Origin of the sequence: Pseudanabaena cinerea FACHB-1277, from assembly GCF_014696345.1 — a bacterium.
GTDB classification, from domain to species: Bacteria; Cyanobacteriota; Cyanobacteriia; order Pseudanabaenales; family Pseudanabaenaceae; genus Pseudanabaena; species Pseudanabaena cinerea.
Window position 1 is genome coordinate 1 of sequence record NZ_JACJPY010000028.1, and the last position, 51,247, is coordinate 51,247.

The following is a 51,247-nucleotide window of genomic DNA, read 5'->3' on the forward strand; positions in this document are numbered from 1 at the left end:
TCCCATTGGTATTCAAGTCCTCTGGCGTGGCTGGTCTAATTTACGCGAACTTTGTCAGGGCTGGCTTCTTGCTCAAATTCATACTTAACGGGAAAAGTAAGCTGATAGAGCAAATTCATGTGCTTTAGACCCTCAACACTGAGATAGTCGGTTCGCTGCCCTGCAATACCATAGGTGATACAACGCAGAAAGTGCCAAAAGTCTCGCCAGCAAGCATTTGCGCGTTCTGTCGGATATAGTCCACCGCCCTCCTCTGTGATCTGTGGAAATGTTTGCAAAACTTCAGATCTTGCCAGATCTACGATTTCCGTTGCCCGATCCCGCAGGCTCTGCACTAAAGGAAAATATTTAGCGATCGCCAAACCATCGATACTCGCGATCGTCTGCAAAGCTTGCAAATCAGCATCACTGAGATAACATTTTTGGGAATCTGCTGCCTGAAATATTTGGATGACAGCATCGCTATAATGATTCTGCCAAAGGGCAAAACTGACAATATTAGACTTTTTGATCAAATCACGGACTTTCTCGTTTAGCATAAATTATTTAGCATACAGCAATTATCGCCCCCACGTTTCCCATGGATCTTCCACAAATTGAAATAAATCTTCAAAATCCAGACTTTCAATATCGCATTAAGGCAATCGCTGCCCTCAAAGACTATTCCCCAGATGTTGCTATTCCTATACTAACTAGACATATCCACGATTCAGAGTTCTTAGTGCGTACTTTTGTAGCAAGGGAATTAGGAAGACAAAAAACCTCAGAATCCTTTGCCGCCCTGTTGCAAATTATGCGCTACGACAACACGCCTAATGTTCGTGCTGAAGCTGCTAATTCCATCTCGTTATTTGATCGCATTGCTGCTTCCCATTTGGTGCAAGCCTTTGTCACCGATGACCATTGGTTAGTAAGACGGAGTATCCTCGCGGCACTTGTGGAAATGGAATGTTATCCAGAAATTTTAGAGGTTTGTCTTCTGGGTTTAAAAGGTGAAGATGCCCCGCTACATGAAGCGTCCATTGATGGCTTAAGTTCCCTTTCTAAATCCCATCTCAGTGATGTTGCCCTAGCGAGTTTATTGCAACTTAAGGATTCGGAATTAGAGTATATTAGGGTACGGGTTGCCTATGCGTTAATGCAGTTTGAGCAACCCTCAGCAAAAGCGGCGATCGCTGCTTTGCGTAAAGATCAGGACTATCGGGTGATCGGCGCAGCACTGGAAAATTTAGTCCCCGATTAAAAAAATTATGAAAAAAATTAGCGAATCCCAATTTAGAACTTGTTTAATGTGATGTTACCGCCATTTATAGTGCTTGACCCCTTGATCGGTGATTGGTTGCGTGAAGATATTGGGCGCGGCGATCGCTCAACCATGGGCATATTTCCTAAGGGCAATGCCCCTGATGGTCGGGCGGTGTGGGTTGCCAAAGCAGATGGTGTAATAGCTGGAATACCGATCGCATCTAGAGTATTTCAATTGCTAGATGGGACTGTAAGTTTTGAGGCGATCGCCCAAGAAGGACAATCGGTAAAAGCAGGTCAGGCGATCGCCGAAATTCGCGGAAGCCTTGCCACATTGCTCATGGGCGAACGAGTTGCTTTAAATTTGGCAATGCCTTTATCGGGAATCGCCACCCTCACAGCCCAATACGTACAAGCGATCGCCCATACCTCCACGCGCCTTGTCGACACCCGCAAAACCACGCCAGGGATGCGAATTCTTGAGAAATATGCCACATACATCGGCGGGGCAATCAATCATCGCTACGGACTCGATGATGCGGTGATGCTCAAAGATAATCATATTGCGGCGGCGGGAGGCATTACGGCGGCAGTTAACCTTGTGCGCGAACATATTCCCTTCACAACAGCTATTGAAGTGGAAACCGAATCAATTATCCAAGTTAAAGAAGCAATTCGACTTAATTTAGATGTAATTATGTTAGACAATATGCCCCTAGCAATGATGCAAGAGGCGATCGCACTTATTCGCCACTCCAGCCCCCGCACCAAGATCGAGGCCTCAGGCAATATTACCCTAGAGACGATCGCATCGGTGGCAAACTTAGGCGTAGACTATATTTCCACATCGGCAATGGTGACGCGATCGCCTTGGCTAGACATCAGTATGCGGATTTCTTCTTCTCCAAATTAAGTGGAATTGCCCAACCTAGGCAAAAACGAGAGAAAATTTTGAAAGCGGCGCGAAGCGCCGCTTTCAAAATTTTCCCTGTATCCCTCAAAGCCTCAATAGGTTGTAAAGCCAGAGTTTCAAGTTCTAACTACTCAACAACCTTCTCTTTGAACTGCTTACCCGCAGAGAAGGCAGGAACACGGGTGGCAGCAATAAGCATCTTTTCGCCAGTCCGAGGATTGCGACCTTCCCGCTCTTGACGCTCGCGGGGTTCAAAGGAACCAAAACCCACCAAAGTTACGCGATCGCCTTCTGCCACAGCATCAACAATTGATTCGAGGGCAGCCGTGACAATCACTTCAATATTTTTTTTAGATACCGATACTTTTTCAGCGATCGCATCTACCAATTCACCTTTATTCACAGATATAGCTCCTATGTTGCTTGATTATGTTGCTTGATTATGTTGCTTGATTACGTTGCTTAGGTATGTTGCTTAATTACAGCGCTTTGCACTGGCTCGAAATTCAAAGGAACTTTCTGGGCATCGTAGATTTGCGGCGATGCATAGCAATTTCCTTGAGAATTAATTTGAGACGAATTTTATACTACAGCACCTATGGTAGTCGTCAAGCGCTTTTGGACAAACTTTCGTAAAAAATTTTAACGAACAGCTTGACTCATGTAGTTACCCCAGACACTAGCCGCAATGCCACTAGAGCCACTAGTCACCCCTTCATCATTACCTAACCACACCGCCGTGACCAGATTGCGCCTTGGCACAGCGCCGATAAACCACAGATCCCGCGCTTCATCGGTAGTGCCAGTTTTGCCGATCGCCTCAGCTTGCGGAATGGCAGCACTGCCCCCTGTCCCACTAGCAACGACCCCACGCATCAGATCCACCATCACACTTGCTACACCTGCATCCAGCGCTTGCCTTGGCACGATCGCAGTTTTCGCATCCCAGACTACACGGCAGGTTTGACGATCCTTGGGATTTTTGCAATCATTAGTATCCAGAATGCGCCTAATTGCATGGGGCTTGAAATATCTACCCTGATTGACGACAGCAGCATAAGCCCCCGCCATTTCCAAAATCTTGACCTCATTGCCACCTAATACCATATTGCTAGATTCATCGAGCTTGGCAGTAATGCCCAGATTCTTCGCCATCTCGACGACCTTATTTAGTCCTGCCCGTTCCGCCACTCTGATCGCCACCACATTTTCCGACTGGGCAAAACCGCGATACATATCGATCGCCCCAGCACCACCACGGCAACCCGCCACACCTGACAATGAGCTACAACCAAAGGCAGTATTTGGCGAAATACCCTGATCGATCGCCGCCGCATAACTAAATAACTTGAAAGTCGACCCTGGTTGGCGCAGCGCCTGAGAAGCACGGTTAAATTGGCTTGCCTGATAGCTTACGCCACCCGTCATCGCCAATAGCGAGCCATCTTCAGAATTAACTGTAACAATCGCCCCCTGACTAAACCCGTAAGCGCCGCCATCGTTTGCCACTGCATCCTTGAGTGCTTTGTCTGCCGCCCTTTGCATTGCCAGATCCAAGTTAGTCTCCACCACAATATTGCCTTCGCGGGCAAAATTTTTGCCAAGTAGCTCTTCTAACTCCTCAAAAACATAGCTGTAATAGTATGGCGCAGTCGATCCCTGTAATTTAGTCTTAGCGGCTTCATTGAGAATTAAAACCGATCGCCTAGCCCGATCCGCGTCTTGGTCACTGATCATCCCCAGTTCCGCCATGCGATTGAGAATGCGATTGCGATATTCAATGGCGAGGTTTTTGTTTTTAAAAGGGTTGATCGTTTCAGGAGAAGGTAATAGCCCCACAAGGGTTGCCGCCTCTGACAGGGTTAATTGCGATGCTTCTTTATTGAAATACAACTTTGCGGCATCCTTAAAGCCATAGACCCCATAGCCTGCATAGGCACGGTTGAGATAGAGGCGCATGATCTCATCTTTGTTGTAGGTAAAGGTGAGTTTGATGGCGGCAGCAGCCTCTCGCCACTTACGCCCTGCGGAGTCATCAGTGCCTACATAGGTCTTACCAAGAATATTACGGGCTAACTGTTGGGTAATCGTGCTGGCTCCCTCTAATCGTTCGCCTCTGGTTTGTACATTAGTAACGATCGCCCTCGCCACGCCCCAAGGATCAACCCCAATATTCCAATAGAAAGAGGTATCCTCAGAGGCGATCACGGCTTTGGGGATGAACTGACCAAATTCGCCAAGGGTAGCATATTCCGTATGGTTAGCAATATCGGTGGGATCTAAGCGCTTGATGCCGTCCCCCGCCAACACTTCCACAGGACCTTGCTGGGTAACGGGTAGTGGTTTTAAATCAGGGACTTTGCTCACTTCCCAAGCGATCGCCAAAATCAATGCCCCTGCAATCGCGCCAATGCCTAGCCCTGTATATTGCAGCGATCGGATATACCAAGGCGGCGGATCGAGATAGCGAATGATCGCCGCATCCTGCATCTCTGGGGGACCCAGGGTGATTTGCATTTTGTGCTTTAGTGGCACTGACTTTAATCTTTGCTTTTGGCGATAGATGCCATTGGTGGAGTCTTGATCTTGAAGAATGAATTGTGACTTTTTTTGAGAGCGATCGCGCACAATTTGAGCATGAATTTGGCTCACCAGAGGCGTTTGGATTACGATGTCACATTTGCTAGTATTGCGCCCCAAAATATAGCGATCGCCAACTAAATCATGAACTTCAGGACGATCCTGATGCGATCGACGCACCTCCAGCTTAGGCACACGCTCTTTAGGATTAATCTTTAAAGCTTCGCCAACCGTCCGCGTCAGTTGAGAAACTTGGGTCATCAACCTTGATTTGGGAGGCGGTGATTTTGGCGAGTTGGGCGGTGATTTTGGCGAGTTGGGCGATTTCATAAACAGCTAAATAAACAGCTAAGACGTAAATTGTGCCAAGACAGTTGCTGAAGAGCAGAGATAATATTTGCAAATATTATAGTTGCAGCCACTTAGATTAGGAAAAATAAAAATCCTAAGGTTGAAAATAAGCGCATCTTGCTAATCATCCTAATCATCAAACCTTAGGTTTTCGGTAAATCAGAGTACAAACGCGAGATCCCTTGTAAGCTGATGATAGAGTCATCAAAAGAGCTTTTTTCTACACAAACATCATGGGAAACCTCAAAGGACGCGATCTCCTTAGCTTGGCAGATTTGCAACCACAGGAAATACAAGACCTGCTCACCCTTGCTCAACAACTAAAATCAGGCGCAGTGCAGTTTGACTTTCAGCGCAAAACCCTTGGGCTACTCTTTCGTAAAGCCTCCACACGTACAAGGGTAAGTTTTACGGTCGCTATGCACCAATTGGGCGGTCATGTGATTGACCTAGATCCCAATGTTACACAGGTTAGTCGGGGGGAACCAATAGAAGATACCGCTAGGGTTCTAGACCGCTATTTAGATGTGTTGGCAATTCGCACCTTTGAGCAAGCGGAGCTAGAAACCTTTGCCAAGCATTGTAAAATGCCAATTATCAATGCCCTCAGCGATCTAGAGCATCCCTGCCAAGTACTTGCCGATCTGCTCACAGTCAAGGAAAATTTCGGCAATCTTAAGGGGCTAACCCTTACCTATCTTGGCGATGGCAATAACATGGCGCATTCGCTCATGATTGGCTGCGCTCTGGTGGGCATGAATGTCAGGATTGCTTGCCCTCAAGATTTTGCCCCCGATCCTGCGATCGTTGCTCAAGCAAAAGCTTTAGCCATAAATTCGGAAGTAATTGTCACAGACGATCCGCAACTAGCAGCACAAGCGGCGCAGGTTTTGTATACCGATGTCTGGGCAAGTATGGGTCAGGAGTCGGAGGCACAGGATCGGATTCCCATTTTTCAACCTTACCAACTCAATGCCCAGTTGATGAAACTTGCCGATCCAGATGCGATCGCCTTGCATTGTCTACCTGCCCACCGTGGCGAAGAGATTACCAATGATGTAATTGAAGGTAATCAGTCAAAGATTTGGGATGAAGCAGAGAATAGATTACACGCCCAAAAAGCTCTATTAGCAAGCGTTTTATAAGGATTAGTTGCGGCGCGAAGCGCCACAACTAATCTTCGAGTTTTACGAAAGAAGCAGCCCTAGGGCTGCTTCTTTTATACTGTTAATTGGTATTTTTGTTGAGCAACTTGATAGAGAGGCCGCCAGACTAGTCGATTGGTCAACACCACCAATAACGACATCACAATCGTGGAAGCCAATAGCAAAGGAAAGTCACCAGCATCAGAAGCTTTGGTAATCGTGGAACCCAAGCCTGTCGCAGTTAGTAATCTCCCTTGAAACCTGATATATTCCCCCGCAATACTTGCATTCCACGCACCACCCACCGCCGTGATGATGCCCGTAATTAGATAGGGGAATATTCCTGGCAGGATCAAGCTGCGCCAACGTTCTAGGGTTGATAATTTATATACTCTTGCCGCCTCAAAAAGCTCCGCAGGAATCGCCTGCGCCCCTGCAATTACGTTAAAGAGTATGTACCACATACTTCCCATCGTCATCAGTACTACTGCCCCGATGTCCAAACCGCCGCCCACATTAGCGAGATATAGTAACAAAATAGGAAATAGCGCTGTTGCAGGCACTGAGGCGGCAATCTGCACAATAGGTTGCAAAATCTGCGCTAATTTGGGGTCACGCCCAATCCTTACGCCAATGGGTACAGTAATAATCAGCGATAGAATCAGCACAATGACAACCCGAATGGAAGTATAAAATGCACCAGTTATAACCGTAAGCCATTTTGCTACCGATAGTTGACTCAGTAAAGCGATCGCCTCAATTGTGCCACTGAAAACCACAAAACCAACCACACCAATCAATAACCAATTAATCCAAATCAACCATTTATGATCTGTAGTTGGAGCTAGGGTTGCACTCTTGGACTTCACTTGACCCCGATTAAAAGCTTCTGATAGTGGCGTAAATAGGCGATCGCTAATAATCCGCATCGTGGGCGATCGGCGCAGAAAATCCAATACCTGCGATTCAGGCACCTGAGATGCTTCCACCGTCTCATTCTTAAACTTCTCCGCCCATGCGATCAATGGCTGCCACACTAAATAATCAATTATGGTAATGATGCTAATCAGCACCGCCAACCCACTAAAAATCGCTAAGTTGTCCCCTGCATCCGCCGCCGCCTTCAGAAAAGAGCCTAGCCCTGGTAAAGTAAAATCGCGGCTAGATAGGGTAAAGGATTCTGTTTGCATTAAAAAAAACCAACCTCCCGCCACCGACATCACACTGTTCCACACCAAACCCACCACCCCCGATGGCAATTCTAAAGTCCAAAATCTTTGCCAAGCACCCAAACGATATACTTGACTCGCTTCGATCAATTCTTTGGGAATGCTAATTAAAGATTGATAGAAACTAAAGGTCATGTTCCAAGTCATGCCCGTAAAGATCAGCAGAATAGAAGCAAACTCTATACCCAATCGCTGCCCAGGAAACAACCCCACCAAAGCAAGCACAACTGCTGGCAAAAAAGATAATACAGGAATTGATTGCAAAATATCTAATAAAGGAATTAGTATCTTAGACCAAAGCCTAGAACGGTAAGCAACATAGGCATAGGTGACACTAAAAATCAGGGATATTCCATAAGCCGATAGCATTCTGACAATGGTTTGCAAGGCATAGTTAGGCAAGAGGGTTAGGGACAGTTTGATCTGATAGCTGTTGCTGTATTCACCACCAAATTTACTGGCGGTCTGCACGATGATAAGAACAAAAGCAATGATCGCAAAGGGTAAGAGAACATCACCAAGGCTCCATTTGGAACGAAACTGGGAATGGGGATCAATTGTGGGCTGAAACATAGGCAATCTCTACAAGATTAGGGAAGTTATTGCTGGCACTTTCTAGTAAAAGCACAAAATAGCTACGCCATGTCGTGCTTTTAAGTAGCCCATCATAATTAAAATCTAAAACTAGAAGCTACGCGAGCGGGACAGCTTTCTAGGTTTTTAGTTTACTTATGCCTAGCTACTTACTGGGGTTCATCTGACTCATTGCTATTATCTTCGATAAAAATCTCCCCTGAAGGTTCATCATAACTAAATAATTCTGCATAGCGCCCCCAGTCCACCGCAGTTCGCAACTGCCTTTGAGCTTCCTTGGTTGTAAAATAATTTTCTAATATATCGAGGACTAGCTCCTCCGAAATGCGCCGATTGCGCTTTGCCTGCAAAAGTTGACAAATTTGCTGCACTAGGCGGATATTTCTTTGCAAAAGGCTACTAATCATGTCCTTACGCTCATCAATACTGCTCTTTACAAATTTCTCGCCGATCGCCGCTAGTTGAATATCCCCTTCCGTAACTACGACTAGTTCTAACACTTTACTGGCTTCCACAATGGGCAGTAAGTCATCCACTTCTAACAATAATTCTTGGGCAATACGATAAATATCCTTCTCCTGCCGCCCTTCCAATAGCTCTAATAAACCTGCAACTGAGCCAATTCGTACATGGGGTAAAGATTGATATTTAGGCTGCGAGGCGGTGGCTTTATCTTCAGTGGTGGCATTGGCAAGATTAGCCTGTGTCGACAAATCAGGTAAATCAGGATTAGTGAGAATCTTGTAAACTTGATCGACGAGAGCTTGAAATTCGGGACTCTTGCGATCGCGGTAATGGGGCAGCTTAATGGGCAAATCGGCGCGAATACGTCCAGGGTTGCGACCTAGTACAATCACGCGATCGGCAAGCGTCACCGCCTCTTCAATCCCATGGGTGACAATCAAAATCGACTTCGTGGGAATACGTCTTTCAATCCATAGATCCAGCAGTTCAAAACGCAGATTTTCCGCAGTCAAAACATCTAATGCCGAAAATGGCTCATCCATACATAATAATTCTGGCTCCACCGCCAAAGCCCTCGCAAAACCAACACGCTGCCGCATCCCCCCCGACAATTCCTTGGGATAGGCATTCTCAAAACCATCTAAGCCAATCACATCGATCATTCGCAGCGCCTTTTGCATTCGTACATCCTTCGGTTCCCCCTTTGCTTTCAAGCCCAGTTCCACATTTTCTAAAACCGTCAGCCAAGGATAAAGGGCAAAATTTTGGAAAACGATCGCCACCCCCGGATTTAAACCCATGAGTTGCCGATTATAATATTTGACCTTACCACTTGAAGGAGGGATCAAACCCGCAATCATTCGCATCAAAGTAGACTTGCCTGAGCCTGAAGGTCCCAACAAAGCAATAATCTCGCCAACCTGCAACTTACAATTGATATTCTCAATGATTGATATAGTCTGTCCATTCGGTTGCAAATAGGACTTCCCAACATCTTCTAGGGTAATAAAGCTGGTCTTTTCAGCATTTTGAACCATAACGTTATTCATGGGATTGTCCTAGTCTGTAGGGGCTGACGGCAGTTATTGAGCAAATATTTAGACAAACAGGTCACAAGAAAATCTTGAAAAGCATTACTTAGCAATGCTCCTCAAGATTTTTTTGATTGGGTTTGAGCGCTTAGTGCTGTCAGCCTTAATGGGTTGAAAGCATAATAAATTGAGGGTTTTGGCAGTATTTAGCACAACTACATTATCAGCTAAATTTACCCAGAAAGTACGATCAGCGCTAAAATATTGCTCTGCTCGGACTTATGCCAACTAACTAAGAACTCAATTTCTTGGCTGCAAGCTAAGGTCAGCTACAGCAGACTAAAACATCTCTATGATCAACCTGTTTCAACGGATTTAAGCTTTTAGTTCGTAATTTAACAGGGCTTCGAGTAAAGCATTTCTTGCAAAATCCACTAAAGATTCTCACAGTAATGACAAGATCCTTAACCTCTGTACCATCGGGTTCCTTTCAAATTAATGAATTGATTAATGAATTGACTGATTTAGATAATATTCAAACTGGAGTTGTAAAGGATCTTGCTATTGAGGTTGGCTTGGCAAAAGCGAATCAAGGACAGGTGATTTTCTCGCTGATTGTGCCGACCTATAACGAAAGCAAAAATGTTGAGAGATTGGTGGAAATATTAACGCGGCTGTTGGACGAATATTTTAACCGTAAGTTTGATCGTAATGATCGCAATTTTGTGAGTGAATCTGAACAGAAATCAAGCAATAATCCAAATAATCTAAATAAATGCTATGAATTAATTATTGTGGATGATGATAGTCCCGATTTGACTTGGCAAGTGGCACTAGACTTGATGCCAAGATATCCAAATCTGCGGGTGATGCGCCGTCAGGGGGAAAAGGGACTCTCAACTGCTGTAATTCGCGGTTGGCAGGCGGCACAGGGCAGAATTTTAGGCGTGATTGATGGGGACTTGCAGCATCCACCTGAGACGCTGACGCAAATGTTGGATGCGATGCTGGATGGTGTGGATTTGGTGGTGGCGAGTCGTCATGTGGCAGGTGGTGGGGTCAGCGATTGGGGCTTTTTGCGGCGGATGTTGTCGCGGGGCGCTCAAATGTTGGGCTTGCTGATTCTGCCCAATGTGATTGGGCGGGTGTCTGATCCTATGAGTGGTTATTTTATGGTAAGGCGGACAGCGATCGCCAATTGCCCGATGAATCCCTTGGGGTACAAAATTTTGATTGAGGTATTGGGGCGCGGCAATATTCAAGCGGTGGCGGAGGTGGGCTATGTTTTCCAAGAGCGACAGGAAGGAGAGAGTAAGGTGACATGGCGGCAATATGTCCATTATATTTTGCATCTATTGCGGTTGCGATCGCGGGGTCGCATTACCAAAATCCGTAAAAAATTGCACCAAGAAATACACCAAAAGCTGCACCAAAAATTACGATTCCCTGCCAAACGTTTTCTCAAGTTTGGACTGGTTGGATTTAGTGGTGTATTTGTGGATATGGCAATCTTCTATTTGCTTAGTGATGCTTCGACATTGGCATGGGGACTAACACGCAGCAAGGTGATTGCGGCTGAGGTGGCAGTTCTTAATAATTTCCTTTGGAATGATCTTTGGACATTTCGGGATCTGGCTCAGCAACAATTTGGATGGAAAAAACTAATTAAACGCTTTGTGAAATTCAATTTAATTTGTTTACTGGGCATTGGACTGAACTTAATTATTCTCAATCTGCTTTTCAACTATTTTGGTGTCAATAAGTATATTGCCAATTTAATCGCGATCGCGATCGTCACGATTTGGAACTTCTGGTTTAATCTCAAACTAAGCTGGCGCGTGACCGAAACTGATAAATAATAGGTAACGGCACAAAGCATTGTTATCTATCTATTACTTGGTCAACTATGAACATTACCTTACCAACTTGGATCACACTTTCACGATTAATCGCCGTGCCGATTATTTTTGGTCTCTTCGTTTGGCAAGATAGTGAATTGAGTCGCTTAATCGCCCTGAGTGTGTTTGCGATCGCTGCCCTTACTGATTGGTTAGATGGCTATCTCGCAAGAAAACTTAACCAAATAACTGAGCTTGGCAAATTTCTCGATCCATTGGTGGATAAGGTCTTGACGATCGCCCTATTTCTCTTGCTAATTGAGCTAGATCAAGTACCAGCATGGGCGGTATTTTTGATGATTACCCGCGAGTTACTGATCACCGCATGGCGAGGTGCGCCCAGTGCCAATACTAGTGCCAATACTAGTGCCGATCCTTCTGATGATGGCGAAAAACCTGCTCCAATTATCGCGGCAAACCTATGGGGAAAGGCAAAGACGGTCATGCAAATTGTGGCGATCGCGGCTTTATTAATCAAGATCCCCTATGGGATCATTGCTTTTTGGTTAGCGGTCGCACTCACGTTAATATCTGGCATTCTCTATGTTGTGCCAACATCAAAAACCTAGTTATAATTACTAAAGTGATATTGAGGATCATCAGCGCCTTGCGTCAATGCTCCTCATCACCGCACCACATTCATCTAGGGCAACCCTATGGCAATGACAGCATCAATAGGCAGGACTAGGGATCTCTTGGGAGGTCGATTTCGGGTTGTCCAAGCCCTAGAGCAGGACTCCCATAGCCAAACTTACTTGGTGGAAGATACGATCGCTGTCGAAATGCCGCGCTGGATTGCCAAAAGCTTTTGCCTAATCAATAAAACTAATTTGCAACTCGACTGGGCGCGATCGCTCTTTCAAAGGGAAGTGCCGAAACTGCAACAACTCAGCGATCGCAGTAATGATTTTCCTAAAATCAGTACTTATTTTGAAGAGGAGGAGGGATTTTATATCGTTGAAGAAGTAATTAATGGCACACGCCTCAGTGATGAAATTGCCACGGGTAAGCTCTACAGCGAAGCCGAAATAGTTCGTTTTTTGCAGCAACTACTCACCAGCCTCCACAATGCCCATCAATCGCAAATGGTACATGGTGACATCAATCCGCGCAATTTAATTCGCCGTAAAGCTGCCAATCATCATTTTGTGCTGACTAATTTCGCCATTCTCAAAGGCGTTTACGCCACCGCCGCCCCAAATGGTGTAGTTCTTGGCACACCAAGCTATATGCCCTTTGAGCAATCACTGGGACAATTTACCCCCAGTTGTGATATCTATGCCCTTGGCTTGACCGCAATTCAACTATTAACGGGGCTGCATCCTAGTCAATTAGTAAGACGAGAGGATCTAAATCTCCTAGATTGGCAAATGAGAAGTTCCAATATCCGTCCCGAACTCGCCAACATTCTCAACCGCATGGTAAAGCATCACCCTCAAGAACGCTATCAGAGTGCTCAAGAAGTTCTTTATGATCTCGAAAATATCCCCACCTCCATAGATGGTGACAACTTCTCAATGCCAAATCTATCAATGCCAACCCTGTCAATGGGACGCACATCTCAAAACTGGCTAATGGCTATGATTTGTCTAGCAGGAATTGGTTGGGGCGCGATGAATATACGGAACTTAGCAAATTTATCCCAAATTAATTTCCTATCTTCCCCAACCCCTCAGTCCACAATCGCGTCTACTCCAATTAGTGCCAACATCCCCAAGTACGAACTGCGGCTCAATCTTACAGGGCATAGCGGCTGGGTGAGAGCAGTGGCATTCTTTCCCAATGGGTTTAGTTTTGCTAGTGGCAGTTACGATCGCACTCTCAAACTATGGAATGTCAGCAATAATCAATCCTTCGGCACTCTCTCCAATCACCTCGGCTCTGTATCGGGCATCAATGCGATCGCCGTCCATCCCAATGGCAATACCTTTGCCACAGCCTGCATTGATAAATCGATCAAATTATGGAATTTCCGCAGTGGGCAGCCCATTCGCAACCTAGAAGGGCATGAAGGGCAAGTATACAGCGCCGCCTATAGCCCTGATGGCAAAACCGTGATTAGTGGCAGTGCCGATCAAACCCTGAAACTATGGAATTGGAATCGGGGTGAATTGATCAAAACCTTTAGTGGTCATAAAGATAAGGTGGTTGCCAGTGTATTTCATCCCGATGGCAAGCGCATAGCCAGCGCTAGCTTTGATAAGACTATTAAGCTGTGGGATGTGGCGACTGGTGCAGAAATATTAAGTATTTCGGGACATAATGCCCCAGTCAATGCGATCGCCTTCAGCCCAGATGGTAAATTCCTCATTAGTGGCAGCCAAGATCAAACCGTCAAAATTTGGGATGTGGCAACAGGAAAATTGCTGCGAACCCTCTCAGGACATACGGGCAATGTCTTAACTGTCAGCATCAATCGTGAAGGTACAGCGATCGCGTCGGGTGGCTCCGATGAAACGATTCGGATTTGGGAGCGCGAGTCTGGTAAAACGCTCCAAGTGATCAAAGCCCATCAAGCGCCGATCCTCTCTCTCAGTTTCAGCCCCAAAGAATCCACCCTAGTTAGTGGCGGAGCCGATCGCTCTGTTAAAGTATGGCAGTAATTTAATTACGCGAAATTTTGAAAGCCTGTAAAAGCCTGTAATAGATTTATTGCTAGGTTTTGGGTAAGCACAAAGAGATGGAATTTATGAAATTGTTGCCGCATTTTTATGAATTGGTATTAGTATTTGGGGACAAATGTATGTAGATTTTATAATATGGCTATAAACCAGCAACAACATTGGAAATCTGTTACTTATCCTGCTTTAATTACCGCGATTACAACAATATTAATTAGCACGGGTAGCTTGAACAGTATAGATACATTGCATAGGTTGCAAGTCACCCGATCTTTGTGGACAGATGCGCCGCAGGTGATTGAGGAGGTTTTGCCAGATGATGTAGCCAATAAATCAACCGCTTTCTCAGGTGTAGTCACCTATTCGGTGATTGGACGCGATCAAAAGCGCTATGTCACATGGGGGATTGGTCAGAGTTTGGTTATGTTGCCCACCGATATTATGGCTCAAACATTAATTAACGCAATTAGTCCCGAACAACCAGTTAGCAAAACTAGCTCAGAAGTCAGCGCTCAATCTCAGTCTCAATATAGTCATCCTCAGCCAAAGGTTGTGGGCATAGTTTCATACTTGACATTCCCCCTCATAAATGTGTTGGCGATCATTGCCAGTTTCTATTTGCTAAAGAACCTTGAGTTTACAACTAGTCAGTCTATATATGGGGCTTTAAGCCTATTGTTCTGTACAACATTCCTACACTACAGCCAAACCCATCAAGAAAATAGCCTTGATTTTTTATTAACTACTAGCGGTTATTTATTTCATTTACTTTGGTTAACGACTAATTCCTATAAATTCCTATGTTTAGGAATGCTATCCCTCGGTTTCAACTTACTAGTAAGGCTGACCTTGGCAATCAACCTCATATCGGTAAATATTTTTACAATATCGTCACTATACTTACAAACTAAGATTCAAACATATTCTAAAAATGCAGGCGATCGCCACCGATCTCGACAAAAGACAATTTTCAAATATCTAGCTATAGCGGCGATCGTCTATGGATCTTTCTTGGGTATGGATCGTTTTTATCATTGGCTCAGATTTGACAATTTCACGGGTACTTACACAGGTATTTGGACTGAGCAAGTCAAAGCTATTTTTCCCGAATTGCCCAAATCATTTCCTTTCTCAACGCCATTTATGGATGGATTTTTAGGGTTTTTCTTCTCTCCTAATCGATCAATATTTTTGTTTAATCCTCTCATCCTTGTCACATTATATATTTCGATCAAACATTGGCAAGAATTATCCTATAAATTGCGAACATTTTTATTGTCATTAGTATTTTTACTCTTTGCCACAATTATTACTTACTCGACTTGGTTTCTTTGGGGCGGGGCTGGAGCATGGGGCAACCGCTACACAACTACTGCCAGTCAATTAATTAGCTTTTTGGCTATACCTCTAGCACTAAAATTTATTTTTAAAATTCCCTTAGCTCCTATTCATGGCTCCTTATTCAAGAAGTTAGAAAAATTAGGTTTGATATTAATTACTATAGTTAGTAGCATTATTCAAATCAGTTCAATTATCTTTGATCCTAATCTGGAGTTGTTACAATTTAAATCCCTACAAAATGATGCCTTGTTATTTAATGTTATCCAAGATCAACCATTGATGTTTACAGTTGGACAAAGGCTAATTAATGTTATGGCATTGTTGACTAATAACTTTGATAATTGGGGGCTGCGTCCCAATTTGGTTTCCTTAGAGCAGTCACAAAAGCTTATTACTTTGGCTTTTTTCCCTTGGCTTAATGCCAGTAGAATCTTCTCGACAAATATTGTAGTCATTATCCAAATTTGCTGGTTTATTTTGCTTTTAATACTTTTATACTTACTGTTTAAGCTTATCACTAATACAAATCATAATGAAATTGATATAAATAGCGATATAAATAGCGATCGCCAATCAAACTAACCAAACTCAATTCCTCAATAGGCTATACGGCGGTTTATGCGTTACGGAGAGCCATTTTCAAAATTTCCTCTGGGTTTTAAGTTAGTACAAAGTCCTATAAGCTATATACGTGATATTAAAACTAATGACGACTACTTTTTAAATAAAACGTTAGTAATATGTCCTGGGAATAAGTCTATTCCCAAAGCTGATTTAATAAGATAAAGAATTAAAATTGTCACTGCACTAACCAGCAAACTCATGGCAATAATCAATAGAATCGCTGTGATTACATTAGCGACTTTGGCAATACCATTAACTTGGTACTGTCTTTGCTGCTTACGCATATCCTTACCAATCATTAGCACAACAAAATAGCGAGCGAAAATCAGATCGATCGCAAATCTCAGATCGATTAATTTGGGAGAAGATCTAGGTATTGCAGTATGAATTACTGACTTTAGATCTTCTTTGTCCTCTGCATTTAATTTTTCTAAAATTTGCACAGGGATTTGATGCATATAATAATCCGCATCTCTCGCTGTATAGTTTTTATCAAGTTGATTCATTTTGTTATTTTAAACCTGTTATATCGCGAGATTTGGAAGTCCTGTTAAAGCCTCAATAGGCTGTATTTGTCCATTGATATATATGCCAACCAAGTGTCATTGCCAACCAAGTAAGTATTATCAATCCATAAATAGATTTATGTTTATTGATTCCTAACTTCTCCAGACGTTCTTTCGCAAATGCTAATAGGAAAATGATGCTAGTAGCTAGTATCCAGCAGGATAGCAATAATAATGCAACAGTTTTAACATTACTTGTTGCTAGTCCTAATGGTTTTGCCCATACAAACACTGCTCCCCAAATCCACATAGAAATCCACGCGATCGCTAAACCAATTGCAGAACTTCCTGTTTGAGCTAGTCTCACAGTAATTAAATAATTTCCAATTAGGATAAATATATTAACATTGTAAGCAGCAAGTAGATAGCCGCCAGTCAAATATCCGAAGAACAAAACTATTAAATAACCAATTGCACCATAAGCCATAGATAGCAGCTTCATTTTGTAATAAATTCATTTCCCAAGTTTATCGCTTTTATGCCAAACACAGCGCTTTGTGCTGACTTCCCCCCCAGAGAATTGGCTGAAAGTATTGCAAAGCAATATAGCACTGGGCAGTAAATTATAAATTAAAAAAAGGGCTATATTTACAAAAAATTGGTTTTGCTTACGCTAAACTAAAGGATGTTCTTTAGCTCATGGTTATGGCAAGTTTTCTCTTAGAAGTTGGTACTGAAGAATTACCCGCAAGTTTTATTGTTGATGCTTTGCGCCAGTGGCAAGAGCGGATTCCCAAACATTTAGCAGAACACCAACTAAGTACGAGTCGGGTGAGTGTTTATGGTACACCCCGCCGCTTGGCTTTGCTGATAGAGGGGCTGCCAATCCAACAAAGCGATCGCCAGCTAGAGCTAAAGGGACCTTCGTTGAGCGCGGCATTTGCTCAGGGTGATTTACAGGGTGAACCGACCAAAGCCCTATTGGGTTTTGTGAAGTCTAAGGGGGTAGAACTGCATGATATTTTTGTCAAGGAAACCGATAAGGGCGCATTTGTATATGCCAATCAACAAATTGTGGGGCGGGAAACTGCGGCGATCTTACAGGAACTTGCACCAAGCTGGGTGACAGGTTTAGAAGGAAAGCGATTAATGCGCTGGGGGCATGGTGAACTCAAATTTCCGCGTCCGATCCGTTGGTTGGTTGCACTCTTCAACTCCAAGGTTTTGCCAATCACCTTAGAAAATGTGCAGTCCGATCGCCTCAGCCAAGGACATCGGGTACTGCATCCGCGCTCAGTCGTGATTGATACGGCGGTGGATTATGTGGAAACCCTGCGCGAGGCTTTTGTGTTAGTAGATGGCAAGGAACGTCAAAAGCATATCCTCACTCAAATTCATAGCATTGTGGAACTATTTGGCGGCAAGGTGGAAGTTCCGCAGGGTTTATTAGAAGAAGTAACCTATTTGGTCGAATTTCCCACTGCTGTAATTGGCGAATTTGAACGGGAATTTCTAGAGTTGCCGCAACCTGTGATTAAAACGGAAATGGTGAGTCATCAACGCTATTTCCCTGTACATTCCGTGGATCATCCTGAGCAACTGTTACCGCGTTTTATTACCATTTCCAATGGCGATCCTGACAAGTCACGCTTAATTGCGGCGGGCAATGGTCGGGTGATTCGGGCGCGGCTATCCGATGGCAAGTTTTTCTACGATAGCGATCGCGCCGTACCCTTAGAGAGTTTCTTGCCATTGCTAGCAAAGGTCACTTTCCAAGCCGATCTCGGTTCAGTTGCCGAAAAGGTGGAACGAATCAGGACGATCGCTAAGTTGGTGACAGAGGCGATCGTCAATCTACAAGTTACGCCCGCCGACCTGTCGCTGATTGATCGCACTGCTCAATTGGCAAAAGCCGATCTTGTCACCCAAATGGTCAAGGAATTTCCTGAACTGCAAGGACAGATGGGCTATTACTATGCCCTGTCTAGCAACGAACCATTGGCGGTGGCAGTGGGTATCAGGGAGCATTACCAACCCAAAGGCGCAGGTGATGCCCTACCAGAATCCTTGACAGGCAAGATCGTTGCCATTAGCGATCGCCTTGATACTTTAGTGGGGATTTTTGGTCTAGGCATTATGCCCACAGGCTCATCCGATCCCTTTGCGCTGCGACGGGCAGCTACGGGCATCGTGCAGATTGCTTGGGAAAGTGGGTTTCAGCTAGATTTGCCTAAGCTTTTGCAAGCGGCGATCGCCATTTATGCCGAGCAGAACTTATTAACACAACCCCCAGAGACAGTTCTCGCAAATCTCCATAAATGGTTTAAACAACGTTGCGAGACAATTTTGGCAGATCAAGGCATTGAATATGATTTGATCAATGCGGTTATGGGTGGTGAGGAGATTAGCTATAGCATTCAGGGCTTGCATAATTTGGTGCGGATCAAAGAACGCGCCCATTTCTTGCAGGAATCCCGCGATCAAGAAACCCTTGGCGCAATTTATGAGCCAATCGTGAGAGCTTCCCGCCTAGCGGCTCAGGGTAATCTCGATTTTGCCGCGATGGTTGTACAGTCTGTAATTAACACCGATAAGTTAGTTGAACCAGCAGAACTACATCTCTATGAGGCGATCGCCGCTTTACCAAGTCAGCCCACTGATGAGCAGTTAATGGCAGGCATCAAAGCGATCGCGCCATTGTTAAACCAATTTTTCGAGGATGTTTTGGTGATGGTTGATGATGTGGATATCCGCCAAAATCGGCTGAATTTACTGGCGATTATCCGTAACTACAGCCGCCAACTAGCAGACTTCAGCGCGATCGTTAAATAGACAGCAAGCGCCCTATGTGAGCTTAAAACCCAAAGAAATTTTTAAAAGGTGTGGAAGCGCACTTTTTAAGAAATTTCTGTGCTATGTCAAACCTTAGTAAGCTGGTTTCTGCCCGATCATAGCTGTGGCAAAGCATTTGTGCTATGGCTTAGCCAATACAAAGGGCGGCACAACTAAACTCGTAAATTGCCTTTGATTGTCGCCATTCCACGCACTCAATTCTTCGGCCGTAGGATGACGCAGCCAACCATCTTCGATCCATGACTGGACAAGGACTGTATTATCTTCTGTCAGCGCCACACCCACATCCACTAAGTCCAGATTTGGAGCTACCAAAATTACCCGCGCCCTTGCCGCATGGGGTGATAGCCATTCCCACAGTGCCACATCAACCATTTTGGTTAGATCTTCCCGTAAACTATTCACTAAAAATCCTCATCATCAAGTGCATTGGTTTGATTGTGCTGTTCGCCTGCATTTTGCAAGATCTCTAAATATTTTGCCTTCACAGTTTTGATGTCCTGCCATGTCAACCATTTGGGGCTACCCTCCTCACGGCTTTGATTGCGTAATAAATAAGAGGGATGGAAAATTGGCATCACTAAGCGCCCTTCCCATTCATACCATTTACCACGCACTTTCGTAATCCCTAATTTTTCGCCCAAAATCGATTTCAGCGAAGTTGCACCCGTCAGCAAAATAATTTGCGGATTGATCAGGCGGATTTGCTCCAGTAAATAGGGCTTGCAGGTATTGGTTTCAATTTCAGTGGGAGGGCGATTATTGGGAGGGCGACATTTGACTGTGTTACAGATATAGACATCGCGGTTACTATCTATATCCACTGAGGCTAAAATTTTATCCAAAAGTTGCCCAGATTTGCCAACAAAGGGCAAGCCTGTGAGGTCTTCCTGTTCTCCAGGTGCTTCACCGATGATCAATATCTTTGCTTGGCGATCGCCTCTCTCGACAACAACGTTAGTACGGGTTGGTGCAAGGGGGCATTTTTGGCAATTACAGGCGGCTTCGCGTAAGGCATCAAGGTTGTCAAACTGAAGTGTGGGCAGAGGGGCAGCAACTTGTTTATCTTTTTGCTTATCTTTTTGCTTATCTTTGCGAGGGCGGGAGGTGGCAGTGGGTAATTCTGCTAAGGGTATTTCCGATGGAGCTATATCAAATATGCTCATTTGCTCTTTTTCATTCATAGACAAGGATCTGCGCCCCAATTTAATGCTTGTTCTTTATTTTATGCAATTGAGGTAAACAACAGAGAGAAATTCAAAAGCTTAAAAATTATATTCAATTTTTTTGGCAGAATTTAATTTGATTTTCTTGATATCAAATAGCTTTTGGTAAACTTCATCAATTACAGGCAAGGCTTCCTTTAAGCCTAAATGTGACTTTATGTAGTTTTTCAGTGTGGTTTCAGATCTTGGTCTACTTTTATCATTTAATATGAGTTTTTGAATGATGATGTTGCAAGTATCTTCTAGAGATAGTTTTTCGTCCCAAATAAGGCTTGTAATTAATGACAAGTCATCACTACGCTTGCAGAGTAATTTTTGAGATTTTAGGTAACTAACTAGAGGATCAAAGCCTGTGTCTTTGGAAATGATATGGAAAACTGCCGTGGGATCTCTTTCGGTTAGTCGTCCTAACATAAACGTGATGTGGAAATCTAGGGCATTTTTACCACTGCCATTGATTTGAATCCATTCCACTTGACCGCTTAGCTCTTGCGATTTTAAAACTAGATCTATGGGGATTTTGGTTTGATTTGTGCCAATGAATATTTTGATATAAAAATTTTTATCTTTAAGACAGTTTAGGTCAATATTTTGGACATTTTCATAATCCACCATGACATAGTTATTTCGCATCAAGTTCTAGCAAGGTAAAAAATGAATGAGGGGATCAGTAAGAAACTGATTTTTATATGCTTAGTGATTATATCGTATTCCAGATTAACCCATTAAACAAAGAAAAAAAACAAGCTTTTTGGCGAATTCAGGCAGTTGTCGCGCAAAGCTTTGAGATTGGGAGATACTAAGAATTAATACTTTTAACGCTGGAAATAATTTTAAATAATGCCCGAGTTACCCGAAGTTGAGACAGTGCGGATTGGTTTAAATCAAAATACCTTAGGTTGGCAAATTGAGGATGTGGAGGTGTTGTTGGCTAGGGCGATCGCCTATCCTGAGCAAACCCAAGATTTAATAAACCTCCTCATTGGGGCAGAATTTCAGGAATGGCAAAGGCGAGGCAAATACTTAATCGCGCAATTGTCCAGTGGGCGGAAATTGGGCGTACATTTGCGGATGACGGGCAGTTTGTTATGGTGCGATCGCGATGCGCCAGTGGGGAAACATACGCGGGTGAGAATGCTCGTCAAGGAAAAAGTAGAAAGGAAAAAGGAAAAAGGGGGGAAGGAGTTGCGGTTTGATGATCAACGGACTTTTGGGCGGGTTTGGGCAGTGCCGCAGGATCGGGCGGTGGAGTCGGTGATTACGGGATTGCAAAAGCTGGGGCTGGAGCCTTTTGATCTAGAATTTACGCCTGAACATTTGGCGGCTAAGTTGAGCCGTAGCGGTCGCCCGATTAAAACTGTGCTGCTCGATCAGGAAACAGTGGCGGGGATCGGCAATATTTATGCTGATGAGTCGTTATTTTTGAGCCGAATTTATCCAGAGATGGCGGCAAATTCTCTAAGTTTTGAGCAGGTGCGATCGCTGCATCAAGGAATTATTCGCGCCCTCAGTGATGGTATTGCCAAGGGTGGGACAACCTTTAGTTCTTTTCAAAATATTGCAGGAATTAAGGGTAATTATATAGATACGGCTTGGGTGTTTCGCCGCAATGGTCAACCCTGTAATGTCTGTGGCACAGCGATCGCTAGGATCAAGTTAGGCGGACGATCAACCCATTTCTGCCCAAAATGTCAAGCCATAGATTGAAAGTGTGGCATGATGGGCGGCACTGTATCCTAACTGGTTGCCGATCGCACTAGTAAATTTGTATTCTTAACACAAAGTTACAAAATGTTTATGAGTAAGAAAGATCAACCACACAAACCATCGCCCATTAGCGATCGCCCTGAAGAAGAGGAGGATAATGCCATCGATTCCCAATTTCGACCGAAGTTACACCATTTGTTGGTGATCCTATTTGTCGGCACGGTTGTCAGTGGAGCCGCAGCAAGGAACTGGCAAATAGTTGGTAAACAAACCGCCGTTAGCAAGGTCACACAAACTAACTATCAAGCGACGGCAAATTTACCCCTAGTCGATGCCAATGGTTTACCTGTGATGAATCCACAGCCGCCATCGGATGCGGAGGTATGGGAATGTGATGTGGCGATCGTGGGTGGCTCCCTTGGTGGTGTGGCGGCGGCATACCATTCCATGAAAACAGGAGCTACAACTTGCCTAATCGAGCTAACGCCCATGCTAGGCGGACAGGTGAGTTCGCAGGGGGTCAGTGCGATCGACGAATCAATGCTAATGCGCTATCGTCAGCAATTTCCCTTGAGTTGGACACATTTCAAAAATATTATTGCCAGTCAGCCTGCCCTACCCCAAAAATATTCCTATCTCAAGCCGGGGGCGGTGGTGGCTGATACCAATAGCTGCTGGGTGGGCAATCTTTGCTTTACCCCCTATTCGGGCGAACTTGCCTCTGAAGAGTTTTTGCGTGAGTCCCAGCGTTCTGCCCCAAAAAGTCGATGGGGAACCCAAATTGCTTTTAAGGGTGCAAGTTTTAACGAGCGCGGCGATCGCATTACGGCTATTCATGGCGTGAAGCGGATTCCCCGCGATCCCAACTATTTGCCAGTGGGTCGCCTCTCCCGTGAGCTCAAAGGCTGGTATAACTGGAACTCTGATGAAACCTTTGATAAAAAAGCGATTCGCCTCCAAGCACCTGTGGGCAAACAGATGCAGGTAATCGATGCCACGGACACCGCCGAATTAATTGCATGGGCAAATTTGCCTCACCGTGTTGGCTCCGAAGGTTTTGAAACCACAGGCGAAGTCCATGCTGTTGCCGATAACCCCGACTGCACCCAAGCATTTACCTTCCCCTTTGTCCTCAAAATTGCCGATGATGGTGGGCGATCGCTCAAGGAACTCAGCAAAGTCCAACCAGGCTTCTCCCGTGAAGAACATCGCCGCGACTATGATCTAGGGCGATTTCCTATGTTTGAGGGCAATAGCGTATTTAACTATCGCCGTATTGTCAGTATGCGGCGCGATGATCCCTTCACTGCTACCCCTGTCCAAGGCGATATGACCGTGATCAATTGGAATCGTGGCAATGATTGGGGCATTATGAACCCCCCTTTGATCTTGACCGAGCAGCAGATCCGTGCATCAGGACAACAGCAAAATTGGCTAGGGGGTTTGAATACCACAGCGCTCAAGGATGGCGAAAATCATGCACTGCTCTTTGCCGAGTGGCTCATGGAAAAGTATGCATCATCCCAGTTTCCCTTGCGGATGATGTCTGGTCCTGATAGTCCTATGCCCACCGAATCAGGGCTAAGTATGTATCCTTACATTCGGGAAGGGCGCAGAATTTTAGGACGTGCCGCCTATGGGCAGAAAGAATTTATGATGCGGGAACAGGATATTCGTAATGATATGCGGGGCGGTCGCGATTTCAACGCCACCTCGATCGGTATCACTCACTATGCGATCGATATGCATGGTTGCCGCTATCGCAACTGGGAGCCATCGAAAGCGCCAAGCTCGGCTCCTGCCAATGAGGATAAAGTGCTGCCGATCATTCTGCCCTTCGAGAGTTTGATTCCCCAACGCATTGATAATTTGCTCATTGGCGGTAAATCAATGGCAGTTAGTCATATTGTTAATGGTGCAACCCGTATCCATGTGGGTGAATGGTCAGCAGGGGCGGCGGCTGGCGCGGCGGCAGCTTGGTTATCTTTGCAAAGTGACAACAGCCTAACGCCACAGGCGATTCTTGATCGCGGTAGACTCAACGAATTACAGGACTTACTGCGATCGCAGGGGATTGTCTTGCGCTGGTAAGCAGAAAAGGAGAATAGGGCTAAGTCCTATCCTCCTTTTTTTTGAAAATTGCGATCGCAACCTGCTTCACTGTCAATAACACCAAACCCAAAGCGATGACGGCAAAGATCATCGTTGCACCAGAGCCGAGGGCTAATAGTAAAGTCCGCACTAGCGTGGCAAGACGATTGGCAAGGGTATTGGTGGTTTGCAAGGGCGCAGAGGCTAATTTATGGGCAACCATATTGGTAAAAGCATAAAGCCCTGTTGCCAGAGTGGCCGCGATCGCTGCACCCGTGAGATTTTTAAAAGGAGATGGCGCAATATTTTCAGAGGCTGCGGCTAAAGATGCTTGTGGTGTTTCGTCAGACATAGAGGCGGGATGGGGGATGGGTAATGGGTAATGGGTAATGGGTAATGGGTGATGGGTGATGGGTGATGGGTGATGGGTAATGGGTAATGGGTAATGGGTAATGGGTAATGGGTAATGGGTAATGGTTTTCTTAATCCCCAATTACCAATCCCCAATCCCCAATTACCATTACAACAAAAAATGACGACACAATGTGCCGCCATTTCTTAATGTGGATTCCAGATTGCAGTGAATCTTAGACAAATATCATAAAACAAAGTAAAAATCTTAATATCATTGACCACAAAATGATTTAAGATATCCGCACTCAACACAAAAATGCTAGTCCACTGGGAGCAGTGGACTTTTTATTTGTTGACAACCCGAATTAATCAGGCTGATCAAAGTGTCAGTCCACTGATCACATTAACCATAATCATTGCACAAATATTTGTGCCATACGCTTTTAATATCGGAAATTATGACCCAAAGCCTTGAGCCAGTTTTACTGCCTGATAATCTCGAAGATGCGATCGCCCAAGCAATTAACGCCACCCATCTGGCGATCGCCAATGGTGCTACCCGTATTGTTGTGGATTTGCGGTTTCCAGAATTAAAGGTATTGCCGATCGCCACCGAGTTTGCGGTGAGTTTTAATCAAAACTATGGCAACAATTGGCAAGCGATCTTTGCGGATGCGGGGGCGGCGGCTCTAGCCAAAAGAGAATGGGCAGATTTAGATATCTCGGTGCGGGGCGTAAATGAGGGGCGGCGAGCGATTAGGGAAGATGATCGCGCCTTTTTGATTATTGAGCCAACCTCTGTCGAAGTGGAGCAGTTGGAAAAATTATTGCAATTAGCTGGCGATCGCCCCTTTGTGATGGTCAACCCAAGATTAGAAAATAGTGAAGTGGGCTTGGGCTTAGCCGCGAGACAAATGCGCGATCGCTTTTTCAATACCTTTGAAACCGCTTACTACATCAAACCCCTAGAACTGGGTGCATTGTGGCGCTGCTATCCACAAACATGGCAAGTGTGGCAACAAACGGAGCTAGGCATGGAGCCAATGGCGGAGGTATCCCAACGTCCATCTAGTGAGGATATTGATCGCCTGTTCCGTCAAAAAACAGGACAGCGATCGGGAAATTTCTTAGAAAGCTTGCAACAATTTTTTAATGCTCTGTCCCGTTAAAATTGCAACTTACAATTGCATCGCCAATATAGCCCGTAACTATGCTATCCTCCCCCGTCATGCAGCCAGCGATCGCCCAATATCCCATTGCCCAATATCCCATTAGTATTGCGCCGATGATGGATCGCACCGATCGCCATTATCGGTACTTCATGCGACAGATCACTAAACAGACGCTGCTCTATACAGAAATGGTGACAAGTGCCGCAATTAAGCATGGCGATAAAGATTATTTATTAGGATTTTCAGCCTTGGAGAAACCTTTGGTATTGCAGGTGGGGGGCGATCTGCCGCAGGATTTGGCGGAATGTGCAAGGATTGCGGCGACGATGGGCTATGACGAGATTAATTTGAATGTGGGTTGTCCTAGCGATCGCGTCCAGAGTGGCAATTTTGGCGCTTGTTTGATGAAAACCCCTGACCAAGTGGCGCGATGTATTGAGGCAATGGGTCGCGCCGCACCGATCGCTGTGTCGGTCAAACATCGCATTGGTGTCGATGAACTCGATAGTTATGAGCATATGCGAAATTTTGTGCAGATTCTGGCATCCGCAGGCTGTCAAAAATTTACAGTTCATGCTCGCAAAGCTTGGTTACAGGGGCTAAGCCCCAAGGATAACCGCGAAATTCCGCCATTGCGCTATGGTGATGTGCATCAACTTAAGCAGGAATTTCCCCATTTATTGATCGAAATCAATGGCGGCTTTACTGATTTAGAACAGGCTCAGGCACAGTTAAATTATGTGGATGCGGTGATGATTGGTCGCGCTGCCTATGACAATCCCTATTTATTTGCCACCAGCGATCGCCAATTTTATGGTTCTTCCCATTCTATTCCCAGTCGTTTAGAAGTTGCGGCGGCGATGATTCCCTATATCGATCATTGGACAGCCAAGGGATTGAAACTGCATAAAATCACCCGTCATATGCTGCAACTGTTTCACGGTCAAGCAGGGAGCCGTATTTGGAAGCGGATGCTCACGGATAATTCCTGTAAGGCAGGGGCAGATTCGGCAGTAATCGAAGAAGCGATCGCGGCGGTAAGATTATGTCTAGGGTAATATCTCATGTAGTAATTGGCATTTCGGGCGGCATTGCTGCTTACAAAGTTTGTGAAGTGGTTTCCAGTTTGGCAAAGCGTGGGATCGAAGTGCGCGTAATTCTTACCGAAGCAGCATCGGCATTTGTCACGCCCCTCACCTTCGCCACCCTGTCGCGCCATCCCGCCTATACCGATGCTGACTTTTGGCAACCTACCAATGGTCGCCCCCTGCATATCGAGTTAGCAGAATGGGCGGATTTAATTCTCTTAGCACCTGTTACCGCCAACACTTTAGCGAAACTTGCCTATGGCATGGCAGATAATTTGTTACTGAATACAGTCATCGCTGCCGATTGTCCAGTTCTCTTTGCGCCAGCGATGAATACCACCATGTGGCTACAGCCAACGGTGCAGGAAAATTGGCGAAAATTATTAGCGTTCCCTCGCTATGGCGCGATCGCCCCCACGGCTGGCATTCTCGCCTGTGATGCCGTTGGCACGGGGCGCATGGCAGAGCCAGAAACTATTTTGGAATATATAGAATCATGGTTATGGACTAATGGAAGGCAAGACCTCAAGGGAAAAACTGTATTAGTGAATGCGGGGGGAACTCGTGAATTTATCGATCCTGTACGCTTTATTGGCAATCCATCCACAGGCAAACAGGGCATCGCGATCGCCAAAGCCGCTATCCATCGCGGCGCAAAATTGATCTTAGTTAAGGCGGGAAGTTTAGAAATTCAATCCGATTTGCAACTACAAACTATTAGTGTTGATAGTGCTAGAGAAATGCAAGAAGCGATGCAAATAGCCATGCCCATTGCTGATATAGCGATCGCTGCTGCCGCCATTGGCGATGTGCGAACCACATGGCAAAGCGATCGTAAGTTACCCAAATCAGAATTACCGCTCCATTGGCAAATGGAATATATCCCTGATATTATCGCCAATCTCGCCCAGCAAAAGCAATCTGCACAAATTCTTGTAGGTTTTGCCGCTCAGACTGGTTCTGAGTCGGAAATTATCGCCGCCGCGCTGGATAAGCTGCAACGCAAAGGACTAGATGCGATCGCTGCCAATGCGGTCAACCATGCTGAAACAGGCTTTGGCACTGACACCAATCAAGCCATATTTTTACACAAAGACGGCAAACAGCAACAAACGCCCCTCTGTTCCAAATTGGAATTAGCCCACCGTTTATTTGACTTTTTAGCTAGTTGACCGACAACCTAAAAAGCGAGAAAGCGAAAAAGCTATAGCGATCGCTTTGAACGTTTGGGGGTTGTGCTTCAGTTACACTAGAGGGAGTCATTTTATAAAAAATCATAAAAAACTATATATGCGGCTAAGTGAAATTACTCATCCTAATCAATTGCATGGGCTGACGATCTCGCAGTTGGAAGCGATCGCCAAGGAAATCAGGCAAAAACATTTGGAAACCATCGCCGCCACAGGCGGACACCTAGGACCTGGGCTAGGCGTGGTCGAGCTAACCCTCGGCTTGTACCAAACCCTCGATCTTGATCGCGATAAGGTCGTTTGGGACGTTGGGCATCAGGCATATCCCCATAAACTGATCACGGGACGCTACAAAGATTTCCATACCCTGCGGCAAAAGGATGGCATCGCTGGCTATCTCAACCGTCGCGAAAGTGAATTCGATCATTTTGGCGCTGGTCATGCTTCCACTAGTATTTCCGCAGCTCTTGGCATGGCGATCGCCCGTGACCTCCAAGGCGAAAATTATAAAACCGTAGCGATCATCGGTGATGGCTCCCTCACAGGTGGCATGGCACTAGAAGCGATCAACCATGCAGGACATCTGCCTAAAACTAATTTGTTGGTTGTTCTCAATGACAATGAAATGTCAATTTCTGCCAATGTGGGCGCAATTCCCAAGTACCTCAATAAAATGCGCCTCAGCCCACCGATGAAATTTATCACCAACAATCTCGAAGGGCAGATCCGCAATATCCCCTTTGTCGGCGAACAAATCAGCCCCGAAATCGAACGCATCAAGGACAATATCAAAATTGTGACTATGGTGCAGAATAAAGTCGGAGCCGTATTTGAAGAACTCGGCTTTACCTATATTGGTCCCGTGGATGGTCACAACCTCAAGGAATTGATCGACACCTTCAAAATGGCGCATAAGCTCACAGGTCCTGTCATGGTTCACGTTAGCACCACCAAGGGCAAGGGTTACAGCTACGCCGAAGCCGATCGCGTGGGCTACCATGCTCAAAATTCCTTTGACCTCGCCACGGGCAAAGCCAAACCCTCTAGCTCTAGCAAGCCCAAGCCGCCTAGCTATTCCAAGGTTTTTGCCGATACCTTGATCCAACTTGCCAAGCATGACAAGCGCATCGTTGCCATTACCGCCGCCATGTCTACGGGTACGGGTTTAGATAAATTCCAGGCTGCCTTACCCCATCAGTTTGTGGATGTTGGCATTGCCGAACAGCACGCGATTACCCTTGCCGCAGGGATGGCTTGCGAAGGAATGCGCCCCGTTGCCGCCATTTACTCCACCTTTTTGCAACGTGGCTTTGATCAAATCATCCATGATGTCTGTATCCAGAATCTGCCCGTCTTTTTCTGTCTTGATCGCGCAGGCATTGTCGGAGCCGATGGTCCCACCCATCAAGGGATGTATGACATCGCCTATCTGCGCTGCATTCCCAATATCGTGCTGATGGCTCCTAAGGACGAAGCCGAAATGCAAAGCATGATTGTTACGGGCTTAACTCACAATGGCGCGATCGCGATGCGTTATCCTCGTGGTAATGGGGTGGGCACACCTCTGCAAGATGAGGATATTGAGCCATTACCCATCGGCAAAGCGGAAGTATTGCGCGAAGGTAAGGATCTATTGCTATTGGCATATGGCTCAATGGTCTATCCATCTTTGCAGGTTGCTGAACTCTTGAATGAACATGGTGTCAGCGCCACAGTGGTTAATGCCAGATTTGCTAAGCCCTTGGATATAGATTTAATTCTGCCCCTTGCTCAAAAGATTGGTAAGGTTGTCACCCTTGAAGAAGGCTGCTTGATGGGTGGTTTTGGTAGCGCGGTTTTAGAGGCGTTGAATGATGCTAATGTGCTTGCGCCTGTTTACCGCATTGGCGTTCCCGATATTCTTGTAGAACACGCTTCGCCAGAGCAGTCCTTCAATTCCCTCGGCTTATCCAGTGGACAAATCTGCGATCGCATCCTCAACCAGTTTGTGTTTAATCGTCAGGAGCAAGCTGCTGTTAAGTAGATAAAATCCTTTTGATTCCCCCCCAGCCCCCCTTGTGAAGGGGGGAGAAAAAAATTCCTCCCCATTTTTAAGGGGGATTGAGGGAGGTCTTTACCTTCAGAAAATTCCTCCCCCCTTCGCAAGGGGGATTGAGAGGGGTCTCTACTTATTGTTAAACACTTCCAGAGCTTGGCGACAGAATTGCCTTAACTTTTCTGAGCCATCTTCCATCGGCAACTTATCGCCAAAAAACTGCCAACTCTCAACGGTCGAGAAGCGCCATCGCTCTCCCTTAAAGTCGTGACCGCAGGCTTCAATACCGATCGCCCGCAAATCTTGATCCACAGGATCTTCATAGAGTCGGATTTGAAAAAGAATACTGCGTACCTTCAGCCGCCAACTCACCCCAGGAAAATGGAATCCAATATCAATGGAATCTGGATCGAGCAGGCGGCGGGTATCAGAATTATTCAGCCAAGGCTTGAGATCGGAACCTGCGGCAGGATAAATCTCCTTAAACAGGTTAACAACTGTAGCAATTTTGGTGGCTAGTTCGACATTTCTCGCTTGTTCGGCGGCATTCACAGGCAAGCTCCTCAAAAATACTTTTATGGCTTTGTTTAGGGTAAATTCATTTACCTAGCGATCGCTGTAACGATTGCTATAATTCTAGGCTTTTTGACAAATTTTGTGGCGATCGCCCAAGCCTAAAACCAAGGGGTGAAATTAAGCAATCCTTTAGGGTGAAGAGATTATCACAGCGATCGCCCTAATATTGAAAATACTGGTTAAAAACTAGCTAGCACTTCAGTTAGAGAATGATCGCTATGATGTCCATCCAAAACGCAAGCCCCTACTCTCCAACTCACAGCAATAACCAACCTCCCAAATTTAATGCTCTTGCGATGGGGATGGCAATCAAGAGTATGTACGAGCAGGGACGCAAAGACTTTAATTGTGAAAACCTAGCAGGATTGAAACTGTCCTGCTGTAAGCTTCCATCTATCAGTCTGAATAGCTCTGATCTGCGCGATGCTGATTTAGATTTGACAGATCTCAGTGGGGCAAATTTGCAGGGAGCCAACCTTGAGCGATCGACCTTAAGCTTTACCAATCTTAGAAGAGCAAATTTAAGTAATGCTAATTTGCAAGGGGCAAATTTAAGTGGCGCAGATTTGCAAGGGGCATTATTACGGGGTGCAAATTTACAAAATGCTAATTTACGAGGCGCAAATTTGAGTCATGCTTATTTAGAATTTGCAGATTTACAGGGAGCAGACTTGACGGGGGCGAATTGTTTTGGATGCAACTTGAGCTACAGCAAAATCAGCGATACCGATTTTACTGATGTAAACCTTAATAGGGCTAATTTAGTTGGTACGGGTTTCTAGAGCTTTGCTAAAACGTAAAACCAAGGAATTGAGTGGCGGCGCGAAGCACCGCCACTCAATTCTTTAGTTTTGGGTAAATGATTATCCCTAGCTAATCCCGATCGCCAAACGGTTATAGACCGTTGCCAAGGCTTGGGCATCGCCAACATTGCCAGGGAAAAGCACAACGGGCAGTTCAGGGAATCGTGGGTGATCGGCAGGGGTTTTGACAACGGAGCAACCCGCTAAAATTTGCCCTAATAATCTTGCGGTCGGTAGATTTAGCCCCGTACTCAGCACATCATTAGAGGTAATGCCACCCTTGCTAATCAGAAAGCCGATATCATTTGGTAATTCCTGCACGATCGCCATCAACAAAGCGGACACAGACTGACCAAAGGCAAGGCGAGTGGTGATATCTTCAAATACTAATTCTTGGCGACTGGTGAAGACCACTGCCGTTTTCCCCTGTGCATGGGCTTGATAGACCTGAGCTAGTGCTTCTTGTTTGAGAAGCTCTGACTGGGCGCTATCCGCCAACAATCGCGCCACCTCGATTTCCACTGGCACTGTGTTCGCAGCCTTGAGCAAATTTTCTAACTGCTCAGTGGTTTTCTTGACATGGGAACCCACGATCGCTACTCCCGCTTTGGGCGATCGCATATATTTCGACATCTCTGCCGCCGCGATGGGCTGGGGTGGCAATTTAGCTAGGGCGGTCAATATACTAGCGGCACTGCGAAATAAAAAGCGCTTGCCCATTGCCGCCACAGCCAAAATATCAGCAGCAAATTGATTGAGATCCCCTTGGTTTTCGGCATCCACCACACAACATTGATTGTCATGCAGGCGTTGCAAGCGTTGACGACTGCCTGCCCTGATGTCTGACAATAGGAAGCGCTCCACCTTGTCCGCAGGGATGCGCCCCTTGGTCTTTTCTGCCACATAGTCGGGTAGATAGCTATGGGTATAGCCAAATACTGAATCTTTGGCGAATTCTGTTTCATGGACTGGTGTGGGTACGCCATTGACCACAAGGTAATGCACGCTCGCTTTGGTAAAGCGTCCACCTTCAAAAAATGCGGGTACAAGGAAATGGGCATCAAAACCACCTAGCTCTTCGGCGATCGCATCGGTTTCGATGGGGTAATGTCCGCGCAGGGTCGAGTCAGAGCGACTGACGATCATAAATTCTTGAATATTTTCCGCAGCGATCGCAATTTTTAAGTTCTGACAAACTTCGCGGGTGACATGGGTCGCATCTTCAGGGGTCAGCGATCGCGTATTTGTCAGCACAAACATAATCGGCGCAGCATCAGCTAAGCCAATCCGCAGAGTATCGACATCCCATCGAGTTAGTAATAGACAGCTATGCACAGTCTGAGAGCCTGTGGGATCATCGTCAAGCACAATAATTTTGGGTTGTCGGGAAGAAGTTGCTGCCATTACAGTTGGATTAAAGTCCGATAGGATGCGTAGATTACATTCACCAAAGATACAGCGCTTTGGGCTGAATTAAAACCCATAGAGAATCACGAAAGCTCAGCCAAGCCGCACTATCCTAATTCTCTATGCCAATTTTACCGATTGCAACTCTGTCGCCCTAAAGCCACACATACAATTACTCCCGAAGCAAAGCCGATGGTCGAAAAAGTCAATGGCTCTTGGAGTAGAAATGAAGAGGCTAAAATTGTTAAAAATGGTTGTATTAGCTGCAATTGCCCAATTTTGGCAATTCCCCCCAAAAATAAACCGCGATACCAAGAAAAGAAGCCGATAAACATACTAAATAGGCTGACATAGCAAAAACCTAACCATGCCTCCCTCGAAATCGCCGAAACCGATGCGGGTGCATGGTGCAGCACAATGGGCAGCAAACAGGGTAAAACAATCACCAAAGACCAGCAAATTACTTGCCAAGAGCCAAAAGTCCTGGCTAAAACTGTCCCTTCGGCATAGCTAAAACTGGCGGTAATCACTGAGCCTAGCAGGGCGACATCGGCAAAACTAATATTGCCAGTCCCAGAGGTCAGTGCAAAGGTCATGACCAAACCACTACCTGCGATCGCGCAAAGCCAAAACTGCCAATTAGCTCGCTCTCCGCCACGCCATACCCCAAACAGCGCCGTTGCTAGAGGCATCAGCCCAATGATTACCGCCCCATAGGAGGCTGAAGCATCCCGCATCGCTAAGCTAGACAGCAATGGGAAGCCAATAATGCCACCACTTGCCACCACGATAAAATTAGGAAAAAAGCGCCAAGATGGAATTGTTTGTTTAGTTGCCACCAATAGCACAATGGACAAACAAGCCGCCACCACTGCCCTGCCTAAGCCCACAAATACAGGATCAAGTCCCGTTAGTGCCATTCGCGTTGCTGGCAAAGTCAGGCTAAATATCATTACCCCAAATGCACCATAGATTAGTCCCCATAGCTCTTGTTTAGGATCTTTGGGCTGTGTTTTTTGAGATACATTCATTTTTTGATATGGGGCCTGTAGTTGGCATTGCTTTAATAAAAGGGTTTAAGAACCTGCAAAATCACGGCAGCAGCTCTTTTAGCGTCCTCAGGCTGATCGAGGGTTTGACTGACTTGTATCAATTGATCTTCTAATCCTTCAAAAGTTTCATAAGCCTGAAAAATCAACTGAATCAAATCATCTAGGTCGTACGTGTAAAGGGCTGACCAGTCTTTCTCCTGAGGGCTAAAACGATAATGCAAACTAGAGAATAGCAGTATTTTTGCATGGAGAGGACTTATATTCCGTGAGATGTCGGCACGCAAATCGAAGAGATTTGTGAGATATTTCAGATTGTGGCGATGGGGAATCGTGTCATGGTCGGTTTTTTGATCTATAAATGGTGCTGTTTTTTGGGCGATCGCCAGTCCTTCAGGATCAAGAAAACTAGGGGGCAGATGTCCATCATCGCGCAGGGTATACAAAAAGCCAATACTATCGATCAGGCTATCGGCGGCGAGTAAATAGTCTGCTTGCTTACTTAATTGTTTGACATGGCTATTGAGAGTTTGTTTGAGGTTCTTGAGTTCAGGAAACATAATCATCAATTCACGCACAAGTTGCCGAACGTGCAACGCTCTAATTTCGTTGACATCGTTAGACCAAGTATCATGACAGGTAAAGAGGATGAGTCGTTTGATGCGAAGTACATTGCTGTCCTGTTCCAAACTATCAATTACTTCCTCCAGAAGATTAGCATCTTCCATATTTTTTTCGGTATTGATGAAGGTGGCAAGATTTGTGGCGATCGCCAGATGAAATTAGATGAGATCAAACAAGGTCAAAGCCGATCTTGCTTGATCTTGTTTGATCAAAGCACTCTGCGTCAAGGTTAACAATACTAATTTTGCTCAATTCCAACTAAAGCCGATGCACTTTACCATCGGGCATAGTCGTGCCACTGAAGATCGTGCCAATGGTACTAGCGCCACTCAGCTCTGCACGGGTAAGAATGGCTTCGCTAAAGTCGGCTCCATCTAGATTAGCCCTCACCAAATAAGCATCCACAAGGCTAGCTTGGCTGAGATTTGCACCATCTAGCAGCGATCGTGATAGATCACAGCCCGTTAAGACTGCCTGAATCAAGCCCGCACTGCTAAGGGTTGCCATGCTCATATTTGCCTTGGTCAGATTTGCACCAAATAAGTTGGCAAGGTGAAGATTAGCATTTTTGAGATCGACCCTAGTTAAATTTGCACCCTTGAAATTTGCCTCTGTCAAGTTAACGCTACTAAAATTGGCTTCAGGCGCAATCAGATCGATCGCGATCGCGCCACTGAGATTTGCCCCTTGTAGATTTACCCTCGATAAGGTTGCCCCACTTAAGTTTGCCCCTGAGAGATCCACTCCCGACAAGTCCGCACCACTGAGATTTGCACCGCGCAAGTCAGCCTTACGCAAATTTGCGCCATTCATGGTGGTGGGTGGATAGCCACGCTCCTCCCGCATCAAAGCGGCGCTGAGAATGGCACAACGCAGATTTGCGCCACGTAAGTTCACACTGCGTAAATCCGCCTCCACTAAGTTGGCATCCATCAAATTTGCCAATGATAGGTTAGAACCAAATAGATTAGCCCTTTGCAACATTGCGCCATGCAAATCTGCTTCAGACAGATTGGCATTCATGATGATCGCCTGATTGAGGGTTGCCCCACCGAGCTTTGCCCCCGTGAGGTTGGCATGGTTGAGCGTAACTTTGTTGAGATAAGCAAATACAAAGCTAGATCGGCGCAGATCTGACTTAGACAGATTTGCGCCAATAAGATCACTATTGTAAAAATTGACATTGGCAAGATTGAGTCCAGAAAAGTCACGCCGTCCAGCCGTATATTCTTTTAAAAGTTTTTCCACACTCATGGTTTGCAGAGCTAGTTAGTTGAGTTGGACTGGTCGGATTTAAAGCTAAATTCTGTACCATTTAGCAATCTTTCAATATTAGATCGGTGTAACCAGATCACAAACATACAGCCAACGGTTACAAAAATGGAATAGGCTATATTGCTTTGTAATGTCCACATCAAAATTGGCGCGATCATGGCAGCAGAAATTGAACTGAGGGAGACAATGCGCCAGATTGCCATTATGCCTAGCCAAACACCAAGGGCGGCGATCGCCACCGTCCAATTCAATACGAATAAAATACCGACACCCGTTGCCACCGATTTGCCCCCCTTAAATCCGAGCCAAACTGGGCGACTGTGACCAATTAAAGCCAACATGCCTGCCCCAATTACAAATAAAGATAAATTGGGGATGGGCGATCTCGTTTGCTCAAGGACAAAGGCATTAAAAACTAAGCTTTGTAGAAACTCAGCAGACTGCATCATCAAGATCGCGATCGCCCCCTTCGCAAAGTCCACCACAAACACCGTGATCCCTGCAACTCTGCCCACATTGCGCCAAACATTTGTGGCTCCTGTCGATCCTGAGCCAAGCAGGCGAATATCAATACCTTGCCACCTGCCCACTAAGTAACCCGTGGGTAGAGATCCCAAAAGATAAGCGATCGCCAGCAAGAGATAGGGAAACCACATATGTGTAATACATAAATATATAGTGAAATTGTGGCAAAAACACAGTAGATATAGGGCGTTACAGCGTGGAAAAATTGCCAAAATGTTACAGCGCTTTACGCTGACTAAAAACCCAGAAAGATGATTGAAGGTGTCACAAAACCCAGCTTTCAATAATCTTTCTGTACTACTAAAAGCCTTGATCGACTAAAAGGATCGGGCATTTAATGCGGCATTAGTCGATCGAAATTGATTGTGGACCATCTTTTTTGCCATTACTATCAGCAGAAACAACTGTTGGTGAAGCCCCTTGCTTTTCGAGCCAACTCTTGAGCGGATCTTGCTGAAGATCCAGTTTGAGAAAGCCTGAAACGAGTCCACCAAAAAAGGCGACAGGCTGCCCTAAGAACTCATTGACAATCGGTTTTAACTCGTCCATAGGAATAAATTTAAGATTCTTGTTAAGATGTTTGATGAACTTATGTGCATTGATTGTAGCATTGTTACAGCGCTTTGCGCTTAATTAAAACCTAGAAAATTTTTCGGAATTGGCTCTCAGCAAAGATTCCAAAAGTTTCTCTGGAATACTCAAAGCTGCCATAGGCTGTAACTATTTTGAAATCACTTTATGAAATCACTTCACGACTAGCCCTTTGCCTTGTCCGCGAAAACTTTGCTGTTTTTTTAGATGGTTACGTGTTTATTCTAAAAGCAAGGGTTTTGAATTTTCACTTTACCCGCGGCAAAATGAAAACAGCTATAAAATAGCTAATTCTCGCCATATCATAGTTAAATCGATCAATGCACTCTGGCCAATTTATCCAAGAGTGGCTAATCTAGAGAATACTTTCGATGACCACGCTAAACCCTTCCACCCTTCGCCGCCTTCAAAAGCTCAAACATTCAAATGCTGTTTGGGAGGGCGATCGCCGTTCTTTGCCAGCGAAGATCCGCCATCAGTCAGACTCTTCTAATATCATTCCCCTCCATAACCGTGAAGAGGAGTCCACGCCCCATTGCATTTTGTGGGTCGATGGCTCAATGGGAATGGTGCGCTCAATGGATGTGGTAGAAACTAATGTGGGGCAAGAAGCCTTTGTCCGCGCTTTGTTGCAGGCAATGGAACATCCCCAAAGCCCAGCCCAACCATCTCGCCCTCAAAAGATTCTGGTATGCGATCGCGAACTACAATTTTACCTGCGTGGCGTTTTACAGGACTTGGGCATTACCGTTGAGTATGTCGAAAGGCTACCGCTTATCGATGAAATCTTTTCCCACATTCTCGAAAGCTTTGCTGCTAACCCGCCCCTAGTGCCAGATAAATATGCAGCGACCCTATATCGACAATCGGAAGCACTATGGCAAAATGAGCCTTGGGAAGGACTATGGGATCATCAAGTCATCGCGATTAAGTTAGATCGTTGGGATCTAGATACGCTTTATGCGATCGTCATGGGCAGAATGGGGCTAGAGCGTGGAGTGATTTTTTACCGCAGTGAGGCATCTTTAGTCAAATTCCGCCAACGTATTATCGCGGGTAGCTCTGAAGATGAAATGGAAGAGACTTTTTTACATCAAGATTGTTTATTTAATCTCTTTGAAACTCCCGAAGCCAATGATGAGCCTTTTGCTGCGCCCCGCAATCTGTTCTTCAATTTGCCTAGTGCTAAGCCCCAGATGAAACCCATCTATGGCACATTACATCCCCTTGAAGGTGGTCGTCCCTATCTCTACGATGAGGAGGCGATCGCCCTAACCGTTGCCCTAGAAGCTTTTAATAAATTTTGGGAACAACATGGCAAACGCATCTCCCAAAAGTTTAGTGCCATATCTAGTACCTATAGTATCTATGCTCCCAATTTTGACAATGAAGCGGAGGAGCAGATAGAGGTATCGGTCAAAACCATGCCCGATCTCGCATCGGAGTTAAATCAGTTATCGGAAAGGGCGGTTGATTTTGACGATGACGATTCACCTATTATTCACGAAGATATCTTCCCAGATAATAGTTTCATTGATATGGTGACTTTGCCATGGGATAATGTTGAATTTTTAAGGAATACTAATATTTATCAACAAATTGGCGATCGCAGTCCCGCCGTGATCGCTAATCGCAAGGGTGAGGGTGTGCCAGCCCTATTAATTCAAACGTCGCGCCCCAAGGCAATGGAACTCATCAACAAAATCAAGGACTTCGACGGCATCAAGTCACTATGCTTCAATCCTGCGGAAGACTTTTTTGGCAATCAATGTCATCTTGGGCTAATGATTATGGGGAATGCCGACATTCATTTGTTTGGTGAGTTTGACAAGCCCACGGTCAATGGCGATCATTTCAAACGTTGGAAGCAACGGGCTAAAAACTGCAAGGGCAATATTGCGGTAATCATTGCAATGGGAGTCACGGGGGCAACCAAGGGCAAACCCGCTCCTCGCCATGTATTGGCATATTATGAAATCAAACTCATCGATGCTAAAGAACTGGGGCTAGGCAAATTATTGGCTCAACCCGCCTTCGACATTGACTTTTAGAAAAGATCCCCCTCAATCTTCCTTGGCAAGCGAGAAGCAGAAAGTTCTCCTCCTTTTCGATGCGGCAGGGGGGATCGCATCCTTAAAACGAAAATAACAAGATATGTCTGAACAGATTATTTATCGTATCCTTGATGCCAATCTTGATCGCGCCCGTGAAGCGATTCGCACCATCGAAGAATGGTGTCGGTTTGGGCTAGAAAATCGGCATCTCTGCGATCGCTGTAAGCAAATGCGGCAAACATTAGGGCAGTGGCATCGGGAAGAATTTCGCCGCGCCCGTAATACGGACGATGATCCTGCCACCGATCTTAATCATGCTCAAGAATTACAGCGTACTGACATCCAAGCTGTACTAAGGGCAAATATGGCAAGGCTACAGGAAGCGCTACGGGTTTTGGAAGAATATAGCAAGGTGATTGATCCGCAAATGGGGGCGGCGGTGAAGCAAATGCGCTATGGGGTCTATAGCCTAGAGAGTGAGCTAATCAACCATACGGCTGCTAATCGTGATCATGATCATAATCTTGATCTTGGGCAAGTGCGCCGCCGCAAGTTGCAAACAGCAAAGCTATATTTAGTGACGATGCCTGTGGATAATATCATTGCTGTTGTGGAATCAGCCTTACAGGGTGGGGTTGATATTGTGCAGTTTCGCCAAAAGGACGGCGATGATCAGCCAAGATTTGTCATTGCCCAAGCCCTTTGCCAGCTTTGCCATCGCTATGGAGCGCTATTTATTGTTAATGACCGCGTGGATATTGCGATCGCTGTTGGTGCAGATGGTATCCATGTGGGACAAACTGACTTACCCGTAAGCGTAGTTCGCCAGATTCTGAATGCCAATGGCAATGGGGCTGACCAATATATCATTGGGCAGTCAACCACCAATCCCGAAGAATTGACGATCGCCTTGCAAAATCAGGTCGACTATATCGGCGTGGGACCAGTTTATGCCACCCCCACCAAGCCCAATAAACCCGCATCTGGGCATGATTATGTGCAGTATGCTGCCAAAAATGTGGAGATTCCTTGGTTTGCGATCGGGGGCATTGATGCTACGAATCTCGTTGAGGCGATCGCCTCAGGTGCAGAACGGGTGGCGATCGTCCGCGCCCTCATGCAAGCCGAGCAGCCCCATCTCATTGCCCAACAAATGAAAGCGATGCTAAATAAGGGCTACACAAGAAAATAAAGAACCGATTTTTAGTGGCGCGGCTTCGCCGCGCCACTAAAAATTTGGTTCCTTATTAAATCGCAGAACCCTAACCATTAAAAACAAAATCATTAAAAGCGATCGCTTAGTTTGTATTTAGCATCATGACTAGGTTTTGCCCCCTCACCACAGGTGCGTGGGGTTGGCAAGATTTTGGTGGGGTTGGCAATGCCCTTAGGGTCAAAAGTGTCCCGTAACCAGCGCATGGTTTCTAAATCCGTTTCACTAAACATTTCTGGCATATAGCATTTCTTATCTGCGCCAATGCCATGCTCACCCGAAATACTGCCGCCCACCCTGACACAGAGTTTGAGAATCTCACCGCCTAATTCCTCAACGGTTTCGAGAGCGCCAGCTTCGGCATTGTTGTACAAAATAAGTGGGTGCAAATTGCCATCACCCGCATGAAACACATTGGCAACATGGTAGCCATATTGTTCGCTTAATTTCGCGATTTCCTGCAATACATAGGTGAGCTTAGTGCGAGGAATTACGCCATCCTGTACATAATAATCGGGACTGAGGCGACCCATTGCGGCAAAGGCAGCTTTACGCCCTTTCCAAAGTCTTAACCTCTGTTCGGGTTCGGTGGCGATCGCCACATTTCGCGCCCCATTTTGATAACAGATTGCCTCCACCCGTTTGGCACTTTCGGCAACCTCACTGGCTAATCCATCAATTTCAATAAGTAGAATTGCCGCCGCATCACGGGGATAGCAATTAGTCGCCACCGTATCTTCAACAGCATTAATACTCATATTGTCCATGATTTCCATGCCGCCTGGGATCAATCCTGCACCAATCACATCGGAAACCGTTGCCCCTGCGGCTTCAACATTGGTAAAGTCGGCAAGCAAAACTTGAATAGATTCTGCGGATTTAAGAATTTTGAGAGTAATTTCTGTGGCAATGCCCAAGGTTCCTTCAGAACCCACAAACACACCCGTAAGATCATAGCCAGGAGCCTCTGGGATCTTGCCGCCGATATCTTTCACTTCGCCATTGGGAAGCACAATTTTTAAACCTAAAACATGGTTGGTGGTCACGCCATATTTCAAGCAATGCACCCCGCCAGAATTTTCAGCGACATTACCACCGATGGAGCAGATCACCTGACTGGAAGGATCGGGAGCATAATAAAAGCCAGAACCACTAACCGCCTGTGTCACCCAATTATTAATCACCCCTGGTTGAACGACCACACGCTGATTTTCAAAATCCACCTCTAGAATTTTATTCATGCGTGAGGTGACGATCAGCATGGAGTTGGCAAGGGGCAATGCGCCGCCCGATAGCCCTGTCCCCGATCCACGGGCGACAAAGGGGATTTGGTGGCGATCGCAGACCTTAACCACTGCCGCCACTTCAGCAGTGCTGCGCGGCAACACCACAAGGGCGGGCTGTTGTTTATAGCTAGTTAAACCATCGCATTCATAGGCAAGCAATTCTTCGCGGGTACGCACCACATAGCGATCGCCCACAATCGTGGCTAATTCAGAGGCGATCGCCTGCCAGTCAATGGAGCTTGAATTTGGAGGCGATGAGATATGTAAACTAGGGGCGATCGCTGTCATAGGGCAAACACTTTTAAATACTGGAATAAATGTTGGGATAAATACTGGGAAATTTAATATAACTAGACTCCAATTATAGGTTATCCTAGACAAGCTGTTAAAAAACACACGCTTGAGGTTTCGGGTGTTTTTTAGTTTTTAAAATCTTGCCAAAGCCTTGCAAGCATAAAATTTTAAAAATTACGAAATTCCATCTCAGGCGCAAGGATAAACCCGAACAAAGGAGAAAACTTAAATGGGAGTCGTCACCCTAGCCCAATTGCTAGAGTCTGGAGTTCACTTCGGGCATCAAACCCGTCGTTGGAATCCCAAAATGGAGCCATACATCTTTACCGAGCGTAATGGCGTTCATATCATTGATCTTGTGCAAACCGCCCAATACCTCGAAGAGGCTTACGCCTATTTGCGTCAAGCTTCAGAACAGGGCAAAAAAGTATTATTTGTTGGCACAAAGCGCCAAGCCGCAGGCTTGATCGCTCAAGAAGCCTCTCGTTGTGGCAGTTACTTCATCAACCAGCGCTGGCTCGGTGGAATGCTCACCAACTGGACAACGATCAAAACCCGTGTCGATCGCCTCAAGGATCTCGAACGCCGTGACGAAAGCGGCGCACTCGATCGCCTACCTAAAAAAGAAGCATCCACCCTGCGCCGTGAAATGGAGAAGCTCCGCAAATATCTGGGCGGCATCAAGCTCATGCGTAAGCCACCTGATATCGTAATTGTGGTTGACCATAAGCGCGAATATAACGCTGTACAAGAATGCCAAAAGCTGCGTATTCCCATCGTCTCTTTGCTAGACACCAACTGCGATCCTGACAGCGTTGATATCGGCATTCCTGCCAATGATGACGCAATTCGCTCCATCAAACTAATCGTCGGTAAGCTTGCCGATGCCATTTACGAAGGTCGTCATGGCGATATCGAAGACATCGAGTACGAAATTTCTGCCGAAGAAGCAGAAGCATTAGTTGATGAAGATGCAATCATTACTGGTGACGAAGAGGAAGAAGTTTAAGAACTTCTTGCCAATCCCTCACCAATTTAACTAACTGTCAAACCTTCCCAATTTGTATTAGGACAAATCAGCAAAGCCCAAGATAAGAGTGGTAAGCCTACTCGCTTCTTGGCTTTGTTTCCTAATAAAACTGGCGATCGCTAGATTAAAAACTGGCACAATAATTTGATCTCATTTGATTTTAAATTATGCAAGTGCTAACATAAGAAACGCTGAAAAATTTACCCGAATATATTCCTAAGACTGTGGCACCTCAACAACAAAAGATTCGGATTCGTCTCAAAGCTTTCGATCATCGCCTGCTAGACTCATCCTGCGAAAAAATCGTCGAAACTGCTAATCGGACCAATGCGGCTGCCGTCGGCCCCATCCCCCTCCCTACTCGTCGTCGTATTTACTGCGTCCTCAGATCTCCCCACGTTGACAAGGACTCCCGCGAGCATTTTGAAACCCGCACCCATAGTCGGATTATCGACATCTATCAACCCTCTGCTAAAACCATTGATGCGCTGATGAAGCTAGATTTGGCGGCAGGTGTTGACATTGAAGTTAAATTGTAAAAATTTGAAAATCCCAAAAAAGAGAGAGTGGCAGTGCTTTGCGCTGCCACTCTTTTGTCATTTCTTATTTTGGTATAAACTCGCTAAACTATAGTTGAAAATCGTAGCTCTCAAGAATACAAATGCTGAAAAAGCTAAGGATTAAATATTTACTGGTAGCTCTCATGGCAGCGATCGCCACCATTGCGATCGCTATATTTCCAGCGCTGACGATGGGAAATGGACTGCTACAGGCGCAAAACCAACCTCAAGCAAGCCCCACCTTGGCTCAAGGCAAGCCAGTAGAAACAAACCTAACCACGGTGAGTTTGCAAAATGCAGGGCTCCAGTTACAAGAAGTTGCACAGGGCATCTATGCACTGGTTGCCAGCACTGATTTCCCCCCCGCCAGCCCCACCGTTGCCATTTGTAACGGCGGCTTCATCATCGGCAGCGATGGCGTATTGGTGATTGATCCTTTTCAAACCCCTGAACTAGGTAATTTGATGATTGCAGTGGTCAAATCCCTGACCGATAAACCTATCAAATATGTACTAAATACCCATTATCACTTTGATCACACTGGTGGCAATGCTACCTTTGCGAGGCTTGATATTCCCGTTATGGGGCGGGGGGTGATTCGAGAATATATCCAGAGTGGTAAGAATAATACGGCTGGAGTAACACCTCCGACGGTGATTATTAATAGCCAAACCGATCTCTGGCTAGGCGATCGCTTAGTACGCATTGAGCGTGTTGATGGTCATTCCGCAGGAACTGATCTCGTTGCCTATGTGCCTGATGCTAAAATTCTATTCACTGGCGATATGGTTTTTAACAAGCGCATTCCTTACACAGGCGACAGCGATATCCGTCAATGGCAAGGTAGTTTGTATCGCCTCATTGCCACCTATCCAGAGGCTAAAGTTGTGCCTGGACATGGTGATGTGACTGATGTTACGGGGCTACAAGCACAACAGGCTTATTTTAGTTGGCTAGAGCGCACTGCCCTAGAATGGAAATCTCAGATCTTATCTAAAGAACAGGTATTGGAGAAGTTTGCGAAGGTTCCTGATGCTTATAAGGATTTCAAATTTAAGGCAATTTATCCTCTGAATTTAGAATCTGCCTATGAGCAGTTTACGCGCAGTAAAACAATTCCTCTAATTCCTTAATAGAGATTTTTAAAATCTCAACTAATAAAAAGCTTGAAATCATTACCAAGAAATAATTTCAAGTTCTTTATGATTAGGAATAAGAATTTATTAACCCCAAAGGTGATAGAGGCTAAGTACACCTTTCCACCTTTGGACATTGATTGCAGAAGTTGTTTTAATTATTCCTTAAATGTTTCGGGTCTTTTGGATACTGGCTCTAGTGTTAATGTCTTACCTTATGACATGGGGTTAGCATTAGGTGCAATCTTGGAAAATCAAAGCTAATATAAAGCTAATATTATGTTTCACGACACCTGAAGCTGTGAACAAAGTGCTAAGAGCCTTAATTGAGTCTATGCCTCAATCATCAGTTGGCTAAAACTATGGTAATTGCTCAACCTAGAAAAATCAAAGAAAAAAAGGTCGAAAAGTGGGAAAATGACAGGATGAAAGAACTTCCCAATCTCAAGGAGCTAACAGAAGAAGTGAAAGAAGCCTTGATAGTGGAATTATGGGAAAAAACACAAAAGTTAGAGAAACCGCTAGAAAAGAAACCAAAGAAAACGTCAAAAAACTCCAGCCTACCACCAGCGCGAGGATTTAAAGCTCAAACAAAAAGTGGAAGAGAAAGGGAATGACCAGCAGCGAACTAGTAGCATAGGGAGAGAAGGAGGAGTTCGTCCGTTGAGTGAAGCTCCAGACCAAATCATCAAAGCCACCGTAAAAAGTTGTGCAGAATGATGCAGCAGATGATGTCGGAAGTGTTCGGATTAGAGATTTCAGAAGGGGCGATCGCCAACCTGCTGATGCGCGTGCAAGGACAACTAGAGAATGAGGTAGAGAATATCCTCAAAGGAGTCAGAAGCGCTCGACTGATATGCAGTGATGAAACAAGTGCGAGAGTAAATGGCAAAAACGAGTGGGAATGGGTATTTCAAAACGACCAAGTCTGTTTTCATATCATCCGTCCATCCAGAGGTGGTGATGTCTTCAAAGAAGTGGTGGCAGAACACCAGCCCGAAGTATGGGTATCAGACTTATATAGCTCCCAGAAGACACATCCCGCCATTGGGGTCGAGATTTATTTGCGATGGTTCGCTCTATTGTTAATACTGGAAAGAGACATGGTTTATCCACTTTTGAATCGATTCTTGCTGCTTTGAATCCCCTCAAATCCCTATTTTCTCTAATGCGATCGCCCAGATTGACTTCACGCTTGGCAGTGTTGACAGCTTGAGTTAGTAATTTACCTAGCGATGCCCCCGACATTAATTTTGACCCGTTTAATAGGCAACAGGAGCGATCAAGGCAAAATTACCAACGATCGCCCCTTTTGCTAATGTTTTTAAGGGGCAGGATTGAAATAGCGATAATGGACTTCTTCAATGGCGGTCAAAATTTCGGCGCTAAGCTGCACCTTGGCGCTGTCGATGTTTTCTTGCAGTTGTTCCATTTGGGTTGCGCCAATAATTGTACTAGACACAAACCAACGACTGCGGACAAAGGCGAGGGCAAGTTGCACGGGTGATAGCGCATATTGCTGAGCGATCGCCACATAATCAGCGATCGCCAAATTTACATTCGTTTTATAGTAGCGCTGTCCAAAATTAGGAAATAGCGCCATACGGCTATTGGGGGGAGTGGTTTGCAAATATTTACCCGACAAGCGCCCAAAGGCAAGGGGGCTGTAAGCCAGTAACCCCACATTTTCGCGATAGCAAGCTTCCGCAAGGTTAATTTCAAAGGTGCGATTAACGAGGTTATAGGCATTTTGAATAGAGATAATTTGCGGTAAATTATGGATTTTGGCAAGGTGACTAAATTCACAAATGCCCCATGCTGTCTCATTGCTAACGCCGACATAGCGAATTTTCCCCGCCTTGATCAAATCTGCAAAGGTTTCTAACTGCTCATGCAAACTCACCATTTCGCGCTCCTGTGCAGGATTAAACTCCACCTGCCCAAACATCGGTACATTGCGATCGGGCCAATGGATTTGATAGAGATCGATATAGTCAATTTGCAGACGCTTGAGGCTGTCTTCAACCGCTTGCAATACATTCTTCCGACTGAGGGCGGCGATCGCATCATCTCGCAACCATTTATAATTGCGCCCCGTGCCAATGATTTTGGTGGCGATAATTAATTTGTCTCTTTGGGCTTTGATGTGGGGCTGCGCCAACCACTCACCCAGATACTGCTCTGTCGTGCCTTGGGTTTGGGCATTGGGCGGCACGGGATACATTTCTGCCGTATCAATAAAATTTATACCTTGGGCGATCGCATAGTCTAGTTGTTGATGTGCCTCAGCGATCGAGTTTTGCTGTCCATAGGTCATCGTCCCTAGACAGATCTCGGATACTAAGAGTTCACTATTGCCAAGTTGGTTGTATTGCATATGGTTTAGACTCCTGTTAGTCACTTGTCGCTTTAATTTCGGCAGTGATGCTTTAGCATAAATAATCTGTAATGCTTGCACAAAAAGGGGCAGCGATCTTTAATCCATAAGATAAAATTGCAATTTTTGTTCTTGAGAGCATAAACTTTCGAGCAGAATCAATGAAGCAAATTACGCCATTGGGTAGCGTCTTAAAGGAAGAGTTGCAGGAAGCAATCAGTGATGCTTATGGAGTGGCTCTATCAGGTGTGGCGGCTGAGGCTTTTGGTGGTTGCTATACGGTTACACAATTAGCGGCTATGGTCGATCTCGATAGGATTATCAATCAGGCGATCGCTTTAGTTTCTAATAACTAAGATAAAATCAAGGCAATGGTAAATCATTGGTGCAATTATGGAAGTTATTACTCCAATTCTGGCTGCGATCAAAATCATTGTTGACTCTGGGGTATTGAGCAAGGTCGGTGATGGTGCAATTGCTAAAGTTGGTGAAAATTCTGTAGATTTTGTCAGCAACTTGGCTCAGAGATTATGGTATGTGCTAGTACAGAAAGCTCCTGATACTAAGAAATGGGGTACAGGTAAAGAGATCGATTATCAGCAAGCGGTAATTGATGTGGAGGCGATCGCCTCCGATCCTGAAGTTGCGAAGTTGTTGGATGAGGTGCGATCGCTACTATCAAGTAATCAAGAACTAGCGGCTAAGGTTGAGGCTTTGCAAAAACAAATCGAGCAGTTAACCAATACAGCAAACAATCCCCAAAGTACACAAGTGGCTCTTGAGTATTTTGAAGCAGGAGAGCTAGAGGGAGAAATTAGGCAAGAAAAGCCTCAGAGCGATCGCCAACAGAATACGGAGCAAGTGGCAGCAAGGAATGTCAAAGTAGCGGGTAAGGCAGTAATTACAATCAATCAGAAAATAAATTGATGCTTATGAATACATTGATACCTCAATCGTCTGCGCTTGGGCTTGCCTTTGGGCTTTCCTTAAATTTACCAAAGCAACAGATTCAGGCATTTTGCCAGCGTTGGCAAATTCAGGAATTATATGTGTTTGGCTCGATCTTGCGGAATGATTTTCGTGAGGATAGTGATGTTGATTTTGTTTATAGGTTAGAGCCGATCGCTTCGTGGAGTTTTGGCAATTTGCTGGATGCGGAAAAGGAGTTATCGGCAATTGTGGGGCGTGAGGTGGATTTGGTTAGTCAAAGAAGTATTGATCGCGATCGCAATTGGCTGCGTAAGCAAAACATTCTCAATTCAATGAGGTTAATCTATGTCGCAAAATAGAGACCCTGAATCCCTTCTAGATATTTACAATTACGGACAACAAGCGATCGCTTTTGTGGCAAGTCTGACTCAAGAAGAATTTGAAGAAGATGATAAATCGATCGCCGCAGTCATGTATGTAGTTGCCATTATGGGAGAAGCAACGAAGCGTTTATCAAAGGAGTTTCGTCAACAGTATGACTTTATTCCTTGGGGAGACATAGCGGGAATGCGCGATCGGCTAGTCCATGATTATAAAAACATCGATTTGGATATTTTGTGGGATATTGTAAATGTGGAAATCCCTAGACTCTTAGCACAAATTCAGCCAATGATACCAAGTTTTGAGGAGCGGTCGGAATGAGCGATCAATATAATCAAACTGGGATTAGCGATTCGACTTTTGGCGACAATGCTCACATTGAGATTAAGCAGGAGATTAACGCGCCACGCCAGAAGCAACCCATTCCTGACAATGTACCTGTCGCTTCGCCGAACTTTGTGGGGCGGGTGCAGGAGCTTAAAGATATTTATGCCAAGTTGCAAACAGGGCAGGGGGTGAGTGTCTGTGCGGTGGAGGGCATGGGCGGATTGGGCAAAAGCGAACTGGCGCGGCGCTATGCTTGGGAATATCGACAGGAATATGCGGCGCGGTATTGGTTTTCGTTGCGGGGGGTGGGGTTGGCGCAGGCGGTGGTGACTTTCGCGAGTCGCTATCTGGATTTGCCAGAGGTGATGCAGTCGCAAACCGTAGAGGCGCAAGCGGAATGGTGTTGGCAAAATTGGACACCGACTGAGGGGAAGGTGTTGGTGATTTTGGATGATGTGACCGATCTCAAGAGTATTCCGCAACAGGCGCGCCCCTTGGCGGATCGCTTTCAGATTTTGGTGACGACCCGCAAGCGGAAGTTGAGTCCGTATTTTGCGGATATTCCTTTGAATGTGATTTCTGAGGATGAGGCGTTGGAGTTGTTGAGGAAGTTTTTGGGCGCGGCGCGGGTGAACCGTGAGGAGGACGCAGCAAAGGCAATTTGTGAAGATTTGGGTTATTTGCCCTTGGGTGTGGAGTTGGCGGCGCGATATTTGCAACTGGATGAGGATCTGTCGCTGGGCGATTATCAACAACGCTTAAAGATCACCGATGAGTCGTTGGCTTTGCAGGAAACGGAAGAAATTAATGCGGGGCGAGGTGTGATCGCGGCGTTTGAGTTGAGTTGGCAGGAGTTGAGCGCGAGTACGGCGAAGGCGGCGATGTTGTTGGGGTTGTTTGCGCCTGCGGACATTGCTTGGGGTTTGGTGGAGGAGATTGCGGCGGATTTAATCGAGGTGGCGGATCTGCGGGAGGGGAGAAAGCAGCTTAATAATTTGTATCTGATTAAGGCTGTGGATCAAGAGCGCACAAGATTTGCGATGCATTCGCTGACTAGGGAGTTTTTGCAATGGAAACTCGCTCAAGACTCGGATACTAATCGTCTATTTCGAGAAACCTTTGTTACCAGTTTGCTCAACAAAGCCAAACAAATACCCCAATCACCAACGCGAGATCTGATTGCCGCAGTAGCTCCCGCAATTCCGCATTTAGATATGTTGAGCCGTGAAATGCTCGATGATATTCCCAATCTTGAAGAAGATTTAATTTGGGCTTTTATTGGAATTGCAAGATTCTATGAAGGACAATCCCTATATTCATCTGCAATGCTTTTTTATCAAAACTGTCTTGAAAATATTAAATCTTACCTAGGATTAGAACATCCTACGGTAGGAACTATCCTAGAAAATATGGCTAAAATAGACACATTGCAAGGTGATTTTGGCAACGCAGAAACTCGATCACTAGAAGCAATTTCTGTGTTCAAAAAAGTTCTGGGAAACTATCATCAATATGTTGCTTATAGTTTGAATAGTTTAGCAAATTGCTATTATGAGCAATGCAGGTATAAAAAAGCTGAAGAGTGTTTATTACAATCCCAAGAAATTATTCGTATTACCTTAGGAGAAGATAGTTATCTATTTGCTGAAAACCTTTCTAATCTTGCCAATCTTTATCGAATACAACAAAAATTTATCGAAGCAGAAAGTCTATTTCTTAATGCCTTTCGTATTTTAAGAACCCAATTCTATGATGATGATTTGCGGATTGCAACTATCCTTAATAATTTGGCTGAATTATATAAAGATCAAAAGAAATATAAAGAAGCAGAGACTCTATTTTCTCGTTCACTTTCTATTTGGTATCAAAATTTAGAATCATGCCATATTGATATTGCTCTTGGACTCAATAACTTGGCAGAATGTTATCGATTACAAAATAAGAATGGGAGTGAAGTAAAATTTCTTTATTTAAAAGCACAAGAAATTATGGAAAAAGCATTAGGTGAAAATCATATAAAGGTAAAAATAATTCGAGCAAATATGCGTCTTTTTCTTAAAGGACAGAACCTTTAAAATTAAAGTAAAATGCAGAAAATCGAAATCGCTTTATCAACAAGCCCTTGTTTTGAGGCAAAACCATTGTTGAGCAATAGATGTATAAGGCTTACTTGGTTGCTACAATTGCTTTAGTCTCAAAAAAACCTAAAGGCAATGCAAATAAATAAGTTTGTGGCAATTGGCGCGATCTCTTTAGTATCTATCAGTGTGATCGCATTTCTCAATAATGTTAAATATCAGGAAGAGAAAAAGGCAGCACGGCTAGGGCTAGGAGGCGCTAAAGTACGATGTTCCATGCTTTCATTTAATATCAGAGATGTCGAATCTTGGAAAGAGGCGGTAAAAGCTCCGTCAAATCAAGAAAGGGAAAAACATAAACAGTATTTACTCTGACGGGGCGACAAAAGATATGGGAAGTATGAGTAGATGGGGATTTGAGGATTTAAGATAAAAAAGATAGGTCAAGTCATAGTAAGTATGACCTATCTAG

General features: G+C 45.2%; 49 protein-coding genes. 28 read left to right on the forward strand and 21 right to left on the reverse strand.

The annotated features are described in order from the left end of the window. Positions 1-35: 35 nt before the first annotated feature. Positions 36-539: a globin family protein gene (locus H6F44_RS10405; RefSeq protein WP_190350894.1), complete on the reverse strand. Its 504-nt coding sequence runs from the start codon at positions 537-539 to the stop codon at positions 36-38. Positions 540-580: 41 nt separating this feature from the next. On the opposite strand from H6F44_RS10405, the gene H6F44_RS10410 reads away from it, so the two are divergent. Together H6F44_RS10410 and nadC are read left to right on the forward strand one after the other, a co-directional pair. Beyond that, positions 581-1,243 (forward strand): HEAT repeat domain-containing protein, encoded by a 663-nt coding sequence (locus H6F44_RS10410; protein WP_190350895.1) that lies wholly within the window; start codon positions 581-583, stop codon positions 1,241-1,243. A gap of 51 nt (positions 1,244-1,294) precedes the next feature. Further along, positions 1,295-2,158 (forward strand): carboxylating nicotinate-nucleotide diphosphorylase, encoded by an 864-nt coding sequence (gene nadC / locus H6F44_RS10415; protein WP_190350896.1) that lies wholly within the window; start codon positions 1,295-1,297, stop codon positions 2,156-2,158. 127 nt (positions 2,159-2,285) lie between these two features. On the opposite strand, the gene H6F44_RS10420 is transcribed toward nadC, so the two are convergent. The 3 genes from H6F44_RS10420 to H6F44_RS23155 form a co-directional block, all read right to left on the reverse strand. Then, entirely contained in the window at positions 2,286-2,561 is a 276-nt protein-coding gene (locus tag H6F44_RS10420; RefSeq protein WP_190350897.1) for an HU family DNA-binding protein, read from the reverse strand. 239 nt (positions 2,562-2,800) lie between these two features. Beyond that, positions 2,801-4,999 (reverse strand): transglycosylase domain-containing protein, encoded by a 2,199-nt coding sequence (locus H6F44_RS10425; RefSeq protein ID WP_242016526.1) that lies wholly within the window; start codon positions 4,997-4,999, stop codon positions 2,801-2,803. Continuing rightward, on the reverse strand, positions 4,947-5,141 hold the full coding sequence (locus H6F44_RS23155) for a hypothetical protein (protein WP_242016527.1): 195 nt from the start codon (positions 5,139-5,141) through the stop codon (positions 4,947-4,949). Before H6F44_RS23155 ends, H6F44_RS10425 begins: the two co-directional genes overlap by 53 nt. 181 nt (positions 5,142-5,322) lie before the next feature. On the opposite strand from H6F44_RS23155, the gene argF reads away from it, so the two are divergent. Further along, complete coding sequence (gene argF, locus H6F44_RS10430; protein ID WP_190350899.1) at positions 5,323-6,234, forward strand: ornithine carbamoyltransferase; 912 nt, start codon at positions 5,323-5,325, stop codon at positions 6,232-6,234. A 74-nt stretch (positions 6,235-6,308) separates the two neighbouring features. Here the strand turns inward: argF and H6F44_RS10435 are convergent, their stop codons facing one another. Together H6F44_RS10435 and H6F44_RS10440 are read right to left on the reverse strand one after the other, a co-directional pair. Continuing rightward, positions 6,309-8,036, reverse strand: coding sequence for an ABC transporter permease (locus H6F44_RS10435; protein ID WP_190350900.1), 1,728 nt, complete (start codon positions 8,034-8,036; stop codon positions 6,309-6,311). A gap of 170 nt (positions 8,037-8,206) precedes the next feature. Next, the gene (locus tag H6F44_RS10440; protein ID WP_190350937.1) at positions 8,207-9,559 is read right to left on the reverse strand and encodes an ABC transporter ATP-binding protein; all 1,353 of its coding nucleotides are present in this window, start codon (positions 9,557-9,559) and stop codon (positions 8,207-8,209) included. Positions 9,560-10,005: 446 nt separating this feature from the next. Between H6F44_RS10440 and H6F44_RS10445 the strand changes: the two genes are divergently transcribed. The 4 genes from H6F44_RS10445 (at position 10,006) to H6F44_RS10460 (ending at position 15,995) form a co-directional block, all read left to right on the forward strand. After that, positions 10,006-11,412: a glycosyltransferase gene (locus H6F44_RS10445; RefSeq protein ID WP_190350901.1), complete on the forward strand. Its 1,407-nt coding sequence runs from the start codon at positions 10,006-10,008 to the stop codon at positions 11,410-11,412. A 53-nt stretch (positions 11,413-11,465) separates the two neighbouring features. Further along, positions 11,466-12,020 carry a CDP-diacylglycerol--glycerol-3-phosphate 3-phosphatidyltransferase gene (gene pgsA, locus H6F44_RS10450; protein WP_190350938.1) on the forward strand — a complete coding sequence of 185 codons (555 nt, stop codon included), beginning with the start codon at positions 11,466-11,468 and terminating at the stop codon, positions 12,018-12,020. A 93-nt stretch (positions 12,021-12,113) separates the two neighbouring features. Beyond that, positions 12,114-14,054 (forward strand): serine/threonine-protein kinase, encoded by a 1,941-nt coding sequence (locus H6F44_RS10455; protein ID WP_190350902.1) that lies wholly within the window; start codon positions 12,114-12,116, stop codon positions 14,052-14,054. Between the two features lie 156 nt (positions 14,055-14,210). Continuing rightward, positions 14,211-15,995, forward strand: coding sequence for a hypothetical protein (locus H6F44_RS10460; protein WP_190350903.1), 1,785 nt, complete (start codon positions 14,211-14,213; stop codon positions 15,993-15,995). 131 nt (positions 15,996-16,126) lie between these two features. Here the strand turns inward: H6F44_RS10460 and H6F44_RS10465 are convergent, their stop codons facing one another. Together H6F44_RS10465 and H6F44_RS10470 are read right to left on the reverse strand one after the other, a co-directional pair. Continuing rightward, on the reverse strand, positions 16,127-16,543 hold the full coding sequence (locus tag H6F44_RS10465; protein WP_190350904.1) for a hypothetical protein: 417 nt from the start codon (positions 16,541-16,543) through the stop codon (positions 16,127-16,129). A 52-nt stretch (positions 16,544-16,595) separates the two neighbouring features. Continuing rightward, positions 16,596-17,030 carry a hypothetical protein gene (locus H6F44_RS10470; protein ID WP_190350905.1) on the reverse strand — a complete coding sequence of 145 codons (435 nt, stop codon included), beginning with the start codon at positions 17,028-17,030 and terminating at the stop codon, positions 16,596-16,598. Between the two features lie 218 nt (positions 17,031-17,248). Here H6F44_RS10470 and glyS point away from each other — a divergent pair, with 218 nt between their 5' ends. Then, the gene (glyS, locus tag H6F44_RS10475) at positions 17,249-19,375 is read left to right on the forward strand and encodes a glycine--tRNA ligase subunit beta (protein WP_190350906.1); all 2,127 of its coding nucleotides are present in this window, start codon (positions 17,249-17,251) and stop codon (positions 19,373-19,375) included. A 141-nt stretch (positions 19,376-19,516) separates the two neighbouring features. Here the strand turns inward: glyS and H6F44_RS10480 are convergent, their stop codons facing one another. The 3 genes from H6F44_RS10480 to H6F44_RS10490 all read right to left on the reverse strand — a co-directional run bounded on the left by H6F44_RS10480 (position 19,517) and on the right by H6F44_RS10490 (position 21,255). Then, positions 19,517-19,801 (reverse strand): DUF2288 domain-containing protein, encoded by a 285-nt coding sequence (locus H6F44_RS10480; RefSeq protein ID WP_190350907.1) that lies wholly within the window; start codon positions 19,799-19,801, stop codon positions 19,517-19,519. Then, positions 19,801-20,580: a uracil-DNA glycosylase gene (locus H6F44_RS10485; RefSeq protein ID WP_190350908.1), complete on the reverse strand. Its 780-nt coding sequence runs from the start codon at positions 20,578-20,580 to the stop codon at positions 19,801-19,803. The genes H6F44_RS10480 and H6F44_RS10485 overlap by 1 nt, the downstream gene beginning before the upstream one ends. Before the next feature lie 81 nt (positions 20,581-20,661). Beyond that, on the reverse strand, positions 20,662-21,255 hold the full coding sequence (locus H6F44_RS10490) for a PIN domain-containing protein (RefSeq protein ID WP_190350909.1): 594 nt from the start codon (positions 21,253-21,255) through the stop codon (positions 20,662-20,664). Positions 21,256-21,462: 207 nt separating this feature from the next. Between H6F44_RS10490 and H6F44_RS10495 the strand changes: the two genes are divergently transcribed. Then, complete coding sequence (locus H6F44_RS10495) at positions 21,463-22,329, forward strand: DNA-formamidopyrimidine glycosylase (protein ID WP_190350910.1); 867 nt, start codon at positions 21,463-21,465, stop codon at positions 22,327-22,329. 90 nt (positions 22,330-22,419) lie between these two features. Next, on the forward strand, positions 22,420-24,420 hold the full coding sequence (locus tag H6F44_RS10500; RefSeq protein WP_190350911.1) for an FAD-dependent oxidoreductase: 2,001 nt from the start codon (positions 22,420-22,422) through the stop codon (positions 24,418-24,420). A gap of 19 nt (positions 24,421-24,439) precedes the next feature. On the opposite strand, the gene H6F44_RS10505 is transcribed toward H6F44_RS10500, so the two are convergent. Further along, positions 24,440-24,913 carry a DUF3082 domain-containing protein gene (locus H6F44_RS10505; RefSeq protein ID WP_242016529.1) on the reverse strand — a complete coding sequence of 158 codons (474 nt, stop codon included), beginning with the start codon at positions 24,911-24,913 and terminating at the stop codon, positions 24,440-24,442. A gap of 319 nt (positions 24,914-25,232) precedes the next feature. Here H6F44_RS10505 and H6F44_RS10510 point away from each other — a divergent pair, with 319 nt between their 5' ends. The 4 genes from H6F44_RS10510 (at position 25,233) to dxs (ending at position 30,247) form a co-directional block, all read left to right on the forward strand. Continuing rightward, a complete protein-coding gene (locus H6F44_RS10510) occupies positions 25,233-25,943 on the forward strand; it encodes a DUF1995 family protein (protein ID WP_190350912.1) in 711 nt (236 codons plus the stop codon). A gap of 41 nt (positions 25,944-25,984) precedes the next feature. Then, complete coding sequence (gene dusA / locus H6F44_RS10515; protein ID WP_242016530.1) at positions 25,985-27,004, forward strand: tRNA dihydrouridine(20/20a) synthase DusA; 1,020 nt, start codon at positions 25,985-25,987, stop codon at positions 27,002-27,004. Further along, positions 26,992-28,206, forward strand: a complete 1,215-nt coding sequence (gene coaBC, locus H6F44_RS10520) for a bifunctional phosphopantothenoylcysteine decarboxylase/phosphopantothenate--cysteine ligase CoaBC (RefSeq protein ID WP_190350913.1) — start codon at positions 26,992-26,994, stop codon at positions 28,204-28,206. The genes dusA and coaBC overlap by 13 nt, the downstream gene beginning before the upstream one ends. A gap of 118 nt (positions 28,207-28,324) precedes the next feature. Further along, entirely contained in the window at positions 28,325-30,247 is a 1,923-nt protein-coding gene (gene dxs / locus H6F44_RS10525; RefSeq protein ID WP_190350914.1) for a 1-deoxy-D-xylulose-5-phosphate synthase, read from the forward strand. A 141-nt stretch (positions 30,248-30,388) separates the two neighbouring features. On the opposite strand, the gene H6F44_RS10530 is transcribed toward dxs, so the two are convergent. Then, positions 30,389-30,811: a hypothetical protein gene (locus tag H6F44_RS10530; protein ID WP_190350915.1), complete on the reverse strand. Its 423-nt coding sequence runs from the start codon at positions 30,809-30,811 to the stop codon at positions 30,389-30,391. 242 nt (positions 30,812-31,053) lie between these two features. Here H6F44_RS10530 and H6F44_RS10535 point away from each other — a divergent pair, with 242 nt between their 5' ends. After that, complete coding sequence (locus H6F44_RS10535; RefSeq protein ID WP_190350916.1) at positions 31,054-31,617, forward strand: pentapeptide repeat-containing protein; 564 nt, start codon at positions 31,054-31,056, stop codon at positions 31,615-31,617. 87 nt (positions 31,618-31,704) lie between these two features. Here the strand turns inward: H6F44_RS10535 and H6F44_RS10540 are convergent, their stop codons facing one another. The 6 genes from H6F44_RS10540 to H6F44_RS10565 all read right to left on the reverse strand — a co-directional run bounded on the left by H6F44_RS10540 (position 31,705) and on the right by H6F44_RS10565 (position 37,067). Then, positions 31,705-33,042 (reverse strand): four-carbon acid sugar kinase family protein, encoded by a 1,338-nt coding sequence (locus H6F44_RS10540; protein ID WP_190350917.1) that lies wholly within the window; start codon positions 33,040-33,042, stop codon positions 31,705-31,707. A gap of 134 nt (positions 33,043-33,176) precedes the next feature. Continuing rightward, positions 33,177-34,076, reverse strand: coding sequence for a DMT family transporter (locus H6F44_RS10545; RefSeq protein WP_190350918.1), 900 nt, complete (start codon positions 34,074-34,076; stop codon positions 33,177-33,179). A gap of 32 nt (positions 34,077-34,108) precedes the next feature. Beyond that, a complete protein-coding gene (locus H6F44_RS10550) occupies positions 34,109-34,822 on the reverse strand; it encodes a hypothetical protein (RefSeq protein WP_190350919.1) in 714 nt (237 codons plus the stop codon). 154 nt (positions 34,823-34,976) lie between these two features. Continuing rightward, positions 34,977-35,972, reverse strand: coding sequence for a pentapeptide repeat-containing protein (locus H6F44_RS10555; protein ID WP_190350920.1), 996 nt, complete (start codon positions 35,970-35,972; stop codon positions 34,977-34,979). A gap of 11 nt (positions 35,973-35,983) precedes the next feature. Further along, positions 35,984-36,649, reverse strand: coding sequence for a glycerol-3-phosphate 1-O-acyltransferase PlsY (gene plsY / locus H6F44_RS10560; RefSeq protein WP_190350921.1), 666 nt, complete (start codon positions 36,647-36,649; stop codon positions 35,984-35,986). 214 nt (positions 36,650-36,863) lie between these two features. Beyond that, positions 36,864-37,067 carry a hypothetical protein gene (locus H6F44_RS10565; RefSeq protein WP_190350922.1) on the reverse strand — a complete coding sequence of 68 codons (204 nt, stop codon included), beginning with the start codon at positions 37,065-37,067 and terminating at the stop codon, positions 36,864-36,866. A gap of 413 nt (positions 37,068-37,480) precedes the next feature. Here H6F44_RS10565 and H6F44_RS10570 point away from each other — a divergent pair, with 413 nt between their 5' ends. Together H6F44_RS10570 and H6F44_RS10575 are read left to right on the forward strand one after the other, a co-directional pair. Further along, positions 37,481-39,160 (forward strand): DUF6930 domain-containing protein, encoded by a 1,680-nt coding sequence (locus H6F44_RS10570; protein WP_190350923.1) that lies wholly within the window; start codon positions 37,481-37,483, stop codon positions 39,158-39,160. Positions 39,161-39,263: 103 nt separating this feature from the next. Then, the gene (locus H6F44_RS10575) at positions 39,264-40,355 is read left to right on the forward strand and encodes a thiamine phosphate synthase (RefSeq protein WP_190350924.1); all 1,092 of its coding nucleotides are present in this window, start codon (positions 39,264-39,266) and stop codon (positions 40,353-40,355) included. Positions 40,356-40,447: 92 nt separating this feature from the next. Here the strand turns inward: H6F44_RS10575 and glcD are convergent, their stop codons facing one another. Then, a complete protein-coding gene (glcD, locus tag H6F44_RS10580) occupies positions 40,448-41,950 on the reverse strand; it encodes a glycolate oxidase subunit GlcD (RefSeq protein WP_190350925.1) in 1,503 nt (500 codons plus the stop codon). Positions 41,951-42,185: 235 nt separating this feature from the next. On the opposite strand from glcD, the gene rpsB reads away from it, so the two are divergent. The 5 genes from rpsB to H6F44_RS10605 all read left to right on the forward strand — a co-directional run bounded on the left by rpsB (position 42,186) and on the right by H6F44_RS10605 (position 45,824). Beyond that, the gene (gene rpsB / locus H6F44_RS10585; RefSeq protein WP_190350926.1) at positions 42,186-42,965 is read left to right on the forward strand and encodes a 30S ribosomal protein S2; all 780 of its coding nucleotides are present in this window, start codon (positions 42,186-42,188) and stop codon (positions 42,963-42,965) included. A gap of 245 nt (positions 42,966-43,210) precedes the next feature. Continuing rightward, positions 43,211-43,525 (forward strand): 30S ribosomal protein S10, encoded by a 315-nt coding sequence (gene rpsJ, locus H6F44_RS10590; RefSeq protein ID WP_009625825.1) that lies wholly within the window; start codon positions 43,211-43,213, stop codon positions 43,523-43,525. A 122-nt stretch (positions 43,526-43,647) separates the two neighbouring features. Beyond that, positions 43,648-44,679, forward strand: coding sequence for an MBL fold metallo-hydrolase (locus H6F44_RS10595; protein WP_190350927.1), 1,032 nt, complete (start codon positions 43,648-43,650; stop codon positions 44,677-44,679). A 365-nt stretch (positions 44,680-45,044) separates the two neighbouring features. Next, positions 45,045-45,299 carry a hypothetical protein gene (locus H6F44_RS10600; RefSeq protein WP_190350928.1) on the forward strand — a complete coding sequence of 85 codons (255 nt, stop codon included), beginning with the start codon at positions 45,045-45,047 and terminating at the stop codon, positions 45,297-45,299. Positions 45,300-45,413: 114 nt separating this feature from the next. After that, complete coding sequence (locus H6F44_RS10605) at positions 45,414-45,824, forward strand: IS66 family transposase (protein WP_190350929.1); 411 nt, start codon at positions 45,414-45,416, stop codon at positions 45,822-45,824. 182 nt (positions 45,825-46,006) lie between these two features. On the opposite strand, the gene H6F44_RS10610 is transcribed toward H6F44_RS10605, so the two are convergent. Continuing rightward, entirely contained in the window at positions 46,007-47,059 is a 1,053-nt protein-coding gene (locus tag H6F44_RS10610) for an NADP(H)-dependent aldo-keto reductase (protein ID WP_190350930.1), read from the reverse strand. Between the two features lie 161 nt (positions 47,060-47,220). Here H6F44_RS10610 and H6F44_RS10615 point away from each other — a divergent pair, with 161 nt between their 5' ends. From H6F44_RS10615 to H6F44_RS10640, 6 genes are all read left to right on the forward strand, one after another. Next, complete coding sequence (locus H6F44_RS10615) at positions 47,221-47,415, forward strand: hypothetical protein (protein ID WP_190350931.1); 195 nt, start codon at positions 47,221-47,223, stop codon at positions 47,413-47,415. Between the two features lie 37 nt (positions 47,416-47,452). Continuing rightward, positions 47,453-47,986 (forward strand): hypothetical protein, encoded by a 534-nt coding sequence (locus H6F44_RS10620; protein ID WP_190350932.1) that lies wholly within the window; start codon positions 47,453-47,455, stop codon positions 47,984-47,986. Between the two features lie 5 nt (positions 47,987-47,991). Then, positions 47,992-48,348 carry a nucleotidyltransferase family protein gene (locus tag H6F44_RS10625; RefSeq protein ID WP_190350933.1) on the forward strand — a complete coding sequence of 119 codons (357 nt, stop codon included), beginning with the start codon at positions 47,992-47,994 and terminating at the stop codon, positions 48,346-48,348. Next, on the forward strand, positions 48,335-48,691 hold the full coding sequence (locus H6F44_RS10630; protein ID WP_190350934.1) for a HepT-like ribonuclease domain-containing protein: 357 nt from the start codon (positions 48,335-48,337) through the stop codon (positions 48,689-48,691). The genes H6F44_RS10625 and H6F44_RS10630 overlap by 14 nt, the downstream gene beginning before the upstream one ends. Continuing rightward, positions 48,688-50,772, forward strand: coding sequence for a tetratricopeptide repeat protein (locus H6F44_RS10635; protein ID WP_190350935.1), 2,085 nt, complete (start codon positions 48,688-48,690; stop codon positions 50,770-50,772). The genes H6F44_RS10630 and H6F44_RS10635 overlap by 4 nt, the downstream gene beginning before the upstream one ends. 138 nt (positions 50,773-50,910) lie before the next feature. Next, positions 50,911-51,150 carry a hypothetical protein gene (locus tag H6F44_RS10640; RefSeq protein ID WP_190350936.1) on the forward strand — a complete coding sequence of 80 codons (240 nt, stop codon included), beginning with the start codon at positions 50,911-50,913 and terminating at the stop codon, positions 51,148-51,150. The last annotated feature ends 97 nt before the right edge of the window (positions 51,151-51,247 follow it).

Coding starts and splice junctions, on each gene's coding strand:
- H6F44_RS10625 (WP_190350933.1), top strand. CDS start 47,992: ATGAATACATTGATACCTCAATCGTCTGCGCTTGGGCTTGCCTTTGGG.
- H6F44_RS10500 (WP_190350911.1), top strand. CDS start 22,420: ATGAGTAAGAAAGATCAACCACACAAACCATCGCCCATTAGCGATCGC.
- H6F44_RS10435 (WP_190350900.1), bottom strand. CDS start 8,036: ATGTTTCAGCCCACAATTGATCCCCATTCCCAGTTTCGTTCCAAATGG.
- H6F44_RS10570 (WP_190350923.1), top strand. CDS start 37,481: ATGACCACGCTAAACCCTTCCACCCTTCGCCGCCTTCAAAAGCTCAAA.
- argF (WP_190350899.1), top strand. CDS start 5,323: ATGGGAAACCTCAAAGGACGCGATCTCCTTAGCTTGGCAGATTTGCAA.
- H6F44_RS10600 (WP_190350928.1), top strand. CDS start 45,045: ATGGTAATTGCTCAACCTAGAAAAATCAAAGAAAAAAAGGTCGAAAAG.
- H6F44_RS10440 (WP_190350937.1), bottom strand. CDS start 9,559: ATGGTTCAAAATGCTGAAAAGACCAGCTTTATTACCCTAGAAGATGTT.
- H6F44_RS10510 (WP_190350912.1), top strand. CDS start 25,233: ATGACCCAAAGCCTTGAGCCAGTTTTACTGCCTGATAATCTCGAAGAT.
- H6F44_RS10555 (WP_190350920.1), bottom strand. CDS start 35,972: ATGAGTGTGGAAAAACTTTTAAAAGAATATACGGCTGGACGGCGTGAC.
- H6F44_RS10635 (WP_190350935.1), top strand. CDS start 48,688: ATGAGCGATCAATATAATCAAACTGGGATTAGCGATTCGACTTTTGGC.
- H6F44_RS10575 (WP_190350924.1), top strand. CDS start 39,264: ATGTCTGAACAGATTATTTATCGTATCCTTGATGCCAATCTTGATCGC.
- H6F44_RS10545 (WP_190350918.1), bottom strand. CDS start 34,076: ATGAATGTATCTCAAAAAACACAGCCCAAAGATCCTAAACAAGAGCTA.
- H6F44_RS10460 (WP_190350903.1), top strand. CDS start 14,211: ATGGCTATAAACCAGCAACAACATTGGAAATCTGTTACTTATCCTGCT.
- H6F44_RS10565 (WP_190350922.1), bottom strand. CDS start 37,067: ATGGACGAGTTAAAACCGATTGTCAATGAGTTCTTAGGGCAGCCTGTC.
- H6F44_RS10405 (WP_190350894.1), bottom strand. CDS start 539: ATGCTAAACGAGAAAGTCCGTGATTTGATCAAAAAGTCTAATATTGTC.
- H6F44_RS10605 (WP_190350929.1), top strand. CDS start 45,414: ATGTCGGAAGTGTTCGGATTAGAGATTTCAGAAGGGGCGATCGCCAAC.
- dxs (WP_190350914.1), top strand. CDS start 28,325: ATGCGGCTAAGTGAAATTACTCATCCTAATCAATTGCATGGGCTGACG.
- glcD (WP_190350925.1), bottom strand. CDS start 41,950: ATGACAGCGATCGCCCCTAGTTTACATATCTCATCGCCTCCAAATTCA.
- H6F44_RS10535 (WP_190350916.1), top strand. CDS start 31,054: ATGATGTCCATCCAAAACGCAAGCCCCTACTCTCCAACTCACAGCAAT.
- H6F44_RS10455 (WP_190350902.1), top strand. CDS start 12,114: ATGACAGCATCAATAGGCAGGACTAGGGATCTCTTGGGAGGTCGATTT.
- plsY (WP_190350921.1), bottom strand. CDS start 36,649: ATGTGGTTTCCCTATCTCTTGCTGGCGATCGCTTATCTTTTGGGATCT.
- H6F44_RS10470 (WP_190350905.1), bottom strand. CDS start 17,030: ATGGCTTATGGTGCAATTGGTTATTTAATAGTTTTGTTCTTCGGATAT.
- H6F44_RS10425 (WP_242016526.1), bottom strand. CDS start 4,999: ATGACCCAAGTTTCTCAACTGACGCGGACGGTTGGCGAAGCTTTAAAG.
- H6F44_RS10465 (WP_190350904.1), bottom strand. CDS start 16,543: ATGAATCAACTTGATAAAAACTATACAGCGAGAGATGCGGATTATTAT.
- H6F44_RS10445 (WP_190350901.1), top strand. CDS start 10,006: ATGACAAGATCCTTAACCTCTGTACCATCGGGTTCCTTTCAAATTAAT.
- dusA (WP_242016530.1), top strand. CDS start 25,985: ATGCTATCCTCCCCCGTCATGCAGCCAGCGATCGCCCAATATCCCATT.
- H6F44_RS10610 (WP_190350930.1), bottom strand. CDS start 47,059: ATGCAATACAACCAACTTGGCAATAGTGAACTCTTAGTATCCGAGATC.
- nadC (WP_190350896.1), top strand. CDS start 1,295: ATGTTACCGCCATTTATAGTGCTTGACCCCTTGATCGGTGATTGGTTG.
- H6F44_RS10640 (WP_190350936.1), top strand. CDS start 50,911: ATGCAAATAAATAAGTTTGTGGCAATTGGCGCGATCTCTTTAGTATCT.
- H6F44_RS10485 (WP_190350908.1), bottom strand. CDS start 20,580: ATGAATGAAAAAGAGCAAATGAGCATATTTGATATAGCTCCATCGGAA.
- H6F44_RS10490 (WP_190350909.1), bottom strand. CDS start 21,255: ATGCGAAATAACTATGTCATGGTGGATTATGAAAATGTCCAAAATATT.
- H6F44_RS10550 (WP_190350919.1), bottom strand. CDS start 34,822: ATGGAAGATGCTAATCTTCTGGAGGAAGTAATTGATAGTTTGGAACAG.
- H6F44_RS10540 (WP_190350917.1), bottom strand. CDS start 33,042: ATGGCAGCAACTTCTTCCCGACAACCCAAAATTATTGTGCTTGACGAT.
- H6F44_RS10595 (WP_190350927.1), top strand. CDS start 43,648: ATGCTGAAAAAGCTAAGGATTAAATATTTACTGGTAGCTCTCATGGCA.
- glyS (WP_190350906.1), top strand. CDS start 17,249: ATGGCAAGTTTTCTCTTAGAAGTTGGTACTGAAGAATTACCCGCAAGT.
- coaBC (WP_190350913.1), top strand. CDS start 26,992: ATGTCTAGGGTAATATCTCATGTAGTAATTGGCATTTCGGGCGGCATT.
- H6F44_RS10410 (WP_190350895.1), top strand. CDS start 581: ATGGATCTTCCACAAATTGAAATAAATCTTCAAAATCCAGACTTTCAA.
- H6F44_RS10615 (WP_190350931.1), top strand. CDS start 47,221: ATGAAGCAAATTACGCCATTGGGTAGCGTCTTAAAGGAAGAGTTGCAG.
- H6F44_RS10620 (WP_190350932.1), top strand. CDS start 47,453: ATGGAAGTTATTACTCCAATTCTGGCTGCGATCAAAATCATTGTTGAC.
- H6F44_RS10495 (WP_190350910.1), top strand. CDS start 21,463: ATGCCCGAGTTACCCGAAGTTGAGACAGTGCGGATTGGTTTAAATCAA.
- rpsB (WP_190350926.1), top strand. CDS start 42,186: ATGGGAGTCGTCACCCTAGCCCAATTGCTAGAGTCTGGAGTTCACTTC.
- H6F44_RS10630 (WP_190350934.1), top strand. CDS start 48,335: ATGTCGCAAAATAGAGACCCTGAATCCCTTCTAGATATTTACAATTAC.